The organism is Pedobacter frigidisoli (assembly GCF_032678525.1).
Classification (GTDB): Bacteria; Bacteroidota; Bacteroidia; order Sphingobacteriales; family Sphingobacteriaceae; genus Pedobacter; species Pedobacter frigidisoli_A.
Window position 1 is genome coordinate 346,029 of sequence record NZ_JAVTSE010000005.1, and the last position, 57,671, is coordinate 403,699.

Annotated in this window: 34 protein-coding genes (2 of these 34 cut by a window edge); 1 reads left to right on the forward strand and 33 read right to left on the reverse strand. The window is 42.5% G+C overall.

The annotated features are described in order from the left end of the window. The 12 genes from R2Q80_RS16005 to R2Q80_RS16060 form a co-directional block, all read right to left on the reverse strand. On the reverse strand, positions 1–1,530 hold the start of the coding sequence (locus R2Q80_RS16005; RefSeq protein ID WP_316800562.1) for a glycosyl hydrolase. The gene continues 1,905 nt to the left of window position 1, outside the view; only the first 1,530 of its 3,435 coding nucleotides appear in the window; its start codon is at positions 1,528–1,530; the stop codon falls past the left edge of the window. Further along, positions 1,530–2,822: an L-fucose:H+ symporter permease gene (fucP, locus tag R2Q80_RS16010; RefSeq protein ID WP_316800563.1), complete on the reverse strand. Its 1,293-nt coding sequence runs from the start codon at positions 2,820–2,822 to the stop codon at positions 1,530–1,532. Before fucP ends, R2Q80_RS16005 begins: the two co-directional genes overlap by 1 nt. 72 nt (positions 2,823–2,894) lie before the next feature. Continuing rightward, positions 2,895–3,335, reverse strand: a complete 441-nt coding sequence (locus R2Q80_RS16015; protein WP_316800564.1) for a MaoC/PaaZ C-terminal domain-containing protein — start codon at positions 3,333–3,335, stop codon at positions 2,895–2,897. A 3-nt stretch (positions 3,336–3,338) separates the two neighbouring features. After that, positions 3,339–4,415 carry a Gfo/Idh/MocA family oxidoreductase gene (locus R2Q80_RS16020; RefSeq protein WP_316800565.1) on the reverse strand — a complete coding sequence of 359 codons (1,077 nt, stop codon included), beginning with the start codon at positions 4,413–4,415 and terminating at the stop codon, positions 3,339–3,341. Further along, complete coding sequence (locus R2Q80_RS16025) at positions 4,412–5,650, reverse strand: extracellular solute-binding protein (RefSeq protein ID WP_316800566.1); 1,239 nt, start codon at positions 5,648–5,650, stop codon at positions 4,412–4,414. The genes R2Q80_RS16020 and R2Q80_RS16025 overlap by 4 nt, the downstream gene beginning before the upstream one ends. Continuing rightward, positions 5,643–6,806 (reverse strand): CaiB/BaiF CoA-transferase family protein, encoded by a 1,164-nt coding sequence (locus tag R2Q80_RS16030; RefSeq protein ID WP_316800567.1) that lies wholly within the window; start codon positions 6,804–6,806, stop codon positions 5,643–5,645. The genes R2Q80_RS16025 and R2Q80_RS16030 overlap by 8 nt, the downstream gene beginning before the upstream one ends. Before the next feature lie 3 nt (positions 6,807–6,809). After that, positions 6,810–7,964, reverse strand: coding sequence for a CaiB/BaiF CoA transferase family protein (locus R2Q80_RS16035; RefSeq protein ID WP_410478753.1), 1,155 nt, complete (start codon positions 7,962–7,964; stop codon positions 6,810–6,812). Continuing rightward, the gene (locus tag R2Q80_RS16040) at positions 7,961–9,118 is read right to left on the reverse strand and encodes an ABC transporter substrate-binding protein (RefSeq protein ID WP_316800568.1); all 1,158 of its coding nucleotides are present in this window, start codon (positions 9,116–9,118) and stop codon (positions 7,961–7,963) included. Before R2Q80_RS16040 ends, R2Q80_RS16035 begins: the two co-directional genes overlap by 4 nt. A gap of 4 nt (positions 9,119–9,122) precedes the next feature. After that, a complete protein-coding gene (locus R2Q80_RS16045; protein WP_316800569.1) occupies positions 9,123–12,386 on the reverse strand; it encodes a glycoside hydrolase family 2 TIM barrel-domain containing protein in 3,264 nt (1,087 codons plus the stop codon). A 173-nt stretch (positions 12,387–12,559) separates the two neighbouring features. Beyond that, the gene (galB, locus tag R2Q80_RS16050; RefSeq protein WP_316800570.1) at positions 12,560–14,968 is read right to left on the reverse strand and encodes a beta-galactosidase GalB; all 2,409 of its coding nucleotides are present in this window, start codon (positions 14,966–14,968) and stop codon (positions 12,560–12,562) included. A gap of 1 nt (position 14,969) precedes the next feature. After that, entirely contained in the window at positions 14,970–16,082 is a 1,113-nt protein-coding gene (locus R2Q80_RS16055; protein WP_316800571.1) for a glycosylase, read from the reverse strand. Then, positions 16,075–18,834 (reverse strand): family 78 glycoside hydrolase catalytic domain, encoded by a 2,760-nt coding sequence (locus R2Q80_RS16060; protein WP_316800572.1) that lies wholly within the window; start codon positions 18,832–18,834, stop codon positions 16,075–16,077. Before R2Q80_RS16060 ends, R2Q80_RS16055 begins: the two co-directional genes overlap by 8 nt. Positions 18,835–19,107: 273 nt before the next feature. On the opposite strand from R2Q80_RS16060, the gene R2Q80_RS16065 reads away from it, so the two are divergent. Beyond that, a complete protein-coding gene (locus R2Q80_RS16065; RefSeq protein ID WP_047800683.1) occupies positions 19,108–19,881 on the forward strand; it encodes an IclR family transcriptional regulator in 774 nt (257 codons plus the stop codon). Between the two features lie 48 nt (positions 19,882–19,929). Here the strand turns inward: R2Q80_RS16065 and R2Q80_RS16070 are convergent, their stop codons facing one another. The 21 genes from R2Q80_RS16070 to R2Q80_RS16170 form a co-directional block, all read right to left on the reverse strand. Then, a complete protein-coding gene (locus tag R2Q80_RS16070) occupies positions 19,930–22,095 on the reverse strand; it encodes an alpha-rhamnosidase (protein ID WP_316800573.1) in 2,166 nt (721 codons plus the stop codon). 36 nt (positions 22,096–22,131) lie between these two features. Continuing rightward, positions 22,132–23,721 carry a sodium:solute symporter family transporter gene (locus tag R2Q80_RS16075; RefSeq protein WP_316800574.1) on the reverse strand — a complete coding sequence of 530 codons (1,590 nt, stop codon included), beginning with the start codon at positions 23,719–23,721 and terminating at the stop codon, positions 22,132–22,134. Positions 23,722–24,031: 310 nt separating this feature from the next. Then, the gene (locus R2Q80_RS16080) at positions 24,032–25,117 is read right to left on the reverse strand and encodes a Gfo/Idh/MocA family oxidoreductase (RefSeq protein ID WP_316800575.1); all 1,086 of its coding nucleotides are present in this window, start codon (positions 25,115–25,117) and stop codon (positions 24,032–24,034) included. 29 nt (positions 25,118–25,146) lie between these two features. Next, a complete protein-coding gene (locus R2Q80_RS16085; protein WP_316800576.1) occupies positions 25,147–27,648 on the reverse strand; it encodes a right-handed parallel beta-helix repeat-containing protein in 2,502 nt (833 codons plus the stop codon). A gap of 3 nt (positions 27,649–27,651) precedes the next feature. Further along, a complete protein-coding gene (locus tag R2Q80_RS16090) occupies positions 27,652–28,548 on the reverse strand; it encodes a sugar phosphate isomerase/epimerase family protein (RefSeq protein ID WP_316800577.1) in 897 nt (298 codons plus the stop codon). A gap of 6 nt (positions 28,549–28,554) precedes the next feature. After that, positions 28,555–29,979 carry an acetylxylan esterase gene (locus tag R2Q80_RS16095; RefSeq protein WP_316800578.1) on the reverse strand — a complete coding sequence of 475 codons (1,425 nt, stop codon included), beginning with the start codon at positions 29,977–29,979 and terminating at the stop codon, positions 28,555–28,557. Next, positions 29,976–31,103 (reverse strand): sialidase family protein, encoded by a 1,128-nt coding sequence (locus tag R2Q80_RS16100; RefSeq protein WP_316800579.1) that lies wholly within the window; start codon positions 31,101–31,103, stop codon positions 29,976–29,978. The genes R2Q80_RS16095 and R2Q80_RS16100 overlap by 4 nt, the downstream gene beginning before the upstream one ends. A 102-nt stretch (positions 31,104–31,205) precedes the next feature. Beyond that, positions 31,206–31,847, reverse strand: a complete 642-nt coding sequence (locus R2Q80_RS16105; protein WP_316800580.1) for a DUF3826 domain-containing protein — start codon at positions 31,845–31,847, stop codon at positions 31,206–31,208. A 62-nt stretch (positions 31,848–31,909) separates the two neighbouring features. Then, positions 31,910–34,648, reverse strand: coding sequence for an alpha-L-rhamnosidase (locus R2Q80_RS16110; RefSeq protein WP_316800581.1), 2,739 nt, complete (start codon positions 34,646–34,648; stop codon positions 31,910–31,912). A 93-nt stretch (positions 34,649–34,741) separates the two neighbouring features. Continuing rightward, positions 34,742–37,510, reverse strand: a complete 2,769-nt coding sequence (locus R2Q80_RS16115) for a glycoside hydrolase family 2 protein (protein WP_316800582.1) — start codon at positions 37,508–37,510, stop codon at positions 34,742–34,744. Next, positions 37,510–38,943 carry a sialate O-acetylesterase gene (locus R2Q80_RS16120; RefSeq protein ID WP_316800583.1) on the reverse strand — a complete coding sequence of 478 codons (1,434 nt, stop codon included), beginning with the start codon at positions 38,941–38,943 and terminating at the stop codon, positions 37,510–37,512. Before R2Q80_RS16120 ends, R2Q80_RS16115 begins: the two co-directional genes overlap by 1 nt. A 1-nt stretch (position 38,944) precedes the next feature. After that, the gene (locus tag R2Q80_RS16125; protein WP_316800584.1) at positions 38,945–40,774 is read right to left on the reverse strand and encodes a six-hairpin glycosidase; all 1,830 of its coding nucleotides are present in this window, start codon (positions 40,772–40,774) and stop codon (positions 38,945–38,947) included. Then, complete coding sequence (locus R2Q80_RS16130) at positions 40,771–41,676, reverse strand: glycoside hydrolase family 43 protein (protein WP_316800585.1); 906 nt, start codon at positions 41,674–41,676, stop codon at positions 40,771–40,773. Before R2Q80_RS16130 ends, R2Q80_RS16125 begins: the two co-directional genes overlap by 4 nt. 26 nt (positions 41,677–41,702) lie before the next feature. Continuing rightward, the gene (locus R2Q80_RS16135; protein WP_316800586.1) at positions 41,703–43,103 is read right to left on the reverse strand and encodes a glycoside hydrolase family 140 protein; all 1,401 of its coding nucleotides are present in this window, start codon (positions 43,101–43,103) and stop codon (positions 41,703–41,705) included. A gap of 1 nt (position 43,104) precedes the next feature. Beyond that, the gene (locus tag R2Q80_RS16140) at positions 43,105–46,266 is read right to left on the reverse strand and encodes a DUF6298 domain-containing protein (RefSeq protein ID WP_316800587.1); all 3,162 of its coding nucleotides are present in this window, start codon (positions 46,264–46,266) and stop codon (positions 43,105–43,107) included. A gap of 40 nt (positions 46,267–46,306) precedes the next feature. Next, a complete protein-coding gene (locus R2Q80_RS16145) occupies positions 46,307–47,938 on the reverse strand; it encodes a polysaccharide lyase (protein ID WP_316800588.1) in 1,632 nt (543 codons plus the stop codon). Between the two features lies 1 nt (position 47,939). Further along, complete coding sequence (locus R2Q80_RS16150; RefSeq protein WP_047800698.1) at positions 47,940–49,595, reverse strand: polysaccharide lyase family 1 protein; 1,656 nt, start codon at positions 49,593–49,595, stop codon at positions 47,940–47,942. Positions 49,596–49,979: 384 nt separating this feature from the next. Continuing rightward, positions 49,980–51,995, reverse strand: coding sequence for a RagB/SusD family nutrient uptake outer membrane protein (locus R2Q80_RS16155; RefSeq protein ID WP_047800699.1), 2,016 nt, complete (start codon positions 51,993–51,995; stop codon positions 49,980–49,982). Between the two features lie 38 nt (positions 51,996–52,033). Then, a complete protein-coding gene (locus R2Q80_RS16160; protein ID WP_316800589.1) occupies positions 52,034–55,231 on the reverse strand; it encodes a SusC/RagA family TonB-linked outer membrane protein in 3,198 nt (1,065 codons plus the stop codon). A gap of 881 nt (positions 55,232–56,112) precedes the next feature. After that, complete coding sequence (locus R2Q80_RS16165) at positions 56,113–57,054, reverse strand: hypothetical protein (protein WP_316800590.1); 942 nt, start codon at positions 57,052–57,054, stop codon at positions 56,113–56,115. Positions 57,055–57,082: 28 nt separating this feature from the next. Beyond that, a protein-coding gene (locus R2Q80_RS16170; RefSeq protein ID WP_316800591.1) for a RagB/SusD family nutrient uptake outer membrane protein crosses the window boundary here: on the reverse strand, positions 57,083–57,671 show its final stretch. 1,247 nt of this gene lie beyond the right edge of the window; 589 of the gene's 1,836 nt are visible here — the last part of the coding sequence; its start codon lies beyond the right edge, outside the window; the stop codon is at positions 57,083–57,085.

The following is a 57,671-nucleotide window of genomic DNA, read 5'->3' on the forward strand; positions in this document are numbered from 1 at the left end:
TTGTTTAGCCAGTATGGCCAGTGTTTTGTAAAACTGATCTACTACCAGTTCAGCTATTGTTTTCCGCACATCATATAGAAAGTTCTCAGAAACCTGGGCACTTTCAACAGGCAGGCCAGTCATCACCGGTAAATAGGGTGTTAAATCATAACCCCTGCGTTTTAAAAATTCAGTTTTAAATAAGGGTGACCAATTCTGGCTGCCACATTCCCAGCTATCCACATGGAAAACACTCAACACCTTTTTCGCAATTTCCGGACCGCCGTGCTTTAATGCTTCCCCATACCAGTTATCGAACTGCAACTTTACTGCCTCCGGATTAAATTTGTCACACTCTAACCCCATTCCGCCACCAGCGGTCGCATTGGTATGACCTGTGGATGTGTGCCCGATTCTCAGTATTGTCCAGTTTCCTTTTGGCGCTTTCCAGTTTAATGTACCATCAGGTTTCAACTTCCCTGAAAGGTTAATGATTTTATTTAAAGGGACACACAGATTTTTAGCAATTTGCTCCCCGGTACTTCTTTTACTGATCCGCCATACGGAACCATTCTTACCTTCAAACTGATTGATGCTGGCTTCAGACGATAGTTCCAGATTGACGAGTTTTAAGGAGGGCTTCCATTTGGCCGCATCTAAATCTTCCGCACCGGGTTCTGAACCTCTTTTATCATAGATAAACCTGAAAAAGCGAGCGGTTAATGGAGAGATGGAATGCGTTACATCCTCATCCGTATCCTGCCAGCCATGACGCGGCGCCTCTAAACGCCCTGCCGGATGAAAGTTTATGCCATCGTCACTGGTCTCCATCGCCAGGCGTTGCGCCTGATAATTGTTGCCGCTTACTTTGATGGTTATTGTTCTGCAGGTGAAAGGTTTCTCAAATTCATACTGAATATAGCATGGCTCTGCGGCCCCGAAGTTTTTCTTATTTCCAGGTTGAATCAAACCACCTGCATCGGCGCCATTACTTGCCGTGATTTTAGGAATTACAGTTCTGGTGGAAATGCCCTGGCCGGTTGGTGAGGGAAAGGCATAAACGGCAATATCCAGATAATAGTTTTCCTTTGTTTCAGGTTGGGCTAATTTTATTGCGGAGGCTCCATTGGTGATATTGGTTTTTGTCCAGACTACCTTTTGCATGGACAAATCAGGCGTAATCCATGGGCCGCCGGCAAGGGCAAAACCATCACTTACGTGCATGCCCAGTTTGAGATCCAGCCGTTTAGCTTCAGTCATTGCAAATTCTACCAGTTTCCACCATTCGGAACTGAGCTGAACTGCAGGAGGATGGTAAAAAGGTGTTTTATCTGGACCTTGAATGGTCATGAGGTAAGCCCCTCCAATCCCGTTAGCTTTCATGGCTTCCAGATCGGCAGTAATCCCTGTTTTGGAAGCCGCCCCCTTAACCCAATACCAGAATACCCAGGGTTTTGCATTTTCGTTTTGTTGCGCGAAAACGCTATGTGACAAGATAGAACTGATCAGCAAAGTAAAAATGAAAACCCTGAGATATTTAAAATCCGTCATTATTTATGGGCAATTTTATAGCCTTTTAACCCGAAATAAAGAACTACTACAAAACAAACCAATGGAATGCTATAGCCGATCTGGATATTATCTCCATACATATCTATTAAAGTACCCATTCCGAATGGGAGGATAGCGCCGCCAACAATCGACATAATCAGCCATGATGAGCCTGGTTTTGTATCTTCCCCAATCCCATCAATACCGAGCGCAAAAATGGTAGGAAACATAATTGACATAAAGAAACCAATAGCACCCAGCGCATATACTACGTAAGATCCTTGTCCCAATATGGCCACCAGACATAATAATACGGATACGATTGCGTAAATAGCCAGCAACTTGTTTGAGGCAATAAACTGCAGAAGTGCAGTACCGGCAAACCGACCTGCTGTAAACAAAAACCCATAAACAGCTAAATATGAAGCTGCTGTTTTTTCGTCAAAACCACCGCCCTGTTGAGCCATTCTGATAAAAAAGCTGGTTACACAAACTTGTGCGCCAACATAAAAAAACTGTGCAACAACTGCCCATCTCAAATGTTTGTGACGTAAAGCTCCAAAAAAGCTGCCTTTAGCTTCCCCATCAATACTTTTCGTTTTAATTTCAGGCAGATGGATAAAATAAAATATTGCAGCGATAACCAATAGGATAATGCCTAAGGTGATATATGGTGTTTTAACTGATGCGGCTTCTTCCAAAAAGTAATTGTTTCGGCCAACTTCTGTCATTGCCGCCAGTTCTTCTTTCGTATGAGATTTTCCAGAAAGAATAAATAAACCGCCAATAAGTGGTGCAACCATCGCAGCCAGACCATTGAAAGAGGCCGCCAAGTTTAATCTGCTGGTTGCCTTTGCAGGATCTCCCAAAACTGCCGCATAAGGGTTTGCCGAGGTTTCGAGCATGGTCAAGCCACATCCAATAATAAAAAGCGCAATTAAAAAAGTGATGTACGATAAGCTGTTTGCAGCAGGTACAAAGAGAAAAGCGCCAAGTGCAAAAGCGAATAGCCCGGAAATCATAGTAGCTTTATACCCCCATTTCTTCAAGATCATTCCGGCTGGAATGGCCATCAAAAAATAAGCGAAGAAGACAGATGTATCAATCAAAGTTGATTGGCGGTTATTCAGATTACAAGCTTTTTTTAAATGTGGAATTAAAATGGAATCCAGGTTGTGTGCCATTCCCCAGAGAAAAAACAGGCTCACCACTAGAATAAACGGCAATAAATACTTTTTCCCTGACGACGGATCGCCCTCAGTAACAATTTCTGGCTGTGTGTTGTGGTTCATTATATTTGGTTTTTATTTGTTCAATGCTTCAATGACCATTACGTTATTTTTCAATAGCCATTTGTCATTAGTTTATTTTTTCTTTACTATGAGTAAATGGTCGCATACTAAAACGACTTCTCCGTGCTGGTTAATAATTTCTACATGCTCCGTTACGGTTCCATATTCTGGTCTTTTACTATCTCCTTTTTCAGAGATCGTAACTTCAGAGTGGATGGTATCACCTATAAATACCGGCTTTACGAAACGCAATTTATCATAACCTTTCGACATGGCCTCAGGATTAATTTCGGATGCAGTTAAACCGATACCGATACTAAAAATCATCGTGCCATGTGCAATGCGTTGTTTAAAGGGTTGGGTGGCACACCACTCTGCATCCATGTGGTGTGGAAAAAAATCACCGGTATGCCCAGCATGAACTACAAAATCGGTTTCTGTTATGGTGCGACCCAGGGTTACACGTTTATCCTGTAACTGATAGTCCTCAAAAAATGTTGATTTGAAATACATCGTTTATTCTTTATCTTTTACTTTAACGCCACCAATATCACTTGAATGGTAAGCACTTTCTACAACCGCCATCGTTTGAATCACATCTCCAACGCTGGTATGTAGTACGTCTGTTGATCCTTCACTAAAGCGCATCAGGTTTGCCATGGTACCGATGAAGGCTTCGGGGAACCAGGATCCTTCGAGCTTGACTGTTTGCCACACGGGAGACTTTCCATCTTCCACCAGGCAATATTCAAAAACATCAGGCACACCATGCGGGTAATCCATTAGTAAACCTATTTTGGCCACAATGCCCCCCTTGGTTCCCTCCCATTTGATATAACTTTCCTGGTGATCAGGACCGAAATCATGGTCATGGTTAGTATTGATTACGGCATGTAAAGTATCGCCATAATCGAACAGAATTGTTGAGCGCGATGATGACAGTTTTTTGGCCGGATGTTTCAAGGTCTTTGCTAAAACACTCTGAGGATTTCCTAAAAATGAGCGGATTAAATCCACGTAATGAATGCTGTGATACTGGATCTCGAGGCGGGGATGGATGATCACATGCGGAAAAATCTCCCATGGGGTCTTGATTGTCACCCGAACTTCCATGTCATACAATTCCCCTATTAAACCCTGCCCGATAAGATATCGTGCGGCACTTACAAATGGCGCAAAGCGCAGTTGGAAGTTTATTGCAGCCTTCAGTTTTTTTGCCCTGCATAATTCCAGGATTTCATTTGCCTGGGCAAAATCATCACCCATTGGCTTTTGAATCAATACGGCACTGCCATCGGGCAACTGGTTTAAAGCTTCGATGTATTGGGCAGGCATAATGGTTAAATCGTACACCGTATTTTCGGGCGCTCCGGCCACTGCCTCTGCTAACGAATTGTATACATTGGGTATTCCAAAAGTATCGGCCAGTTTTTGAGCCCTTTCTTTTGTACGGTTTACAATTCCGTGAACTTCGAAACCTGCAATTTTGTACGCCGGGAGATGCGCATCAGCCACAATACCACCTGCACCAATAATGATTATGGGCTGTTTTGTTTGGGGTAATGCGGGTTTATATCTTATATCAATACTCATTTATCAATTTCATTAATCTGGTTTTGTGCAAGCTCAGCGAGTTCTTCCGAAGGCTTTTCTGTATGAACCGCGTCCAGTACCATTTGATCAATTATCGCTGCTATAGCGGCCCAGTTTTGTTTCTGTGGTAGCATATTTGCTACCTCGTGTAATGCTGCTAACTTATGGTAATAGGGAATAATTTCATTAATTTCCTTATCATTCCAGGTAGAGAGCCTGCATCCGATTCCACCGGCTAAAGTAAGTTGCTTATCCTGTTCTTCTGCCAATGCATAGTGTAAAAAATCATAGGCTATGTCTTTATTTCTGCTACCCTTGGCAATGGTATAAAGCCAGTATACATTCAGCGAAGCGGAATGCTGATCAGGAGCCGATGGTAGCAGCGCAACATCGACTTTACCTTTCACTTTCGAGTTTGCATCTACTTCGCAAACGGCAGCGAAGCCAAACCAGTTGATCATCATCGCGGCCTCACCTTGAGAAAAAGCGGCGCCTGCGGCCACAGACTCAAAAGTGAAAGACTGCGGATGAACAGCCGTTTTATCATTTACCATTGTACGGTAGAAATTCAGACCGTCAATAGCCTCGGGCGTATTGATTTGAATGAAGCCATTTTTATCAGTCAGAGCTCCACCCCTACTCCACAATTGCAGGCAAAAATCAAAAACAGTGTTGTGCCCGTCTGGGTAGCACGCGAAAACACTGCCATACAACTGCTCTTCCGGACGATTAAAAAACTGTGCTACCTGATGGAAATCTTCCCAGGTTTGGGGTATTTCCAAAGCTTTACCAAATTGTGCCAGGTAAGCGGCCATTTCCGTTTCACTTTCAAATAAATCTTTTCTGTAAATAAAACATTCAGGTCCGTCGTGAAAGGGCAAGCCCACTACTTCCCAGCCGAAACGTTGTAAACCCAAAAGGGATTTACTCCATCCCCTTGGGAAATCATCAGGTTTATTTCTGTTGATGTAGGGGTTTAAAACCTCGAAATCCTGATTGACATAACCTTCCAAAACCCAATCGGTGTTGATGTGGGCAATATCGAAGTCGCCATTTGCCAAACCTTTTTCAGTAATGGTTTTGTTGTATAATTCATGCAAATCCATTACCACCATCTCCAGCTTCAGTTTACAGCCGGAAAAAGCGCAATACTCGTCCCAGAACTTCTGCATGGCAGATTCAAAGGGAGCAAATTTGCGGACGGCTATTTTAAAAGTATCTATCTGGTTATGCATTTGCAATTGTATTCTGTGTTGTAAATTCTTTGATAATTTTTTCATTATCCTGCCCCAACTTTGGCGAACCTACCGGTGAAGTGAGTAATTCGCCGTCGATGCGAATCGGGCATCTGGTGGTCTCATATTTATAACCATCCACCATTTCCACTTCCTGGATCATATTCAAAACTTTGAAACCCTCGTGCGCCATTAAGGCGTTCCAGTTCAAAACGTCGGCACACCATATATCCGCGGGTTCCAATATGGAAAGCCATTTTTCAGTTGTATCTGATAACAGATGATCAGCTAAAATCGCCTTTATTTCATCCCTCTTATCAAATGCTTCACTAATTTCAAGGAAATCCTCCAATGGCTCGCAACCCAGTAATTTACCAAGTTGAGGAATTGAACCCATTGCCAATGCTAAATATCCGTTTTCTGTTTGATAAATACCATAGGGTGCACCTAAATATGCGTTGGCATTGTTCTTTTTTGATCGTTCAGGTAAAGCGCCGCCATCGTTCATAAAGGTTGTAATGGTTTCAAACTGGAAATCATAAGCCGATTCCATCATGCTCACCTGTATAAATCCACCCTCATTTTTTATTGCTTTGCGGTATAAACAAGCCAGAAGTCCCTGTGCTAAATGCGCGCCAGCCAACATATCTACGATGGATAAACCCATAGCTACAGGGCCACTATCAGCGTTACCGGTTAATGAAGTTAGACCGGTAACCGATTGCAACAGTAAATCCTGACCAGGTTTATTTCTCCATTCTCCTGTGTTCCCATAACCGGAGATCTCCCCATAGATAATGTTGGGATTGAAGGCGATGACCGAAGGATAATCGAAACCTAAACGCTCCATTACACCCGGACGAAAATTATGGATCATGACATCTGCTTTTTTGAGCAGTTCGCGTACCATCTCACAATCTTCTTCACTCTTTAAATCCACTTCAAAACTTTCTTTATTTCTATTGATGGCATGAAAAACAGATGATTCTCCATTCATGATCAAATTTGAGGTGTAAAGGGTGCGGCAAATGTCGCCCACACCTAAACGCTCAATTTTAATTACACGGGCGCCCATGTCTGCCAGGCGCAAACTTGCCGATGGTCCCGAGAGAAACTGGCTGAAATCGATAACTAAATAATCTTCGAGCGGTCTCATATGCTAATTCAATTCAAATTCTGTATTAATATTCCGGGTATCAACGCCAAGTTTTGGTGCAGCTTTCGCTGCAAACAACTTCTCATTATCTAACCGGATCGGACTAACAGTGGTTTTAATAGTCTTGTCACCTCCAAGGTCTAAACTTTGTTCGATCTCCAGGTTTTTATAGGTACTTAACGCAGTAGCAGTCTGGTAATTTAACACTTCTGCACACCATATACCATGCGTTTGTAAAAGATTTACCCAGGTAGTGGTATCCTGCTTTTTGAAAGTTTCGGCCAGGCGTACAATCAGCTGGTCCCGGTTCTCAAATGCCGAACCTGCTTCCACATATAAATCATCAATGTCGCATTTGATAATGGCACAAATGTTCGGAAGGTTTCCCATTGCCATGGCGATATGGCCATCTTTGGTTTCGTACATGCCGTAGGGTGCGCTCAGGTAAGCATGTGCACTACCCTTTGCTCCGCTCCTGTCGGGCAATTTACCCCCATCATTCAGGTAAGTTGTGATCACTTCAAACTGCACATCCAGAACAGATTCCAGTAAACTCACCTCAACCAGAACGCTTTTGTTTGTTTTGGCCCTTTTGATTAAGGCAGCCATAATCCCCTGTGCGAGATGGTTTCCACACATGATGTCCGACACCGAGAGGCCAAATGGAACCGGTCCATCGATATCTACGCCAGATAAAAAGGTTAAGCCCGAAACGGCCTGAACCAGCAAATCCTGACCAGGTTTATTTCGCCAGGGACCTTCATTTCCATATCCGGTAACCACACCATAAACGATTTTAGGGTTGATGTGCTGAATGCTTTCGTAATCCAGACCGATCTTTTCCATCACCCCGGGGCGGAAATTATGTGTCATCACATCTGCTTTGCTGATAAGTTTTCTTAATCTTTCCAAATCCTCAGGATTTTTCAGATTCGCAGCATAGCTTTCCTTATTACGGTTGATGGTGTGAAAAAGCAAGCTATCATCATCCACAAAAAGATTTTTGATCGATAACTGCCGGCAAGCGTCGCCTGTTTCAGGTCGCTCAATTTTAATGACACGGGCACCCAGATCTGCAAGCTTCAATCCTGCAGATGGCCCGGCCAGAAACTGGCAAAACTCTAAAACCAGGAGTCCTTCTAGTGGTCTGTTCATCATAACACTAAACTTTTAGATGTAACATATAAGGTATTCATAGCGGATAGAACTTCCTCTTCATTTCCACCGTTCATCAGATAATCGCGTACCACATCACCGGCATGGTCTTGGAAATACATCGAGCCGTGGTAACGCGGGCGTAAAAAAGCACGCTGTAAAGCCGGTAAGGTGTTGCTGAAATAATTCTGACTCTGTCGGTTAATTTCCTCATTTTTCCATGCGGCTAAATGACCTGGCTGACCACCACTTTCGAAAAATAAGGTCGACTGACAGGCGGGAGATCCCACAAATTCCACATATTTCGCTGCCACATCTATTTCCTCACATTTTGAAGAAATTGCCAAACCCGTTCCCCCCAGTGTGCTTCTTAAATTCGTTATACCATCCAGAGAAATCATATCGTGAAAATGCAAAGCCTTACGCGAATAACCGTTTCTCGAATAGTTTGAATAACCATAAGCAAAAGGGCAGTAAGCAATTTCATCGGTTTTAGTCATGGCTTCATATACCTGGATCGGATTCCGGTTGAAGTTTTCCCGATCTATTTTCGCAGCTAGCTCACGATACATCTTTAAGGCTCTTATTCCGACTTCGGGTGATATTACCGCCGTATCATTCTGACATGGGTCTTCGCCCAGTGAGCAGCAAAGCGTGTAAAAATTCATTAAAACATCAATAGGAATACCTGCAAATGCAACTAATCCCTGATCGGCAAGTGCCAGAAGATCTTCGAAAGATTGTGGCAACTGTAAACCTTTTTCAGCCAAAAGATCCGGTCTTGATGCGGCTACCGGTGTTGCGGCATCAATGGGCAGCGCCCATAAATGTTCATCGTAGAAATAGCTTTCATAAGACTCCCCAACCGAATTACGGCGCTGATCATTTAAATAATCTTCCGACAGGTAAAAGTCGAGAGCTACAATTGATTTGGTTTTCGCTGCAAAGCCAGCCCATGGATGGTCGATAACCAGCAAATCAAATCTCTCGGCCAGTTCCTGAATGGAAAAGTCGGCAAATTGCTGTAAACTTCGCTTCTCCCAGGTGATGTTAACATTCGGGTACAGTTCAGAAAATCGTTGCGCCGTTGCCACCATGGGTAAAAGTCCGCGACTATGGTTCCAGGTTATTCCTTTTAAGTTAATGGTCTTCTCCACAATGCTAAAATTTTATTCGTTTTACTTTATTGCTCACCTCCTCTTTTTTACCCTCAAATGGCAAAAGATAAAAGCGGTAATGATAATTCTTTGATGGGATTTGATATTGTGGCAGTGGTGCGGCAACATCACTCCAGCTGTCGTTCCCGCCTACGCCCATTTGTATCAAATCCACATTAACCGTTAAATACCCGGCATCCTTTAATTTATTTGTATGTTTCGCCGCCTGAACGTTGTCGTCTGTGTAAGGGCTGGCACTCATGCTCAGTAAACTGTCTGCTGCAAAAAGCAAACCCTGCTTTTTTGCGGGATCCGAAAAATACATCCAGCGCACATCGGTCCGGTTTCCATTTTCCTGCGGAACGGCATAATGCTCCAGAAAATTGTTTACAGGCTCGCTGTAAATCGCCGCATCAGTAGCATAATTTTTGTCGATATAGTTTTCCATCGGGCCTTTTCCATACCATGAAATGGTATTGTAGTTACGAATTACACCCAGTTGCATTCCTACTTTTGGGATATTAGGCAAACCAGGCTTTACTGTTAGCGCATAATCAACTTTAATGGTACCGGTCGATGAGATTTCATAGTCAACTTTTACTCTTGCGCTATCGTTAATCAGACTGTATTCACTTGATACGATTAAATCAGAACCATTTTTTCCGTCAGCTTTGCCACCCGAAACTGATATGAGTTTTAAATCGTTGGCATACCACTGCTTTAATTTTTTATTCGACTTCCAGCCACGTTTATCGTTATCCGTTAACGGACGGGTGAAATGAGGCAACAATGGGGCAAAGATTTGCTCCGTGCCTTTCCAATTGTAAGAAACCAATGCACCATTCTTCCTGCTGATGCCAATTTCAAAATTTTGTCCTGAATAGATTTCCACATCAGCACTGCCTGAATATCTTGCCGGATTGACATGATCAACGGTTTTAGCTTCGGCTAAACCAGTCAAAGCAAATTGATTTGAGGCCACCTCGAAGCCTTTTTTGGCCCATACTTCATCTTTGCTTAAGGTAAAATGAACATCAGCTAAATATTCTGAACCTTGTTCTATTCTTGGTAAATACTTTGAAATATTTAATAAGGTATCTCTTCCGGCAGCTAAATTGATCGCTGCCAATACTTTCTCGCTCACAACTGCTCCATCCTTACGAACGATCAGCGTAACCGTATAAACATTTAAATTTTTAACGGCATGTCTGTTGCTAATTTTGATGATTGCTTTGGTTTTATCAGTTAATTCGGTTTGCGCACCCTGGTAAACACGTTTACATTCAAACATCGCCCCTTTAGGTTTCCCATCAGAATTGACCACGCCTTTTATGGTGAAGTTATCAAAGTATTTTTCACCAAAATCGCCTCCATAAGCGTAAAACTTGTTTCCGGCACTATCAGTTTGCAGAATCCCCTGGTCTTTAAATTCCCAGATGGCGCCACCTATTACGCGTGGCGTGGAACGGAATACATCCCAGAAATCTTTCATGTTGCCCACTGAATTTCCCATGGCATGAGCATATTCAACGAAGAAAATCGGGCGTTCATCCCCATTTTGTTGATCAGCAAGCATTTTTGGAGTATAAATACTGGGATACATCCGGCTTACGATATCTACATATGGTTGGTCTTGCGGATTTTGCAAACGGTGCGAGTGATCGTTAGGCTTTAAATAAGCAGGATTGCCCGGATCAATGTAGCCATCTAAACGGGGATTGCCCATGGCAGGCTCGTAATGAACTGGTCTTGTGATATCAAAATCGTGAATCCAGGCGGCCATTGCAGCGTGGTTTGGTCCACTGCCAGATTCATTCCCCAAACTCCAGATGATGATGCTTGGATGATTTTTATCACGCATCACTATTCGGCTGCTGCGTTCGAGGTAAGCTGCTGTCCAGGTGGGATCGTTGCTGAGTTTACCACCCAAACCATGGGTTTCGAGATTGGCCTCATCAATCACCAGAATTCCATATTCATCACACAAATCATATAAATACGGGTCCATTGGGTAATGGCTGGTCCGGATGCAGTTGAAATTAAAGCGCTTGATGGTTTGTACATCTTCCAGAATATCCGCGCGACTTAAAGCTTTTCCTTTAGTAGGATGATGATCGGGCCGGTTAATTCCATACAGGTAGGTTTCCTTACCGTTTATTAGAAGTTTACCATTGATCTTGGAAAATTCGATGCTCCTGAAACCAACCTTACAGCTTTTAATTTCCAGCACTCTGCCTGAACTATCTTCCAATGAGATGGTCAACGTGTAAAGGTTGGGGACCTCATCACTCCATTTCGCAGGGTTTTTAATTTTACTTTCCAGCAAACCAAACTTCACATTATCCAGTCGTGGCCAGATTTCGTTGATAATGCTTTCTGCACTTCTTTCCAGGGGTTTATCAAGTACCGCAGCACCATTGCCATCGAAAAGTGATGCTGTAACTTTATAGCCTTTGACTTCTTTGCCCGTGAGGTTTTCTATTCTTGGACGGATGCTTAAGGTGGCGTCTTTATAATCCTTATCCAGTTTAGTTTGCACAAAAAAATCAGCAATTCTCAATTTTGGTTCTGCCAGTAGCATCACTTCGCGGTGGATTCCACTCAAACGCCAGTGATCCTGATCTTCAAGGAAACTGCCATCCGTCCAGCGCATCACCTGGACCGATAAAATATTTTCATCGGCCTGCAAATACGGCGTGATGTTAAATTCTGAGGAGAGAAAACTATCTTCCGCATAGCCCAGAAATTTACCATTCACCCAAACTTTATATCCCGAACTTACCCCCCCAAAATGCAGGGTGATGTTCATATCCTTCCAGTTTTCAGGGATAGAAAAAGTGCGCTGATAACTTCCGACACCATTATAATCCATTGGCGGATTTGGCGGATTTACAGGCCGAAAGGGGTAAACAGCGCTCTTGTAAATGGGTTTATCATATCCTTTCATCTCCCAGTTTGACGGGACTTCAATTTTTTTCCATCCACTTACACGGGATTTGTAAAAATCCTTTGGCGCATCTGCTGGTTTGATGGCAAAAGAGAAATCCCAATCGCCGTTTAACGAAATCATCCTGGCAGATTTATCGCGATTTCCTTTTTTGGCATCTTCAATGTTTGCGAAAGAATAGGCGGTGGCACGAGAAGCATCGCGATTGATGCCGCTGACTAATTGGTCTTCCCAGGGTTCTTTGTTATAAATTTGAGGGGCTTTTTGAACCGCTGTTGGTGTTTTATCGACCAGTTGGGCTGAAGCGGTAAGTGACAGCAATAAAAAATTTAACCATATAAGGCATTTAAGGACATTTGAGTGAATATCCGGTTTTTTCCCGCTGATTAAAGAGATTTTCGCAGATTTTAAAAAATTTGTTCTGCGGGAATCAGCGAAATCTGCGGGAGACTCGTTTAACATCAAATGAATATTAGTTTGCATCAATCGGCTCATCATTTCCCTGTATTAATCGTTATTGAAGAAGCAGATAAACCTGCCGAGCTTGCTGTTAACTTCATTGTTCCGCTTTTATCTGTTGACTGAAGAATAGCTAAACATAAACCATGAAAAGCTTTGCGATAGCTGGCTTTAAAGGGCTCCAGACTTGCCTGAAAACCATTATCTACGCCGGCAATAAATCCATTCCCTTCAACTTTAAAATTCACCAAATTATCTGCATCGGGAACCACGTTGCCCGCGGCATCCAAAATGCGAACTGTAACAAAAGATAGATCTTCCCCATTGGCTTTGATAGTTTTCCTGTCGGCAAGCAATTCAATTTTAGCTGGCGCACCCGCCGTTTTCACTTCACGAGTGAGCACCTCCCTGCCGTTTTTCCTGGAAACAGCTTTTAAAGTTCCGGGTTCAAAAGTGACATTCCACTGCACATGTAAATCATCGTTCTGTTTCGATTTTTTTCCAAGCGACTTGCCATTCAGGTACAATTCCACTTCATCGGCATTGTTGTAATAAGCCCAAACCTCTACCGATTTTCCGGCTTCCCAATTCCAGTGCGGCAGTATATGCAAAACTGGCTTGTTAGTCCATTCGCTCTGATACATATAATATGAATCTTTAGGAAATCCGGCTAAATCTACAATCCCGAAATAGGAGCTTCTGGCAGGCCAGGGATAAGGCAAGGGTTCACCAAGGTAATCGAAACCTGTCCATACAAAAAGTCCTGAAACATGATCGTATTTTTTAGCTGCCTTCCAGGTTTCCTCATGCGTGGAACCCCAGTAAGCAGAAACATTATCGTAAGAGGATGCTGACCATTCCTTGTTTCCTTCTGTAAACTTTGTTTTCCCATCTTTAGGCCAGCGGCGGATGGTATCTGCTGTGTCGTAAAAGCCCCGGGTTTCTAAAGCTGAAGTAGTTTCTGTTGCCAGAAACTTTACACCGGGATAGTTTTTAGGAAAGTCTTTGTAAAGTTTATGATTGTAGTTTAAGCCATAAATATCAAGCGCATTCGCCTGATAGATAAAGTTTTTCCTGGCATCAGTTTCGGTTAAAGCGGAGATTACAGGGCGGCTTTGATCCAATTTTTTAACCGTGGCAACCAGCTCTTTGGTCATGGCAATCCCGGTGCTGTCAAACTGCTCGCGAATTTCATTTCCAATACTCCACAGGATGACAGACGGATGATTTCTGTCGCGTAACACCATGTCTTCCAGATCGCGCGTGTGCCATTCCGGAAAATTAAGGTGGTAGTCGTTTTTGGTTTTCTTTTTCGCCCACATATCAAAGGCTTCGTCCATTACCAGGAAACCCATTTTATCACATAGGTCTAAAAACTCTGGTGCCGGTGGATTGTGTGCGGTGCGGATAGCGTTTACCCCCATGGCTTTCATTATTTCGAGCTGGCGTTCCATGGCACGGGTATTTACAGCGGCCCCCAGCGCCCCCAAATCATGATGCAGACAAACGCCGAGAATCTTCATTGCTTTTCCATTCAGCGAAAAACCTTTATCGGCGTCAAAGTTGAATGAACGGATTCCAAACCTAGTTTCATAAGTATCAATCAATTTTCCGTTTTGAAGAATCTGAGTAATCAATTTATATTGGTTGGGGTTTTCAACAGACCACAGTTTTGGATTTTTGATATCCAGTGTGGTTTTGGCTGCTCCGCCAGATGTACTGACCTGAATGGTTTGAGCGCTACTTTTGAGAACCAGTTTTCCATCACTTGCATATATAGCATGGCTTACTGCTACAGACTGAGCGTTCATCGTTTTGTTCAGCAACTGGGTTTGAACCTCTATATGGCCGGAATTATCGGTGGTGACGAAACTTCCCCAATTGGCAACCGCAATCTTGGCTGTCGATGTCAGCCAAACATTCCGGTAAATTCCTGATCCCGAATACCAGCGGGAATCGGGTTGGGCTGAATTGTCGACCTTAACAGCAATGATGTTTTTACCGGCCTTCAAATATTTGCCAATTTCATAAGAAAAAGAGGCGTAGCCATAAGGACGTTTGCCTAGATATTTGCCGTTAACCCATACCTCACTGTTTTTGTACACCCCGTCGAATTCAATGGTAACTAATCTGTTTTGAAAATTTGACGGTGTATTAAATGTTTTTCTATACCAGCCAATTCCGGTTGGTAAACCGCCGCCCTCAGGCTTGGCAGGATTTTTCTCATCGAATTTTCCCTCAATACTCCAGTCGTGAGGCAATGTGAGTTTACGCCAGCTGAGGTCATCATAGGCAGGAGATTTTGCACCAGGCTCATCCCCGAGAAAGAATTTCCAGTTTTTATTGAAGTTTTCTCTTACACGTGTTTGCGCAAAAGTCCCTACACTCCAAAAGAGCATCAACCACAATAATTTATATTTTATCTCCATTTTTGAAACCTTCATGCTATTTTCTGGATTCGCTAACAAAATCTACTTTACTCTTACCTAAATCTTTCGATGTGGCTACTGCAATTCCGCGCTGGTCCTGCTTATTTACCGCACAATAAAAGTGGTACACCACCCCTTTGTATTTCAATACAAAAGATTTGTGCGCATACAATTCATCATATTTTTCTGACGACTCAATCAGGTTATCCCCGGTCCAGTCGGTCCAGTTTACCAGGTCTTTCGACACGGCAAAACGATTAAATGAACCTTTTCTATCCTGCCAGAATGCCCCGAAATAAAACATTATGTATTTATCACCAATTTGCTGAATCACGCCGTCGCCGGTAATACCCACGGGATGATGCACCACAGGATTTCGATTGAAACGTTGCCATTGAACCATGTCATCAGAAACCGCCATACCAATACGCTCGTACCAGCGTGTTTTTTTATTATTTACCAAAGAATCACCAACAGCGTTGTAGTACATCACGAAGCGATGTCCGGTTAGTCTTTTCTGGTCTTCTATTACTGTGCTTTTAAAAAGCTTATTGCGGTTTTCCCACCAGCGCACATCCACATCTGCAGCAGTTAAAACAGGTTTATCTAAACGTGTCCATTCCTGTACCTGTGATGGATGCGTTGTGGTATACGCCATTCCAATGGACAGCGGTTCCACTTCATATCCTTTTTCTTTCCCGCCGAAATAAGACATCCAGTACTTTCCGTCAAAAGATTTCACACCATAACTCCCGCCCCACTTCATATCCAGCAAAGCATTGTACCCGGCTTTTTGATTGTCGTCCCATTTACCAGAATCGCCAAATGACATTAGTTTTCCCTGATTTTCCCAGTGCAGTAAATCACTACTCCTTGATAGCCAGGTTTCATAACCGCGACCGCTGAAGATCAGATAAGTCATGTACCAGAATTTACCCTTCCTGAATATCGTGGGACAATCCATTTTGTGTTCTTTATCTTCAGGAACCATCACCAAGCCGTACTTATAAGGCGTTTTTACTTCCTCATAAATCTCTTCCATCTCCGCATTCGAAATCAGGTTTGGTGTTTGTGCCTGCACATTAAAGGCAATCACCATCAGGAATAGGATGATTTTGATTCTAGTCATTTGTGCATATAAATTTATAGTGACCTGAACCCACTGTTAATTTTGCTTTTCCGTTTTCAAAACTTAAAGCATTAATACGTGGATTAATTTCATCTGTAATGGTTTGCTTTCCGTCGCCCGGAAAATAAATATCCGCTTTTGTGTTCACCGGAATCCTGACTTCCAGCGTAAACTGTTTTTTTGTTTTCGTCCATGATGACAAGATCTGGCCATAAGGAGAATTGTAACTGACACGAGCAGCGGTTAAGTCGCCGACTACTTCGGGTTCTATTCTAATGTGATTAAAAGCAACAGCACCTTCTGCCTGACGGATTCCACCCAGCCCGCTGTACAGCCATTCCATGAGATGCCCCAGCATAAAATGATTGTTAGAAACGGTTGGCAAAGCGGCCCAGCTTTCAGTCAATGCCGTAGCCCCTTTCTCGATCTGCATCCCGTAACCAGGTACATCAGACCGGCTGTTCATATCAAAAATCACATCCGATCGTCCGGCGTCTTCTAATACCCTTAACACATAGCGGTAACCAATATCGCCGGCAGTTAAACTATTCTTCCTGTTTTTTATGTCCTTAATCAGATTATCAATTACTGCGTTTTTATGCTCATCATCCACCAGTCCCATGTAAACTGCCATGGCATTAGCCGTTTGAGAACCCGATGCATATTGCCTGGTTTTATTATTGAAAAACTGATTATTAAATGCCTTTCTTACTTTAGCTGCAAGGTCTGAATAGGCCAGCGCATCAGCTTTTTTACCTAAAAGCGTAGCCATCTTTTCCATTATCTTTAAATCGTAGTGGTAAATTGCCGTTCCGGTTACGCCCATTGGTGTTAACTGAGATACGCCTGGTGCTTTCGGCCCTAAATCATACCAGTCGCCCAAACCTTGCGACAAAATGTGGTTTTCTGCTTTTGTGGCAAGGTACTTCAGGTAACCCTGCATCATCGGATAGTATTCCACCATCGCTTCTTTATCTCCGTACCACTGATATAAATACCAGGGAAGTAATATACCGCTGCTGCCCCATTCAGGTGAATCGCGGAACATATCTCCGCCCCATTCGAACTTCACATATTCAGGTGCAATTTCAGGGATCAGCCCGTTTGGCAGCTGGGAGTTTTTCATATCCTGCAAGGCCTTTTTAAATAAAGGTGCCGCATTGTAGTTGTAACTAACAGAATTTCCCATCAGGTGCAATTGTTCTAACCAGCCCAGTTTCTCGCGGTGCGGACAATCGGTAAAAACGCTCACCATATTACTTTTAACCGACCAGTCGATTAACCTGAAGGTTTTATTGAACAGTTCGTTAGAGCTGGTAAATTCCCCGATTTGTTCTGCAGCATTCCTAACGTGCAATGCTGTTAAATTTTTAATTACTGTCTGGTTGGCTGCATTAACCTCTCCTGCGGGAACAGCCCCTTTCACCTGAAGGTACCTGAATCCGGTATAAAAAAACCTCGGACGCCAGGTCTCTACACCATCCCCTTTTAAAATATAAGTGAAATAAGAGGGTCCGCCAATATTTTTCTGCGTTACCTGTCCGTCTGCTTTGATTAATTCTGCAGGTGTAATCCTGACTGTATCTCCTTTTTTGCCACGCACCTTCAATTCAATAATCGCCGACGCATTCTGGCCCATATCGTAAACCCATTCCCCATTACCTGTAGTTTTGATGCTTTGGACGGTAAAGTTTTCAAAAACCTTAACGGGTTCTTCTTTTTGTGCATTTAACAGAGGTCCGTTAACCAGAAGCGCTGTTTTCCATTTAGCATCATTAAAACCAGCCAGGTTCCAGCCCTTTTGTTCCAGATTTGCATTGTAATCTTCTCCACCATAAATACTGGAAAAGGTTATTGGCGATGGTGCTGTTTTCCAGCTTTGATCACTAATGATGTTAGCAGAAGTTCCGTCACTGTATTCTATCAAAAGCCGGCAAATCATTTTCGGGTAACCGTAAGCCACTTTAAGTTTCCGATATCTTTCCTTTACCGGTGGAATATAATAGAAACCATTGCCCAGCATTACACCAACGGCATTATTACCTCTTTTAATCTGACTGGTAATGTCGTAGCTCACGTATAGTGCTTCGCGATCATATTTCGTCCAGCCAGGTGCCAGGAAATCCTCACCTATCTTCTGTCCGTTTAAACTCATTTCGAAATGCCCTAAGCCAGAAACAAAAGCAGTTGCCTTCCTGATGCTTTTGGTAACCGCGAAATCTTTACGGAACATAGGTAAAATATTATTCGCATTGTACTTATCCTTTTTTCCATCTGTAGGAAGAACATTGACATTCGAATCGGCAAGCTTCTCAAATGCAATCCATTTTGCGCCTTTCCAGTCCTGAGCCGTAATTAAACCCATTTGCCAGAAAGCAGTATTGCTCCATGCAGAAACCTCTCCTGAGCCATTCCAAACCCGGACTTTCCAGAAGTAGGTTTTAGCTGAAAACAATTTCGCTCCTTTGTATGGTATCTGAATTGACCGGGCAGAGATTACTTTTTTAGTATCCCAAACATCACCAACGTTTTTGTTTAGTTGAGCAGCGCTGCTCGCAACCAATATCTGATAGGCAGATTGCATCACATTACTTCCTGACGATTGAAGCTTCCAACTTAAAATGGGTGAGACAAAATCTATCCCTATCGGATTATCCCGATAGCTACAACTTAAACGGGCAACTTTAATATCCTGCGCAAAAAGCGAAATACTAAATAAGAAAAGCCAGAAAAAGACTAATATTTTGCTCATTAAATAATTTACACCTTTAAGGTATTTTATTTAGATTTATAATTGGTTATCAGCTACAAAAGCAATTAAAGAAATACAATATTCCTTTTTATCGTCAGGCTGAAGTTCAGCCCGGGATTAGCTCTCACTACTAATTCAAATATAAATATTTTTTTTAAATATGAAAACATTTAATACTTTAGATTGATATAGAAGCTTTCTAAATGGTAAATCCGAAAGCATTTTGTATGTTTGAAATTGTAAAAAATACGCTACGACCAAATTTAAACCTGTATGAACGAAAAGGAATCTAAATATCAAGCGCCCGCCTTAGATAAAGGCCTTGATATATTGGAATATTTATCAGCACAATCCATCCCCCTCTCACAAACGGAAATTGCTATCGGCATTGAGAAAACACCTAATGAAATTTACCGGATGCTGATGAGCCTGGAGAGCCGTGGATATATTTTGCGTGATGAAGTTTCGGGAAAATACAGGCTTTCGTTAAAGTTGTTCTACCTGTCGCACAGGCACTCTCCGATGGACGAACTGCGTAAGGCCGCACAGTTTCCGCTCGAGGAGCTGGCTAACAGCATCCGCCAATCCTGCCACTTAAGTATTTTGTATATGAACCAGGTGATGGTAATTATTCATGCTAAAAGTCCGGGGCCAATTGCACTTTCTATTGAAGAGGGTAACCTGTTCCCTTTGCCATTAACTGCATCAGGCAAGGTTTTACTGGCTTACATGCCCGACTCGGAACGTACCCTGGCCCTTAAAAACAATGGTATTTTCAAAAAATACTCCAAACCGCAACAGGAAGATTTCATCAGCTCGCTGGAAGAAATTCAGAAAACGGGTTCATACTTTAAAAACAGTGATTCTGTTTCAGGCGTAACGGATATTTCTGTACCGATTGGCATCGGCGGCAATGATGGCATTATTGCCTGTTTAACCATATCGATGTTAAATGCATTAAATGCTGATAAGGCCATTGAAAATGATGTGATCCTTGCGGAAGCCAATAAATGCGTGAAGAAGATTGAACAGCGCATCGGGGTTTAACGCATCGATTAAACCTCGCAGATAGTGATCTGCGAGGTCTGCTAAAAACTATCTGGTGTATTTCACAGTGTAATCTTTACCCTTCTCAATGGTTACTTCATATTTTCCTTTGGAGATTTCTTTCACTTCTGCACCTTTCACTACCGGTTTTGTTTTGCTGTTTATTTTCAATGTACCCGTGCCGGTTGCAGCACTTACCCTGATCTCTTTTTTACTGCAATAAACGGTAATATCGCCATTGGCAGTCGGCACTTTACCTTCCATCCATGCTAAACCGCCTAAATCGGGTTCGACGGTATAAGTTTCATAACCCGGGGTGGTAGGCTGAACACCCAGGTAATATTTGCCCAATAAGTAAACCGGACTAGCGCCCCAGGCATGGCAAAGGCTTTTTCCAAAAGGCCTGCCATACATCGCCAGGTGTTCTGTTCCTTTTTTATCCGGATTATATTCCTCCCAGAATGAAGTAGCGCCCAGCTTCAACATGCCGCCCCAGTAACTTTTCATTTCTTTTAAAACATAGGGTTGCTCGCCCATGGCGCATAGCGCTTCTAATTCATAAAAGCGCATGTAAGGTGTTGTAATCTTCGCTACCTCATTGTTTAAAAGCACATTCTTTTTTACAGCCAGTTTTTGCTCTGGTGTAAAATAGTCGAAAAAGATTCCAAACATGTTGGCGTAACGCGTTACATTGTCGGTTTGCTTATCATCTACCCGGCTGTGTACCAAAGCGCTTTTAGTTTGATTCCAGTATAATTCAAAAATCCTTGCCTTCAATACTTTGGCCTGCTGATCATAGCGGGCGGCACCATCAGCATCATTTGCCAGCCGGGCACATAAAGCCATTGTTTCCAAACTCCGTGCATACAGCAACTGTTCAAAACTCACCTCCCCGTCTTTGCTCAGTTTATCTGCCCAGTCGATAAAAATCCAATCGCCAGGCATCCATTCGAGCAGGCCATTTTTGTTTTTCCTACCATCTATATAAGTCATTAGAGACTGCATTCGGGGATAAACATCCTGAACAAACTTCTGATCACCAGTAAATTTATAGTAATCATAGATACCAAGAAACCAGTAGAAAGAGTAATCCATAATGGTATTGATGTGTGCCGTAACCGGATCTTTTCCACGTTGAGCCAATAAAGTCCGTTTAACCGTCGGTGCATCGAAAAATGAATAGTAATTCATCAGGTAGCTTTGATAGGCATCGCCACTCCAAACCCAGCGATCTCGTTTGATCCCATCTATGAAAAATTCGCGGGTGTTCAGGTGGAAAGTATATTTAGCCACATCGTAAATCCTGTTCAGCTCTGCATCCGACGATTTAAAACTCCCCCGTTCTGTAACCGGTGCATATTCATAAAGCATGGAAATTGAATCAGCAGAAACACCGGCACCAGGCTGAAAGTTGACATACCTGAAGGCTTTTGATAAGGGCATAATGGAGTCTCTTTTTACGCTCAGGTCAATATCCAGGTCATCTAAAGTTTCACATTTAGCAGTTGATAGTGATTCTTCTTTGGACTCGCCATAGTAAAGGCTTAATCGTCCTTTACCCTTTAATCCGTGCACCTTGATGAAACCGAAGGTCTCTTTTCCGAAATCAGCCACGTAGCCCGAACCCGCTTTTTCTGTTTTCAAAGCTGATTGTGGCACAGTTGGCAATTTAAATGCTGAAGGTAATCTGGCCGGGTCATTGAAGTTCCACGAACCTGCGGAAACGAAAGCGGTACCGGATTTATCGGATGTTTTTCCACTGGCGTCAATCCACTCTTTGTCCTCAAAAGTAGTTAACCAGCTTTCATCAGAAACGACGGTTTCTCCCTTCACATAAATTGCGGGTACATGTGCCTGATTGTACACCTTGAGGCTTAGTTTATGCTTGCCTGCCGGGATTTGTATGCTCTTGGGAAAACCGGAAATCGCCTGCCCATCGATTTTCACATTGTAAGTTCCTTCTACATAAAGCTTCACCTCTTCCGGCTGTGAGAGGGTAAATTCCTTATGAAAATCGACCAGTACATAGTGGCTATCCATTTTCCAGAATACCGGAAAGAAAGACCCCCTTTCTGTTCTCCGGTTCTGCATCACGTTGCTCATGTAAATATCAAAATCTCCGGGATACCAGATCCAGGAAGCCTGCTGTGCAAATACAGGTGCTGTTGAACAGGAAAGCAAAGCCAGCAGTAATGTTTTTCTTAAATTTTTCATGTTTATATGTTTTGACATCCGGCTCCGGAGTTCCGGTTAATGTCCGTTGAAGAATAAATAGAGTAATAGCATTACTATCGCCAGGGCCACCCAGGAGATCCAGACTGCCCTTTGGGGCTTCTCGACGTTAGCCTGATGCTCGACATTAATTGTATAAATACTTGGCGATCTGTCCAGCACGGAAATCAACACTGCAATGATCAGGAGTCCGGCGAAAATGAAAAAAGACAGCATCAAGTAATGTGGCCAGAAACTATATTCACCCGGTGGCAGGATCCAGAGATAAGTAACGCCGATACCCAGACTAAGAATTGAGCCGATGGACAGCGTAAAATTCACTGCTTTTCTGGTTGTTCTTTTCCAAAACACGGTGAGCAGGAAAACCACTGACAGCGGAGGAGCGATAAAACCCAGCACCGATTGAAAAACGTCGAATAAGTTTAACCCTTTGATGTTATCGATGGCCAACACTACAATCACCGCGAAAGCACAGCCGGCTACTACAGCCCATCTTCCAATACGGATAATCTGCTTATTGCTGGCCTGCGGATTGATTTTCTTCACATAAATATCCATAGTAAAAACGGTGCTCAGCGAATTGAGCGAGGATCCGATCGTTCCTACCAGAACAGCAATCAATACTACGATTACCAGACCGTTCATGCCCGGCGGGAATAAACTGGTCACCATAGTCATGTAGGCTTCGTTTGGATCTTTCAGGTTTGGGAACAGCACATAACATAAAATTCCAGTACCAATAAAAAGTGGTAAAGAAAGGATTTTGAGCCAGCCGATAAAGCTCACGCCCAGCTGGCCTTGTTTTAAATTTTTTGCCCCTAAAACCGATTGAACCATTGACTGATCGGTACAGAAAAAGGCTACAGCAGCAACGGGATATCCCAGTAAGATGGCATACCAGGGGTATTTTGGGTCGCTTGCCGGCTGAATTAAATTCCAGAAATGATGAGGTGTTTTGGCATACAATGCGGAGATTCCACCAACCTTATTTAAACCCAAAAGCATCAGAGATAGGGAAACGGCAATTAATAAAATCATCTGGAAGACATTTACCTTTGCAATAGCTTTTAAGCCGCCAAAAAAAGTAAATAAGCCTGCGAAAGCGACTAAAACCGTAACTGACTGCCACATGGGGATGCCTAAAATCTGGCGGACCAGGAAGCCCCCGGCAAACAGGCCTAATGACAACCAGGAAATTAAAATCTTCACCAGGGCATACCAGGCCAGAATGTTCTGTGTAGAATCGCCGTAACGGTTTCCCATAAATTCGGGCATGGTACTTACTTTAGCTGCCAGGTATTTCGGGGCAAAAACAATTGCCAGGAGGAATAAAAATATAAAGGCATACCAATCGAAGTTTACGGCCACAATGCCCGTACTGTAACCAATACTGGCAAAGGCCAGCAGCATAGAGGGGCCAACGTTTGTGCCCCACATGTTGAAGCCGATGCTCGACCAGTTTAATGATTTGTTTGCGAGGAATAAAGTTTCGTCTTCGCTTTTCTTTTTTGAGAAACTGGCCCTGTATCCGATGATGATCAAAATGATCACATAGGCGATCACAATGAGGTAATCCAGGCCGGTTAATCGTTCAACAATGTTTCCCATTGGTTTATTTGGTTAGTATGGTTTAGGTTAGGATAACTCGCAATGACGGGATTTCTACAATCCTATCGGTTCTCATTTATTTTTTGCCACGGAAGCACTGAATCCACGGAGTATTTTTTCTCTTTATAAATAAATTCATTCTTCCGTGTTTTCTGTGTTTCCGTGGCTATTTCATCGAAAAGCTACAAGCCTATCGATTCTCTTGTATTTTTTGCAACGGAAGCACTGAATTCACGGAGTATTTTTTCTCTTTATAAATAAATTCCTTCTTCCGTGTTCTCTGTGTTTCCGTGGCTGTTTCATCGAAAAGCTACAACCCTATCGATTCCCGTGTAATGTTATTCGCTTTTAGGATATCGTCAATCTTCACAGGCAATCCGGTTTCCATCGATTTATCCATAGCCTGTAACAATGCCACCGTTCCAATCCCTTCCTTCAAATCAGGGTAAGCGGTAAATTTATTATTGATGCTATCGGCAAAATAATCCAGGTAATTCTGATATTCTCCTGCATGGTGGCTTTGTCCTTCGAAACGGAAATAGTGTTTTAAAGTTGAATCGCCCCAGGTAATGATTTTTTCCTCACCTGTTTTTGTAGTTACAGAGTAGCGCAGTTCATGGTAATCGGCCTGACTAGCGCCCTCAGTTCCGCGTAAAATGCAGCTCATTCCACTATCGCGGCTTGCCGGTTGTGTTGGTCCGGTATAAGCGCCGCTCACTCTCGCAATCCGGCCATCTTTTGCTTTGAAAATGAAATGCATGGTATCCTGATTTTTAAGTCCTGCTTTCAAGCCATTGCTACTTAGCATTCCATAACCCATCACCTCTTCAATATCGGGCATATACCAACGGATAAAATCAACCGGATGACTTAAACCACCATACAACCATTTAAAAGATTGCTTCAGTGACCAGCCTTTTTCCAAAAACCAGCGGTGATCGGCATGATAATGACTTTCGATGGTAATTAATTCCCCAATCAAACCTTTGTCGAAATCCTTTTTCTGACGCATAGCAGGCTCAAAAAAGCGCGAGCTCTGACCGACAAAGATTTTCTTTCTTGATTTCTTAGCAAGCTCAAGCAGTTCATTGGCCTGTGATAAATCGTCGATAAAAGGCTTGGTACATACCACATGCTTTCCATGTTGCAGAGCCAGCTTGATATGTTCGAAATGCAGATGATCGGGGGTATAAATGGCGATCATATCGATTTTATCACTGGTTAACATATCCTCATAACTCGTTGTCCAGTTTTCAAAATCAAACTCTAAAGCACGTTCCTCACAAAGCTTTTTATTGGCATCGCAAATTTGAATGAGCTTAAACTTCTTGCTCGCCAATGATGCAGAAATTGTACTTCTGCCCTCTCCTAAACCTAGGATCCCTAATCTTAACATGATATTTTATTTATTTCTTTAGTCGTCGTTTATTCAATTGGTTTAAAAAACACCCAAACCTCTTCAGGTTTTGTTCCCGCAATTCCCTCCTGGTATTTTTTCATTATGGCATTCCATTCATCCACTTTCGGATTATTCAAAGTGGTTTTTGGATTTAAATCATCTAATTTTTTTCCTTTCGGAATACTGATGATTAACATCAGCTGTCTGTCTTTTTTGAAAATAGCCAGTCGCTGAAATTCAGCATTACAGAATCCTTTCGATATTTCCGGCCACTTTTCGAACTGGGTTTTGTGGTAGTCGAGATATTCTTTTTGCATCTTTTCATCTTTCACCAGATTGGCCGATAAAATGATGTTATCCCACTCCATTACAGGTTTATCGCCACAGTTTTTTTCTCTGTTGAAATCATAAAACATATTGTCGTAAAGCTTGATTTCTGAGGCATCCAGGTGTTTTAAGGTTTGTGTTAAACTCTCTACTTTCAGGCTTGAAGTATAAATCACCAGGCGCTTACTCCACTTATAGATTGAACTTTGCAGCAGATTATTCTCCATGGCAAACTTTTCCAGGGTTTTATTGCCCGGTAAATCATCTTTAAAAATCAATTCGAACACGACCGGTTTATCTTCAGCCTGATTAATCCCGCGATTGGAATAAGCAGCTTTCTCTTTCAAGAGGTATTGATAAGGCTGTTGTAAACCGGCACTTTGTTTAATATTCTGAGACACTTTTGGCCCGTTACCTTCCCATAAATTGTCCGGGCCATTTGCATTTTGCAGGTACTTCTCGGCAGGTGTCCAGTTATTTTTAATAGTGAAATAGGATGAACCCTCATCTGTATAAAGGTAGAACCAATGCTCAGGAAGATGGGCAAAGGGTGCTTTATAAATGCTATCTATCACGTTTTCTGTAATAATTGATTCCGGCTGGGCCGATAAGGTATAAATGCCTGCTACATCATACATATGCTTACCATAATGATGAATTTTGTTCGCACTGATGGTATTGTTTTTCATCGCATTTTCCGTTTTTGTCCATCCCCAGCCTACACTGATGCCCGAATAGGAAACGTCAGAAATCTCATTGTGCGATATTTTAATTCCACGAACATAACCGGCCCCAATACCAACAGCTCCCCAGTCTTCATTGGTTACATCTGTAATGAGGTTGTTTTCGATCACGTCATTGGTTGAAATTTCCCTTTTATCTGAAGGGTTATAGGGCAAGTGAACTTCAGTTGCCTCATCAGAAAATGTTCCTGCTAAAATTGCTGTACCACCAATATCTTTAAACAGGTTACCTTTTACCTGATTGTCAGCAGTGCCTTTTCTGAGATCCAGTCCCGTTGAGGCCATATGCTCAAATCGGCAAGATTCGAAAGAAATATGATCTGCATAACTCACCTCAACGGCTGAAGCCGGCCTTCCAACCCAGGCCTGATTTTCAAGGCTAGGTTTGTCAGGCGTTCCTGCTTTATTTAGTTTATAAGCATCCAACATATACATACCTGCCTGATGCGGAACATGCCCCTGTCGGGATGGTCTCAACCAGGTAGCGTGCTCAAAAGAAATTCCTTTGAAGTTGACAAATGTAACCGGATGGTCGGTTGTTCCTTCAATCTTCATCAGGTTCTCCAGGGCAGGTACAACAACATCGGCATGCTGCATATTTTCAGATGCTTTTGGCCAGTAATAAAGTTTATGCTTCTGCATGTCTTCAAACCATTCACCAGGCTCATCTAAAAACTGAATGGCATTGGTGAGGTAGAAAGCCGAATTCCCTGTTTTCTCCGATATCCAGGGAGCTGGCCATGGATGTTCAGATTGTATTCTGCTTTCTGGCTGCATAAAAGAAAGTTCGGCGGTGTTACCTGCAACTTTTACAGATTTAACACGAAGATTTGCAATGGCCCACCATTGGTGAATGAGCATTTCCATACCATTGATATGTGATAAACTCTCGTTTTTTTGCAGAGGAATCCTGCAGGTCTGATTTTTCTTATCCCATGCCAGGATTCGACCCATGGCATCGCCATTGTAGTTTCTGGCCCGAACGGCTTTATTGCCGTTCACCCAAAGTTGCCGGAACAATAGTCCATTCCCATCAAAGTTCGGTACATCTGCTACCCATAATTTCCCTATTGCAGCTTTAGGCAATCCTGCAACTGCTCCTGACAGTTTTTTCCATCCTTTAATGTTCACCCCACCGCTTAAAACAACTTTTTCAGTAGCTATAATTTCCGTCGGGCTCTCTTTTGTCCCTGAATCTTCAGGACGAAGAACAACAGGTTCATGCAGCTGGTAAACGCCTTTGGCCAGAAAAATTCTGATTCCATTTTTAATCGAAGGATCGTTTAACCGTCTGAGTTCCCTGGCTTTTCTAATAGCCGAATGAAGGGTGGCCAAAGGTTTCTCTATCGAACCCAAATTAGAATCAGAACCGTTCTTTGCAACGTAAATGTCTGCTGCGCTTGCACTAAAGCACAGTAAACTGTATATCAACAAAATGGTCAGGCTAATTGGTTTCATAAATTACTTGGCTTGAAAAACGGATTTAAGGTAGTTGGTATTTGCACTAAAATTATATTTTACATTGGTTGGCTGACTGGCATCGCGGCTTCTTTCTACCACCAGCCAACCTTTCCAGCCCATATCATCGAGTGTTGCTTTCACTTTGCTGAGGTCAATTTTCGGATCGTTCTGCAACCACACGCCGTCTTCGTTGGTTGCATGAATCTGTATGATGTTTTTCTTACTTAAAATCCTGAGTTCCTGATGTAGATCGCGCCCGTTTTTAATGGCATTGGAAAAGTTGAAATAGCTCTTCACATATTTCGAGCCCACCGCTTTCAACAATTGAAGTTCGCCAGCAGCATCCAATGCAGTTTCAATACCAATTACAATACCCGCTTTGGAAGCCATTTGCCCGGCTACTTTTAACCGCTCCACTATCGGATCCCGTAACTCAGGATTTTTGACCAGATCACCCTGCACGCCTAAAGGCAGAAAAACGACTTTCACATTCATGGCTTTAGCAGTATCAAGACAATCCTGAATCATCCTTTGGTAAGTGGGACGTTTAGCGAACGACTGTGCATAAAAGCCTGTCATTGCCAGTGAACAGATTTCGATATTCAGTTCTCTGGCTTTATCCAGATACTCCTGGCGCACTTTAGGATCAGCCAGTTTATTATCAAAAGTTTCCCGGTTGCCCAGTCCCCCCATATCTATCTCCAGTCCATCGGCGCCAATTTCCTTGGTTAAGGGCAATGCACTAACTTTCTGACGTTTCAGAATCATCAGGTCGATTACCGCAATTTTATATTTGCTCTTCCTTGCAGCTGCCAGTAGCAGCTGATCCGGAAGCATCAAAGCGCCGGTTAACAAAGCTACATTTGCTATAAAGGTTCTCCTGTTCTGCTGCTTCATATTTTTTTATTTACTTGCGCCTGGAAATAACTTCTCCAGGTTTTCAAAACCCATTAAAGCATGCTTAGGTAGTTTTTCGCCTTTATCGCCAAATACATACAGGGCATTTTCCTTTTCAATGGTTACCTTGGTTTCATCGTACTTACCTGACTTATCCTTAACGGCAGTACCGTTAAGCTTAAAATTTTTAATCAGAAAATCATACAATGCAATGCGTTTGTTGACGCCAAAATCATGCTTCTCATCAGGCAGGTGAACATTCTCTACCTGATCTTTCACCCCATAATACCCATACATCTTTTGCAGGTAAGGAAAATCATGCTGTGGCGTGTGGGCTGTCCAGTCGCCACCATCTGATACCAGTAGTTGTGGCCGTGGCGCAGCCATTGCCGCCAGTTCAACGTTGTCTGTTCCGCCGCCGCATTGATGGATAGGCATTCCGCTTTCACAGGGGCAGCCCCCATAAAAGTAGGATGACATGGCTACCACAGGTGCGCTTAACTTAATTCTGTTGTCTATTGCCGTCATTAAGATACAATGACTTCCGGCACCCGACCCACCACTAATGCCAATCCGGGTGGTGTCTGTTTCTTTCAGTGAAGTAAAATAATCCAGAATCCTGATTCCACCCAGTGTCTGTATCGTTTGTGCCAGGCTACGGCGGTGGTCTTCGTATTTAAATTGCAACATGGATTCACCCCATGCAAACAAATCATAGCTAAAAGCCATTGCTCCCATCCTGGCAATTGTGGCGCAACGGATCTGGCAATCGGGTCTGTACCGCTGTTTTTCCCAGTGCCCGTCGGGACTTAACACCACAGGGATTTTACCTTTGGCATTCAAGGGTTTATAGAGCGAACCGTTGATCCACACCCCCGGTAAAATCTCCAGCGCGATATTTTCGACAGAATAGCCATCGAAAGTTCTTTTTGATGTGATGATGGGTTTAGCTACAGGCTTTGCCGGTAAAGGCGACAACATTAAAGCCTGATAAAGCTCAGGCTTGATTTCCGCTTTGCGCTTCTCCCAGCTGGCTTTATCATGGTACTTTGTTGCCAGCGTATCCAGATAGTTCCAGCCATCCTGAACCTCCCAGCGGTAATATTCGTACTCTTTCAATTTGTACACACCAGGCTTTTCCTTGTTTACTTTCATATCCAGTGGCGTCAATACATTGGCCAGGGTCTCATCAACATTAGCCCTGAAACGCCACTCGGCATAATTTACCCATTTATCTTTAACCTGCGGCGCGGAATATTTAATCTGAACCTTAAACCGGGTTTGAATTTCGTTTAACACCTCCACCAAAGGCTTCTTATAAAGGTTATCCGTATTTTGGGTTTGCGCAAAGAGCAAATCAGACCCAGAAAGTATCAGGGTAATCAGTATGGCAGGAATAATCCCTTGCGTAATTAACCGGTATAATCTCATGGTTCTTCGCTTTTAGTTTCTGTAATAACCGGAGCGGCATAGCCATTTAATTTTGGCCATATGCCATTTTTAATTTTCTTCAGCTTCAGTTTCGAAGGATCAACAACTACATGTTTAATTTTTTCCCTTCTCCAGGTATAAATGAAATGTAACATGCCATCTGAAGTTTGAATGACGGCAGGATAAGAATATTGACTGATTGGAGAATCCTCCAGAATCAATGCAGCATACCATGCTTTCCCGTCCCTGGAGATGGAAACATTTAAAGGGGTTCTCGGACCTTTAGCTAAATCTCCGGGAGGCAAAACATGATTGTACACCAAAACCTGGCGACCATCTTTCATGGTTACGGCATCCGTTCCGGAGTTATTATTGGGCAGGGAAGTTTTCGTTAACGCCGACCAGGTTTCTCCGTTATCATTCGACCAGGATTCGACAATGGCCCGGTTTGCTGTCCTGGCTAAAATCTGCAATTTCCCGTTTCCATGTTGCAAGATACTGGGCTGGATGGCTTTGATTCCATTCTCCGGAAGGGGTCCAACCGTCCTCCAGGTCTTGCCATTGTCTTTGGTGACCTCAAAATGAATTTTCCACCCATCGCCTTCTTTGCTTGATGGTGCAAAAAGATTCCCGTTGCTTAGTAAAATAGGCTTGTTTTTAACCGGCCCGATATACCCTGCCGGCAGTTTTGTTGCCTCAGACCATGTGATTCCGCCATCTTTGGACGTCCGCATTAAACCCCACCACTCAGACGGTTTTGGTCCGATTTTGTAGAATAACAACAAATCCCCGCCTGGAACCTGATATAGAACCGGATTCCATGTGGGTAATCTTTTACCATCGGGCTGAATGCCATTTGCTACAGAAACGGGCGGGAGCCATTTTTCATTAACAAAGCGACTGATGTATATCTCTACATCAGGATTCCGTTCCTTGGTTCCACCGAAAAATGAGGCAACCAGCCCCATTGGTGTCTCTGTAATCGTTGCTGAATGGCAGGATGGGAAAGGCGCCTTATCATACAGAAATTCCTGCTTTACGATTCCTTTCTGCCATTTTTCAACCTGGGCTTTAGCGCTCAGCGTAAAAATGACAATTGATATGGTTAAAATTTTCTTTAACATATTAGCATTGTTTTTCTTTTTACCATGTAAGGAATTGAAGCTAATAAAAGCTGCAAGTTCGCCATTACATGCCCTAATAATATTTATATGGTGTTGATACCTCTATTGTTTCTGATTTGCCGCTTTTTCTTCTTTTATTTTCTTCGTGTAGGCACTGTAAAGTGCTCTCCAACTGCGGCCATTATTGTTCAACATTTGTTCTGATTTCGTTTTATAGATCTCAAAAATTGCCGATATCTCTTTCATGTTTTTATAATCAACTGCCTGTTCCCGGGCTTGCTTAAGAAAGCCCAGAATCCTGGCTTCCTCATCAGCAGTAAGGTCAGGGACAATGGCTTTATAACCCTTCATGGTAAAAGCCACTTTGCCAATAGTATATTGATCCAATACAGTTTCCACCTGATCAGGAGACAGGTTTTTATTTAAACCATCCATTAAAGCCTGATGCACGGTGGCCGGCATCGCAGAATCGGCAATGATCTGTTTATCCAGATCGCTTAACTTATTACCGGTAACCGGATTTATACCATCCGGAACGGTTGACGACGGATGCTCATTGTGCCAGTCTCTGGTGGAGGTCAGATGAACTGCAATGATATGCGCTAGGGCCGCCTTCTTTTCCTCATCTGTTAAGTTCAAAGCACCTACAAATGCGTTGGCTTTAGTCAGGATATCTTCGGAAACTATAACATCTTTGGATTGACTGAACACACTAACCGTGCTTAACATCAATGTCAGTAGCATGATTGATTTTAAGAACTTTCTCATCATTTTATTTTTTTCCTGTTAACACTAAACTGGTTAAATTACTTCTTATCCACTACAAAAGAATAATCGCCCGATCCAAGCTCGTAAACCGCGTGATTATCCTCCATTTTAATAAATTTCAAATCCTTTACCGATTTCAATTTTTCTGAAACCTCATTTTTCTGATTTGCAGGAATATAAACCCATGCCGAGGTATTCGGTGGCACCGTTATATTCCAGTTAAACTGGCTGGCTGTTTTGGTATAATTGCTTTTAATTGTTCCATAAACTGATCGGTAACTTGCGTTTACACTGTTTAATCCGTTGATCATTTCCGGTTTCATAATGATCTTCTTGAAAGCGTTGCTTTCCGATTTGATTCCGGCAAGATTTTCATAATACCAGATTAACAAATCGCCGAGCATCATCACATGATTCTGTGAGTTCATTTTAGGATCGGCGGTGTTGCCATTCCATAACTCCCATATGGTGGTGGCACCCTGATCCACCATGTAGCCCCAACCGGGATAAGTTTTCTGAGTCGCCACAGTGTAGGCCAAATCAGGCCGACCGTAATCATTCAAACAGCGCATTAGCCATTGAATTCCGACCAAACCATTGCTTAAATGGCCCTTATTCGTCACCTCGACAGTATAGGTTATATTCTTGAAAACCGGTGCTACCTTGTTCGCAGGAACCATGCCGAAATACAGTGGAATGATGTTATCCGTTAAAGCATTCGAAGCATAATAACCCTGATCATTATAGTATTTCTGATTAAAGGCATCTTTGATTTTATCCCCCAAAATTTGATAGTATTTTACATCTGCCTCATTTCCCAAAGCCTGTCCAAATTGCCTCATCAGCTGGGTAAAATGATAATAATAAGCGGTTGAGATCAACGCTGAGGGATATTTTTTATCTGCGCTTTTGCCTCTTCCGGCTTCGATGGTTACTGGCGGCATACACCAGTCGCCATAACTGTCTTTTGTTATTATAAAATCCTGCATATAACGATCCTGCATATACGAAAGCCATTTTTTCATTGCAGGATAATTGTCGCGAACCGCAGTCACATCACCGGTTTGCTTGTATACCATTTCCGTAACCAGGAGCATGGCACCGGGCCAGGTCATGTTATCGCTGTAATACCTCCAAAAAGCTGGTGCCACATCCGGAATCGCTCCATCTTCTTTTTGCGAATTTCTGATGTCCTGCAACCACTTCGTGTAAAACCTGCCGTTATCGAACAGAAAACTCTCGCCATAAGCCACGGCACCTCTGTCGCCTAACCAGGGCATACGCTCATTGCGTTGCGGACAATCAATCGGGATTCCTTTATAGTTTCCGGCAATACCCCACCAGGCGTTTTTAAATAGCTGATTGATCAAAGCATTTGAGGTTTCAAAAGTTCCTACAGTCTGCATGTTATCGTAAATCATTTTTCCGGAGAAGTCATTTAGCGAGGGTGCATAAGTGTAGCCTGTGAGTTCAACATACCGGAATCCGCGATAAGCAAAAGTCGGCTCCCAGGTTTCCTGCTCGCCACCTTTTAGCGTATATAAGTCGGTGCATTTGGCATTGCGAAGATTGGCCGTAAAAAGCTCGCCGTTTTCCTGAAGCGATTCTGCAAAACGCATTTTAATTTGCTGCCCCTTGGCTCCTTTTACCTTCATCTGCAACCAGCCAACCATGTTCTGCCCCATATCTACAACATACCTTCCTCCTGAGATTTTGGAAATTGATACCGGTTTAAGTGTATTCATAATCCGCATGTTCTCATTCATTTGCGCTCCTATAGTTCCGGCAGGTTCCTGAACAAACTCTGCTTTTGACCATTTTCCATCATCAAAACCAACTTTGTTCCAGCCAGAGGCCTCTTTAGTCGCGTCATATTCCTCGCCATCGTACTCATTATTGGTTCTGATTGGTCCGTCAGCTGTGCCCTTCCAGCTATCATCAGTGTCGATATTGGCAGTTGTTCCATCGCTGTAAACAATGTTGATGTTCATCAGCATTTTCGGAAAGCCAAATGTTTTAATTTTATAAGGCTTTTCATTCTGCCGCATAGCAAAAAAGCGGCCATTCCCTAAAATTGCACCTACCGCATTTTTTCCGTTTTGAATATAGCGGGTTACATCATAGGTATTGTATTTTACGTTTCTGGTATAGTCCGTTGGGGAGGGAGATAAAACATCTTCACCCACTTTTTTTCCGTTAATGTAAAGCACATATAAGCCCAAACCGATCACAGATGCTGTTGCAGACTTTACGGTTTTCGGGCTTTGAAATTCTTTTCTGAAATACCTTGCCGATAGTCTCGAATCGGTTTTGATGTTGTCCCACGGAAAAGCCCTGTCGAAACCAATCCAGCCTTTAGGCCAGTCTTTGTAGTACAGCAAACCCATCGAAAAGAAGTTGTTGCCCGACCATTCACTCTGACCGGCATTAGTCCATACCTTCACCTTCCAGTACACTTTTAAACGGCTGGATAAAGCTTTTCCGTCGTAAACCACATGAATGGATTCAGCGGAGTTTACCTTTCCGGAATTCCATAAATCTCCTTCATTCTGTGACAATTGTTCTGGTGAAGAGGCCGCTAAAATCTGATAGGCGGTTTGGGTTACATTGCGCTCTTTCGAGATAATTTGCCAGGCGAGGCGGGGTCTCTTTACATCAATACCTAGGGGATTTTCCAGCATCTCGCAGGTGGTATGTTGCAAGGAGATTTGTGCCATCACTTTCGTTAGTGACAGCAAAAAAATGCTAATGATGAATATGTAGGTTTTAATGTTCATTACACTTGTTATTTTTTGTCTCCCGCTGATTTCACAGATTTGCGCAGATTGAGATCTATTTATCTGCGTTCTTCGCGTCATCTGCGGGAAAACCTATTTACCGGAAAAATCAAAATACAAAGTCATATCCAGCGCCCTGCTGGGATCTTTGTCAAAATCATAATAAATATTCTTCATTCCCATCGGTCCGGTTGTTTCAGGCTTCTGGGTTTTTGTTCCGATTGCGGAAATCGCATTCATAAACGAAATATCCCCGTTCGGAAAAGTCGGACTCATGTTGTCATATTCTGTATCTTTCGATTTCTTTGGGGTAAACAACCTTAAAAATACATCTTCCCGGTCGGTTAGTACTTTAAAAGACTGTTGTCTACCGATAAATTCGCACCAGTACATATTCGAGTAATAACCTTTAAACTCCGGATACTGCCATGCCGGCTCTCCTGTTGCCGAATCATTATAATCCTTTTTCCATATGCCAAATTCGGTTCCCTTCATGCGGTTTTTCCATACCCGGTACGGACCATTTCCTTTATATTCTACCCCTTTAATTTCTGTTTCAGGATAAGAAAAATTTAGTCCTGCAAATGTGGTAAAGTAACCGGACGGGAAATATTTCACCTGCATTTTCAACCATCCCGAAGGATAAACTGTCCATTCTAATGTGTTGAAGCTTTCTTTTTTATCGAAAGTTGAAGAGATAATCAGCGTGTCGCCTTCCCTTTTAACCTTAAAGTTTTTAAAATTATTTACACCTTCCTGTAATACCGGCCCATTAGAAAATGGAATGATGCCCTTGGCATTTTCGACTTTTTGTAATAGACCAGTGGTTTTATCAAAACTAAACTTAATGCCATTTGCAGCAACCAGGTAAACCAGAGCCGGTTCTTCCAGCGCGACTTTTGAACCACCTGCTTTTGCAACTATTCTTTCAGTATCATCCTTAGGCAAATTAATCGGAAAACTCCAGGTAAAAAGTACTTTACCATACACATCCTTTGCGGTGAGGTACAAAGCGTCAAAGGTCCTCCAGTCTGATGGCAGATTGATTTGCAATTTACCTTTTTCAGAAGGCTTCACATCCGGAGCATCGGTTTTTCCAGACTTGAATTCAGCATCTCCAGCGCTTTTCAAATGCTTTAACTTCCATTCAAAAGTGCATTGATTCAGGTTAGTGAAAGCATAACGGTTTTCCACCAGGAACGAACCATCAAAGCCAGGGGTCATTTCTCTTTTTTCGATAAAAACAGGGCACCATACTTCTTTAATGGTAAAGAAACTCCCTTCTTTTTGGTGATAAGGGCCAATAATCCCGTCAGGACCATGATTTCCGTCCGTGTCTAACTCACCATTTTTGTCGGTACGTACTACTGCCTGATCGGCAAAGTCCCACAGAAAACCTCCGGCTGATAAAGGATTATGCCACATGGCATTCCAATAATCTTCAATTCCGGCACCATGGCCACCATCCCACATCCCGTGCAAAAATTCCGTTGGCATTAAAATGTTGTGCCCGTGATCGTAATTCCCGATGCCATAGTTAAACTCCCGGTAATGCGTGGTTTCAAATCCACCAAAAACCTCCCATGGATGGATTAGCGGGCGTTTCTGGATGTCCTCTTCAGGAAAAAGATGATCGAGTTCCCGGTTGTGTCCACCTTCATTCCCGTTTGCCCAGAAGATAATGGATGGGTGATTTTCATCACTACTCATCATTTCTTTCATCAGTTTAGTACCCGTTGGCGTATCATAAGTGCCATGCCATCCGGCCAGCTCATCCATCACGAATAAACCAAGCGAATCACATACATCCAGAAAATGTCCGTCGGGCGGATAATGCGACATCCGAACCGCATTCATGTTCATTTCTTTCATTAACAGCACATCCTCAATGCTGATGCGCTTGCTGGTGGTTCTGCCAGATGATGGGTAAAAAGAATGGCGGTTCACACCTTTAAATTTCATTTTCGCGCCATTTACATATACCCCATCCCGCTCCTTTACTTCAACGGTTCTGAAACCGATTTTTTTGGTAAGCTGATGAACTCTCTTTCCTTTTTTGATCAGGGTAAAAGTCGCCGTATAGAGGTTTGGGAATTCAGACGACCAGAGTTGGGGATTTTTGAAGGTGTGTAAGATTTGTGTTGATCCGGATGTTGCTTTAACTGAGAAGGCGTTACCGAATTTTTTTCCGTTGTGGTCTTTGAGTTCGACTGAGACTTCATCAGCTGATCCTGCAGTGAGAACGTTGGCAGAAAAAATACCATTTGCTTTGGCATCCGCTTGAATTCTTTCCATGTGCGTTTGTGGCAAAGCTTCCAGATAAACCGGACGAAAAATACCGCCGAAAATCCAGAAATCTGCTTTACGCTCTGCTTCATTTACCGATTGGTTTGCCGAGTGTTTGGAAACTTTAACTTCCAGAAGATTATCAGTATCATATTTAATCAGTCCCGAAATATCATAGTTAAAAACATAAAATGATCCCTGGTGCACAGCACCGGCCAGTTTCCCGTTTATTTTAACTTCAGTATCCGTCATCGAACCCTCGAAAACAATTCTGATGATTTTAGATTTCCAGTCACCCGGAACTTTAAACCTGTACTTATATAGTCCTTGTTCTTTTCCTTTATTAGCCTCCTTGTTGAAGCCATAATTGTATTTACCAAAGCCCTGCAATTCCCAGTTTGAAGGTACCGGAATAGTAGTCCACTTACCCGAATTTGCACCTTCTGTACAGAAGAATTCCCAATTCACCGTCTGATCATTTCCCGTTCCTGAAAGATATAATTTCTCCGTTTGTTGGGCTTTCAGGGCATCAAACATGATTAATAAACAAAAGAAAAATATAAATCTAAGTCTCATTAATTGGTTCTAAATTGATTACTTAAAGGGTTATCCGTTCTGAAAGGCAGTGCCGGTAATCCATTGCTATACAAACTTCCTGCAGGGCTTTCAGACCAGTTATAGCGAACATTTACAGGTTTGGCGACTTCTTTTGAAAACACTAAGACTTTGCCATCTTTTATTACAGCTTCAGCATTTACAAATTTGCCATCACTACCAGCAATGGTAAAGCCAGTTATAGCATCACTGGCGGATTTTAAATAATCAAAATCCAATACTGCTTTTCCGCCCTGGATGGTAAAAGCTTTAAAAACCGGTCCCGAAAAGCTGATTTGCTGATGATAGGTTTTGGCTAGTGCCCAGAGTGCCAGCCGGCGCCCAACTTCCCATTTATAAGTGGGATGCAGGTCGCCCCCATTATCGTTTAAATCAGAAGTCCCCACCATACCCGTATTTGGCAGCCTTAAAAGTTGTTCCTGAGCTTCCCAAAAGTTCGGTTCAGTGTCTGTTGTGAGTATGACCTTGTCGCTTTTCTGTTTGCTATAGTCGTAAGGTGCAATCTGAACGTAGTAAAAGGGCAGTTGTTCTCCCCATGCTTTGCGCCAGCTCTGGATCAGCACCTTCATTTTGTAACTGTAAGAAATGGTTTCGTTCAGGAAACAGTTGGTTTCACCCTGATACCAAAGGAAACCCCTGATTTTAAAATTCGTCAAGGGCGCGATCATGGGACTATAAAATTTACCAGGATCATTGCCAACTTTTTTATCCTTAAAATAGACTTCATTTGAAAAAGCCTGCTCATCTATCCAGGGTTCGATGGCGCTTCCGGGTACGGCAGATGAGATCATACCCACAGGAATGCCTAATTTTTGCTGCACTTCCTTCGCAAAGAAATAACCTGCTGCAGAAAATGAACGCAAAGCTGAATCTTTGGCCACTGCCCAACTCCTGTGAATGCTATCGGGTTTCGATAATTGTTTGCGGTTAACCAGAAAAATCCTGATTTGATCATTATCTGCCTTTTCTACTTCATCTGACGGGAAACCGAGCTTTTCATTTTTGGGCTTAGGAATTTTAGCGAGTTTGCGCATGGCATATTCCATGTTCGACTGGCCTGAGCAAATCCACACTTCACCAACCAGAATATTGCTTAACTCAATTTTATTTGAACCTGAAATGACCATAGTACGGCCTATCGCTGATGTTTTTAGTGGACTTAAAACGATCAGCCACTTCCCATTCTGGTCAGTAATCGTTTGTTTTTTCTGCCCTGCAAAAGCCACCTCTATCTTCTCAGCTGGTGCAGCAAAGCCCCAGATATTAATGGGTTTATCTCTTTGCAAAACCATAGAACTCGAAAGGATTTGTGGCAACAGTATTTTGGCGTTGGCGGAAAAAGCGCATAACGCAAATAATAAAACCAAAGCTGTTTTATACAAGAACCTCCTCATCCTAAAATCCCTCCGTTTTTAAATATTTAATCGAATACACCGCCTCTTTCTTTTCAGATTCTCCGGCATTTTTCAAATCATAAGTCTGGTCGGCCGGTGTATCAGCATCGGGAAAGTGGCGAACATCCCCCGTACGGAAAACAATCCTTGAAACCTCAGCAACCGGCTGAAAAGCCAGACTGGTCAATACCTCTTTCCCATTTACTGTAATGGTGTAGAACCTGGTAAAAGCATCCAGTTTCAATTTGATATCATAACTTTTACCGGCCTCATACTTCATAAAGTTTTTATAGCGGGCACCGGCTTTTGCACTGATTGTTCCTGCGGTATCAAATGTTAAACGCACTGTTGCCATACCTTTTGCATCTTGCAGTTCGATCTCCAGTAAGCCAAAATCACTCTGTTTCGGCGTTACTGAAAATGAGGTGATCGTTTTTCTGGCGGCTGGGAAAACCCGTTCTGCTTTGGCGAAATCAAAAGGGTCTTTATCTTTCAGTACCAGTGCACCACCTTCGAGTTTTACAGATGCCCAAAGCGGACTGTAAATATTCCACCTGTCGAGCGCCTTATCTTTTGGCATTTTACTGAACTCCTCTTTTACCTGGCTACTTTCCACGACGTTTACCGGTACCGGAACACGTGATATCCAGATGTCTTCCTTATTCATACTATAGGTTACCCACAAATTGCCATCAGCCGGTTTTCCGTTTCCTTCCTCAATTCCCCTAACATACTGCGGTCCGTATGATTTGTAGTTTCCACCATAACGCATAGGCGTTATCTCTCCGTTAATCAAAGCAAGGTTGGTGTATTCTAAACCGTTTTTACTAGTCGAAATAGCTAAAGGCCAGCGGTATTCTGATGGATTATAAACTGTGGCATAATTTCCGTCCGAAGTTTTTTGCCCCCATATTTTCGCATTGCTATTTACAAAACCCGGTGCACGAAAAGCACTTTCCGGCCAGCTCTTACCATTGTCGGTACTAATCGCCGTTAATGCGTTTTTCCAGAGCCCAACCACTCGGCCATCAGGCAAATGATAGTAACTAAAGGCCTTATACTGCTTTTGCAAAGTGATTAGCGGATCTTTTCTATCAGCTTCTTCATTCCATTGCTGGGTCATTAATTTATTTGATAGCAGTTCATTACAAGCGGCTATAAAAGCTTTGTTTTTGCTTTTAGTGAAGTAAGGATATCTAGTGTTTTTTTCAGAATAACCAGGGTTGTAGTGAACGAAATAAATAGGCCCGTATTTACCGTCTGCCTGAATTTCACGCACTGCCCTACCAATCCCATGTCCATCATTGGGGTCGTCCTTAGCATCGAAACTGATGGCGTAGAAACCCAGAACCAGGAATACATTTTTAGTTGAAACATAGAAACCCATGCGTTGATGCATGACTGCATCCAGGTCTTTTGCCACATCGGTTCTGCCCTCTTTTGTTGTTCCGTCAGGAATCCTGTATATCGGAAAAACCACATCAGGCTTGCTCCAGGTATAGCCGTCTTTTGAGGACTGAACTAAGGTTTGTCCCGGTGGGATGCTTTCCCCCACCTGATCGCTTAAGTATTCAATGTAAAACCTATTGTTCCAGTAAGCCAGCATTGGCGCATGGTTATAAGTCCACCCAAAGCCTTCGGCAAGCTCCGGATGCTCACGATTAGCCCTGAAAGTCTGGATATTGTGAACACCGATCACTGGCGAAAGCTGGCCATGATGGTAATCTGCGTTAACTAAAGTCTTTCCGGTATAGCGTACGGTATCCTGCGCTTCCACATTAGAAAACGCAAGTGCAAATGCCAGGGTTAATCCAAGTAATTTCTTTTTCATTTTTTCAATTTCTCAATCACTTTCCGTTTCACTTTTATGATCGTTCCGTGTTTATGTCCTTCAGGGATTGAAACTTCGGAGGTTGCGTCTTTAAACGTTTTAAAATCAGCCGTTTTATATGCCGAATAGATTTTCTGCCCGTAGGCATCAAAGTAGATCAGCCAATCCTTTCCAACTTTTACAACCGTTGGTCCCTCGGTTAACTTCGGACTAAATGTTTCCGAGACATTTTGATAAGGACCTAAAGCCGCTTTTCCAAAAGCCACTTTTAAATTTCTGTTGGGCCGCGTATTATCTTTCAAAACCAGCACATAATCTTTGATTGCTCTTTTCACAATTACGGCATCGATCACACTGAATCCGGGATCCAGAAACAGCTTAGGTGAAGAGAAAGTCACGAAATCCCTGGTTGTAACAGCATACATCCGGTGGTTGTTATCTTCATCTTCAATCCCTTTTGCAAAACGAAAAGGAATAGTAGAAGCCCATATGATTACAAATTCTTTTTTATCATCATCGTAGAAAACTTCAGGTGCCCATACATTTACTGTTTTCGGCTCACCTTCCATTACCGGAAGAAACTTTTGTTCACTCCAGTGTATTAGATCTTTAGAACTGGCATAACCAAACCCTTTATCTCCTTTCCAGCTGCAAGTCCACACCAGATGAAATGTGCCATCAGGTCCCTGCACAACAGACGGATCCCTTAAAACTTTCTGTGTACCCACTTCCGGCTTTAATAAAACTTTATTCAGGTCAGTCCAATGGTAAGCATCGTCGCTGTATAGCATTCTTAATCCATCGGTAGCAGGTTCATGAAACGATGTGAAAATATAGCCTTGTTTTGAGCAAGAGGTGATTCCACACAAAGCCAGGCCGATAAGGGCTAAACGAAATGACAATATCAACTTTGAACGGCAAACCATTATTATTCTTTTTCTAAAACCAGTACCCAGTCGTTACCATTTGCGGCCTCCCCGGGTGGGTTAAACTCTTTTACGCCTTTATTTTCAAAGGTGCCAATTGCGCTCACTTTCCCTGTACGCGGATCGAACCAGGAGGCTTTTACCTCATCACCATCCGTTTTACCCAGTTGAACGCTGAAGTTTCTGCCTGTATAGGTATAAAGCAATGCAAAATCTTCACCTTTGGTGGCGATAACGCGGTCGTACTGCTCTCCGTTTGTACCGGCAACCAAAGTCTGGTCCGGAACGCGATCAAAGTAGGAATGAGACAATATTAAATCTTTTAAATATTGTATCTGCTTTGCACCGGGGGCATTGATCGCGGTAATCCACTGGTCTTTAGGACCATAAGCGGGTTTTAAATCCGTTTTTTTGTACATCTGCATCACCGAATTATGGCCGTATGTATAACCAAATGCACCCGCAAAAACCGACCAGTATCCATAGCGCCTTACATCCGCATCGGTCCAGCGTGGCTGTGTGGTATCATGTAGACCTTGTGGTATATCCTCGTAAGACGGCTCCCCGTCGATAGTTGGTTTTACCGGTTTCAGTTTATAATCTGCCTCAATATATTTCCAGTTATCTTCTCCATAATGCAGTTTTTCATTTTTGGAAGTATCCTGATCATAACGGCGGTGGCCCGATTGTATCATATCAAAATCGCACCAGTTCGCGTTATGGAACCATTGCGACGACGCCGTTCTCCCTCGTGGATGGAAAGTAATGAGGTGGTTAGGATCATTCGCCCTTAGAGTTTCACCAATTGTTTTCCAAACATCCATGCCCTCGCTTCCTTTAATATCGCCCCCATTTAGCCAGATGATATTCCATTTGTCTTTATAGCGTTTAGCCAGAAATTCAGCGTATACTTTTGCCTGATTCTTATTTACCTTTTTTTGTTTCACATTCGTTCCCCAAACCGGCACCAGTGCCATATACAGTCCTTTTTCAGCAGCTTTATCAATCACATAATCCACATGATCCCAGTAATCGTATGCCACTGAATCTTTTGGATTATTCCCTGGGGTAACGAACGGCCTGGAAACATCTGCGTGTACTAACGACGAATCCAGGTAAACATTCCTCGAGGGAACATCATGTAGCAGCATCACCTGGATCACATTAAAACCTTTCTGCTTACGGTCTTCCAGATACGTATTCGCCTCTTCCCTGTTCAGTCTGCCAAACAATAACCAGCCGGTATCACCCAACCAGAAGAAAGGTTTACCATCTCCTGTTGTCAGGTATCTGGAGTTCTCAGAAATCAGCAGACTTTTATCACCAAAATGAGGTTTCTCCTTGCATCCGAAAGCAAGGCATGAAACAACAGCGATTAGAAATATTTTCGATTTAAAGTTCATGTTAAATTTTGTTGATGATGAGCACCTCGTCTCCAGATGCTGTTTTATCCAGTTTTACTAACGCTCCACCATTCACTTTTTCTGCTTTAAGCACCTTTCCTGTCTTTGGATTGAGTATTTTCACACTGAATTTTCCATTGAATTTACTTAGATCGAGATGAAGTGCATCGGCGGTTGAATTGTATAAAATATAAGCTCTGCCCGGATTTTCAAGTCCGTATTGTTTAACACTTTTACCCGCCGGAAGAAATGGCTTCATGCCGGATGCAAGATTCAGTGCAGACGCATCAAGATAATCGGCATTGGAAAGCGAACCGCCCGCCATTAAAATTGCCCATCCAAAACTGTCAAAGCTATCACCGGAATACATCACTGCCTTTTCTGGAAATTTTGCTTTGTATTCTGATACCGCATGGTAAACTTCTTCAAAAGATGTTTTCCTGGGCTTTAACAAACGGGCATGCTGGCGCGGTGCTAAACTTAATCCACCTTTTGGGGCATATGCACTTCCATCGGCCTGGTAATGCCAATACCTGATATCGATCAAATCAACTACCTTAGCTCTTCTGGCATCTGCAAGAATTGCATCCTGTACATCTTTTGTTACGCTTAGCCCGACAATCGGGTGTTTGCCGGTTTCCTTTTCCCACTCCTCAATGGTATCAATCCAGAATTGTACAAAATGCAGCGGACCCGTAAATTCGGCGCCAATCAATTGAATCACACCAGAATTTCCGTCAAAATTCTCGAGGCATTTTCTGATATAGGCTTTATGAATGGCTTTACGGTGTTCGTTGCTGATGTCGTAAAATTGCTCCGCCATGAAAATCCGCTTATCACCTGCATAAGGAACAGGTTCCGGAAAACCGGTATCGTTAATATTGTTAGCCGTACGCCATGGGAAATCAGCATAGTGAGCGCCTGCTTCGATGATGTTATGCTGGAAATAGTTTTCGTGAATTAACACCAGGCCCTTCTGGTCGGCCAGGTTAGCGAAGGTCTTTAACCTGTCCCAATACCAGAGATTGTATTTGGTAATGTCATATTTACTCAAGCCATCCCAAGCCTTATCCTGGCCACTGCGTGCATAGGGCAACTCGTAAAACGGTGCCCAAACCTCACCATCCATTCGGCGGATCCGCTCATGGTCGTCTCTTCTTCTATCGTACCAGAGGCCGTAATTATGGTCTAAAACTTTTACAGCACCATTTTTCATGGAATCTGTAATCTCATCCAGATCATCAGTCAGGCCATTACCCGAACGGCCGGGCACAAAACGCGTAACGTGGAATCTGGTATTTTTGAGTCCGTAAGGGCGGGCGCTTCCATTCCACCAGGGCACTTCCTGCCGGTTACCCACTACGATTTCATTGCCACGAACCAACCAGCCATTCTGGATGGCCATTGCACCAGCAACTGCTGGCTGAAAAACTTTATCTAATCCTATTTTATCGATGCTTTTCGCCTGAGGGGCATCAGTAGAAATCTTATTTCTTTCCCTTGCAGAATCGATGTATTCAGAAAGTGTCAAAGCAGGTTTATAGGCTAATTTGGTCAGTTTTAAAGCCACATCAACCGGCGGCGAACTTGAAGCCTCGGTTTCTACAGGCAACACAAAAGCTCTGCTATCCACATCATTTCCCAATCTGTCTTTGAGTTGTGCATAATACATACTGCGTGGTTGAATTTGCTCGTTCGACATGTCCCAGTAGCCGTTGCCCGTAAACTGCGCCCAGGTTCCGAATGCCCAGTTCTGCGCAGTTGGCGGTTGCGGGTTATCTACCCTTGCAGCACTGCATTGCCAGAAAACGCTATTGGCAGCACTCCAACCTGCACCTTGTCCGTCCTGACCACGATTTAAATAACTCAGTGCGTTGCCATCAATATTCACAATATCAAATAAAACACCTGATGCCCAGCTATCGATTGTTCCGCTGAAGCTAAAAGGAAGATAGGACTGGCACTGCACAAAAACATTTGGTCCCGGTGCACAGAAACCAACCGCAAAATCATGGTAGCCATATTCGGAGTATAACCTTTGAAAAAGCGTTTGCTGACCCGTGGTATAAAAAGTATTCCTGCGTTCGCCTCCGATTTCCGAAACAGGAGCCAGTGATTTACAGTCTTCAACGGTTACCCTTTTGGCCGACTCCAGTACATTTACGGCTGAGCCTGCAAAATGCTCGAACACCACCTGACGCACCCATGCATCCTGTGCATTTTCTATACAAATGGCTGTCCACCGATGATATTCATCCTTGATATTATCTTTATGATAATCCGATTCAATATTCAGGTTTTCAACTCCCGCTTGTGCAACTCTTCCATCCCACTGGTATTTTGATACCGTTGCGCCTCCGAATTTTGAATCCAGGGCGGTTGTAACGGGTGCATCGAAAGTAATGGTTGATCCGTTTATTGCTGTGATTGTTCTATCCCAACGAACTTCCCTTGTTCCTGGTTTCCAACCTAAGGCGCTTTCACCACCACCAAATTCAACTGTTTTGAGGGTTTCGATCCACTCTTTTGTTGAAGGCCTGCTGATGATGATCTTATCGCCAACCTTGAAACCATTTACATTGGATAAGTTGATCCTATTCGAGTTCACGGGAACATAACTATCGGTAATCGAAACAGGAGTATCCTCTATCTTGTTTTTTTTGCCTATAACCCTAATTACGCCTATGCGGTCTAAGCCGGTTGCGAATATTTTTGTTCCATTTTCGCCAAATCCACTTCCGCGGAGCACTACACCGGAAGTAGTCAGTTTTAAAGTTCCGGCAACTTCGTAAGTTCCCTTTTCCAGTAAAACTGCACCCCGAAGACCGTCTTTTCCAACAGGAAGTTTTGATACATAATTGATCGCCGACTGGATTCTTAAGGTTGCATCGCCTTTTGAAACGGGAACGATCACTTTGATTGACGCATCTGGAATGGATTTTCCGCCAGCCATGTAGCCTGCATAGGAGAAATCAGGAATGCGGTTTCCAAGCTCATCTGCCGTATAGGCCATTTTCCCGTCTTTGCCTTTGAAAATAGGTTTAGGTGGTTCAACAGGCTTGGTTTTCTGGGCAAAGGAAAAGTTCGCCACAAAAAGCGCGATCACTGTAAGGCATAGCGTTTTCAGTTGTTTAGCTTTTAATATATGGTTAGTTTTTGGCATGTTGTTATTTTTGTATAACCGGCGATTGGTTTTGCCTTTTTTAAGGCCTCACCTTGCTTACATCCACTAAGCTATTTAAATATACCTCAATATTGGCATAACCTGATTTCGAAATTTTAGCGGCATCAGCTGAATCCTTCGGATTTAAACCATGCTTCGTTTCCCAGGCATCAGGAATTCCATCGTGATCCGTATCCTGGTAGGGCGTACCCTTATATTCCGGGTAACCACCAACCTGTGCGATATCAGAAATAATCCCTTGCTTGTATGAGTCTGCTGGTAAACGACGTTTTACATAGCTTTGTTTAGCCGGAAGTTTTCCATCTTCAACGTGTTTAATTTTACCGGTTGCTACCTGTTTAACAATTCTTTGGTCAACCGCATCGCGAACCGGCAAAGATGCACCGGCGTTGGCCAGAACATATTCGTAAGCTTTTTTGGTATCGATAATGGAAATCTTCGCCATTGGCAAAGGTTTATCTGTACGGATAGAGTCCAGCAATTTTTGTTTATCACGTTTGCTCTCGGGCTGTACGCCTCCGTCCCAGTTATTTTTAGTCACTTTTTCATTGCCCTCAATGATATTTCCGGTAACGTAAGCACGACCGAATTCATTGGTAAACTTCTTATCCCTGCCCGATTCAGGTTTCAAAATCCGGTAAGAAATAGGTTCGCCTGCTGGTGTAATTGGACCAGGTTTATAATAGTTATTAATGAAGCTGTAAAAAGAAGCGTTATCGCCACCATCAGCACTCCTGTTCCACCAGTTGAAAATTACGTTATTGGCAAAGCCGAAATCGCCATACATCCCAACAGAGGGGTTACGACTGATATTTGAGGCCCATAGATTTCGCATAAAAGTAGAATTCAAACCGCCTATGGTGCTGCCAAAAGCATGATTATAGGTATCGAGGGCTTCAGAGAATATTGAGTTTTGAATCGTAACGTTTACCGTCGGTAATTTCTCCGGTTTCGAGCCATCTTTCGGATCGTAGACATGGCGGTAAATCGACATGTTTTCATCCAGTCCCCAGCTTGCCGACACGTGATCGATCATGATATTTCCTACGGGATTACCTCCAATGGCATCATCTCTTCGGGTTACATCGGTAGCACCGCGGCGGAAACGCATGTAACGGATCACTACATCGTGTGTATTGAGCCATACCGATTCGCCGGCTATGCAAACCCCATCTCCAGGCGCACTCTGACCAGCAATGGTAATATATGGTGCGCGGATGATGAGAGGCGTTTTAAGTCTGATAATACCGGACACATTAAACACAATGATTCTGGCTCCGCCCTGCTCACAGGCTTCACGCAAAGTGCCTTTTCCCGAGTCTCCCAGGCTTGTTACAACATAAACTTTTCCTCCGCGACCTCCGAATGAATAAGCGCCACCGCCCTCGGCACCCGGAAAGGCTGCCAGCTTGGATTGTGGTAAATCGCCCGGTTTAGCTGCCCAGGGAATATAAGGCTTACCTTGTTTTGCTTCAGCATCAACAACCGACTTTACCTTTAAAAACTGTAGCTCTGATTTCTCTTCAATACTTTTTAAAAGCGAATCTGCTTTCTTTTCCATTGCTTCCGGAATTACCGGGTATTGTGCAAAAGCGGCATTTCCGAAACCAAGAGCAGCAATGAAAACTGCCAAAGACGAATATCTGTTCATTTTAGATAGGCTTAACTGTAGATACCGGAACCACGCTGTTTAAATATACTTCAATGTTGGAATAACCACTTTTCGTAATTTTCGCAGCATCAGATGCATCTTTAGGATTTAAACCGTTTTTCAGCTCATAGGCATCAGGCATACCGTCATCGTCAGAATCTTTGTAGGGAGTTCCTTTATACACCGGGTAGCCACCAACCTGAGATACCTCAGTGATGATTCCTTGTTTGTAAGAATCTCCTGGCAACCTGCGGTGCTCGAATTGGAATGCTGATGGTTTCGCATCAGGATGAACTTCAATTTTCCCTGTGGTTACCTGCTTTATCACTCGGGTATCTACCGGATCTCTTTTTGGTAAAGTCGCACCTGCATTTGCCAGTACATAATCTTTGGCCTGTAGGGTTGGAATTATGGAGATTTTAGGCATTGGGAATGGCTTCTTCGTTCTCATGGCCGCAAAATATGGAGAAGCCTGCTCAAAACTCATCAGGTTTCCTTTTTTATCTTCCAGCTGAACGCCGCCGTTCCAGTTATCCTGAGTTACTTTTTGGTTTCCATCGATGATATTTCCTGCAACATAGGCCCTGCCAAAAACCACATAAGGCAATTTACTGCGACCAGATTCCGGTTTCAGAATACGATAGGAAATCGGATCTTTCAAATCAGTAACCGGACCCGGTTTGTAAAAATTATTGATGATGTTATACTGTGCTGTGTAATCACCGCCATCAGTGGAGCGATTATTCCAATTGAAAACTACGTTATTGGCAAAGTTGAAAATGCCGTTCCATCCAATTGATGGGTTACGGGCACCATTATCTGCCCAAAGGTTACGAACAAAAGCACAATTCTCTCCACCAAGTGTTGAACCAAATGCATGGTTCCAGTAATCTAAGGCTTCAGCGAAAATAGAATTCTGGATTGTAATGTTTACTGTCCCTAATTTCTCTTCGGTTTTACCGGTGCTATCATTATACATATGGCGGTACATGGACATATTTTCATCCAGTCCCCAGCTTGCTGACACGTGATCAATCATGATGTTACCAACCGGGTTACCACCTATCGCATCATCCCGGCGACCAACGAAGGTCTCTCCCCTTCTAAAACGCATAAAACGAACGATTACATCATGGGTGTTTAACCAAACCGATTCACCCGCTACGCAAACACCGTCGCCAGGTGCAGTCTGACCGGCAATGGTAATGTAAGGTGCACGGATAATGAGTGGTGTTTTAAGTTTTATGATCCCGGCAACATTGAAAACGACTATTCTTGCACCACCCTGCTCGCAGGCATCACGCAACGAACCCGGACCGCTGTCGTTCAGATTTTTTACCACGATTACTCTTCCGCCGTGCCCGCCAAAGCTATAAGCACCGCCGCCTTCAGCACCGGGAAAAGCTAATAATTCAGACTGAGGTAAATCATTTGGACGGCCTGCCCATGGAATATAAGGTTTCCCTTGTTTAGCTTCCTGTTCTATAATTGGCTTTGCTTTTTCCCAGGCTACATCTGAATGATGGTAGGCCGCTTTAAGCAGAGAATCAGATGACCTCTTAACGTCATCAGGAATTTTCGGATACTGTGCAGAAACTGAACCAGCGGAGAGCGTTAATGCTGCTGAAAAAAGCAGATTTAATAAGTTCTTTTTCATTTGTGTTTTGCTCGTTAAAGAAGCTACAGAAATTAAGCAATTTTCTTGTGGAAGAAACGGGTTCGAATTACAAAAAAATGATGCTGATTTCTTAGATTAACTTGGTTATAAAATTTGGTTAGATAATATATTATGTTTCAAATTTGCATTCAAAAAAAGTAGGTGTTTTTGCTGGTGCAGTTGTTTAAAATTGTGTTATTCGAACAAATAAACTGACGATAAAAACATCAGAAAGCACCTTTAAAAGCCACGATCCAAGATAGGAATATTTTTCATATATAAATGTAACATTCTTAAATAAAAAAGGAGAGCACTCGCTGCTCCCCTTTTTAAAACCAAATATATAAAACACGGAGCGAGAAGATATCTCCTCCGAATGTCTTGTTATTTCAACGGATCGAATGTTCCTGCACCTTTTAAGCTATTCCAGCCTGTAGTCTGTTCCAGGTATGGAGAAGCACTTAAAATGTTTTCGTTCAATCCAAAGAAATAATATTGTGGATACCAGGTAAACTTCCAGTTGGCTGGATTAGTTACGTCAAGGTCATCTTTTTCTGTTATCACAAAATAGTTATCATACAAGTAATCTAGATATGCAGCATAGTTAGCACTACCATTTGGGGTAGGATAAGTTGCCGGATCCCTGTCAATAACCGGTGCATTTCCTGTAGCAGGTTTTATCAACGGATCTGTGCTACCATTATATCTTGCGCCTGCGGTGGTTTTCACTGTGATGAAATATCCTGTTCTACGAGTACCGTTTAAAGGCTTAATACCTAAACGGGCAGCTGTAGGAGAGTTTTCTTCAAAAAGCATCCAGCGTCTTAAATCAAAGAAACGTTTTCCTTCGTATGCGAACTCGATGCCACGCTCTTTAATTACAGCACCAAAAAGCTGATCTCTGCTAGTTAAGCCACCCAGTCCGTATGCCCCGTCTAAATTTTCTACACCCGCTCGTTCTCTGATAGATTTGATACCTTCCAGACCTTCTGAAAGCCTGTTAGAGCCGATAGCAGATTCTGCCAAATTTAGTACAACCTCTGCGAAACGCATTTCCATATAATCCATCCCATTCTGCTGAAAATTTCCATTGGCATTTGAGGCTGCAGGGTCAGTTGCTTTACACAAATATATACCACTTGAATTTGCCCCTTTTGTTTCTGTAGTTAAGCTTGGAATAGTAGCGGTTGCGTTGTTATACCATTTATACGTCCATTGCTTGAAATTTGCCCCTGTACTTCCATTATAGGGCCAAACTGCTCCATTGTAGACAAAGGTTTTGTAAAAACGTGGATCACGGTTTTTATAGAATTTCTTTGCATCGTAGGTATAAGTGGAAGAACCTGGCATTTTACCATCCTTCATCGGAAAAGCATCTACGATTTGTTTTGTAGGAGAAAGAGAACCTCCACCATTTAATTCTTTTGATCTGGCTGCTTGTTCCCATCCATTGTTTTTAGTAGTAGTTCCGCCGATGGCCAGATTATTAAAGCCGTACACGATAACAGCTTCAGGATTATTTACTTCAGTAAACCACATATTACCCCATGCTACTCCATTCGCAGTACCGCCAGTTTTAAATAAGGCACTACCATTCGCTTCAAGTAACGTTTTGGCAGCAAGATTAGCTTTATAGGCTTCTTCCCAACGTGCAGCGTCATCGTTCCGGTTAAACAACGGACTTGCCCATGTCAACAAAACCCTTCCTTTAAGTGCGGCGCAGGCTCCGCTGGTAATGCGTCCCCAATCTGTACTTCCCCATTTTCCAGGTAATAAAGACTGTGCTAAATCTAAATCGGTAACGATTTGTTTGATACAATCTGACGAAGAACTTCTCGGAATTTGCAAGGAAGTACCATCATCGCTTATAGGATCTTGAGGAACTAATGCTAAAGGAACCCCTCCGTAAAGTCTAACCAAATCAAAATATTGCCATGCTCTCCAGAAATACATCTGGCCTTTCAACTTGTTTCTGGTATCTTCCGGAAGCCCGTACTTATCAATTTCGGCAAGAAAGATATTAATTTGTTTTAATCTTGTATACGGATTATTCACAATGCTGGTACTAAGTCTGGCACCAAAATAATTTAATGCATGACTATTGGTGTAGCTAATAGTTGACCAAACCTTATTGAAATCAGTCTCCCCTGCAAACTCGTCGGTTGTTCTAGCAAAATTATCATTTGCCGTGGCCAGGTTCCAGGAAAGGGACTGAGCGTTATTTCCAGGCAAAAATAAACCGTATACGTAGTCGACATAGCCTTGTGCAAGTGCCGCATCTTTAAAAACTTCCTCATTATATCCGGCTAAATCTCTTTTTTCTTCAAGAAATGTGTCTTTACAACCTGCCACTAACATTGCAGCAGCTGTAAATAATACCAATATTTTATTTCTTTTCATCTCTGTTATAGATTATTGATTTTACGAAACTAACCTGATTAAAAGGTTAAGTTAACACCAAGTGAATATGTCATTAAATTCGGGTAAGCATCCCATGCACCATCAGGTCCTTTGTAACTATATGGGTTATACAGATTAGCAGGATTAAGCGCAGATAAAAATACCCTTGCGTTATTGATTTTAACTTTTTCCAGCATTGATTTCGGAAAGGTGTAGCTAATATTAAAACTTGGTATCCGCAATCTGAATGCACTCACTTTATAAAAATTTGATGTCGGAGTTAAGTTAATATCGGCGAAATTTGGATTTGGCATCACTCCCTCAGGGTTGATAACCGGATCATATATATTTCCCCAGATACTTGGTAAACTGGTGAAATTTCTCGCAATAGATACGTTTAGTGCTTTTCTTTCATCAATTTCAGACCAACCTCCGAAAGAGCCCGCTAATACGGCATCAACACTTATACCTTTGTAACCTGCTTTTAATGTGATACCGAATCCATAGTGATTTGTTGCCTTATGTGACAACTGAATCTGATCGTTTGCGTCAATAATTCCGTCCGGTCCGGCAAAAGTTCCGTCTGACTGCAACTGACCTCTAACATCACGATAATACAATGTACCGGGTTTCAGTTGTGATACAGGTACACCAAAAACCTGTGTTATTTTATACTGATTGATATAGTTGGCTACATCTTCCGGTGTTTTGAACATTCCCATATAATCGTATCCCCATTTTCCATTATCTGAAGATTGATTAACCTGCGCTAACCACGGCTTTAATGCATCATTGGCATTGAAGTTACCCACTTTCACTTTATCATCGTTCCAGCCAAAACGTGCACTTACACCATAATTAAAGTCAGATCCAATTTTATCATCCCAGGAGATACCAAGTTCGTAACCAAAATAATCAGCTGCTCCAAAGTTTACGGATGCTACAGTACCCCCAACAGTTACCGGGATGCTCGCTGTAGGCTCGATCAAAATATTTCTGGCCAAATTATAGTAACCCTCCACGTTCAGTGATAATCGGTTGGCAAGGAATTTAGCATCTATACCAACATTATTTTTATATTCTGTACTCCAGGTTGCGTCTCTGTTTGGGGCAGCTTCCATTTTAAAACCAGTGGTAGCTGCACTATTCCCTCCGAATACACCACCTTTACCATCCTGAAATGTGTAACGCTGTCTCCACAACCAGGCTTTGGTCTGATCGTTTCCAAGAACTCCGAAAGCATATCTCAGCTTTAGGTAATTAACTGCGGGTACTTTAAAGAAACTCTCCTCTGAAATTACCCAACCAACAGATCCCGAATAAAACTTGCCCCAATAATTTTCAGGTGCAAATTTCGTTGAAGCATCTGTTCTGAATAAAAACTCCGCAAGATATTTATTGGCGTAAGCATAATTTGCTCTACCTACATAAGATAGTGTCCCAGCCTCGTTTGCACTTGTAGAACCATCGATTGCCCCCGTTGCCGAGTTGAATTGACCATTAGTAGCTGCAATCGGACTGGCTTTATATACAACCTGCTGCGAGTTTTCAGATTCTGATTTCTCCACAGTAAACAATCCACTTACTGAATGCTTTCCAAAATCACGTGCATAATTTAGAACAAAATTGGTTTGTTCGCTTTTTTGGTTTGTATTCGAGTAATACAAGCGATCGCCATTGGTAACCCTTAATGAACTGGCTACTGTTGCACCCTCATAAATGTGTTTATTTGTCCCTAATCTGTTAAATTCATATAATGTATAAGATGTCCCTATCTGGTCGCCCACTGAGTTACCTGTATTTCTTGCATAAGCGAACCTGGCTTTTAGCCCTTTAATGAATGGAGCTTCATATTCTGCATAAGCATTTACGGTAAACAGATTAGATTTGGTTGTAGCCAGGTTATTTAACCTATTGATTTCGTTGAAATGATATCTTGATAAGTCATTTGTAGTACCAGGAAGTTTTACCGGTAAACCATTGATATAATCAGGAACATATCTAGGAGCTAAGAGCAGGTTTTTATAATCATCCTCAACCCCTTCGCCTGAAACTTTATTAAAGGTTTTTACCAAATCACCACTGTTACCCGAAACCTGTAAACCAACCTTCAAGTTAGAGGCGACGGTAACGTCTGTACCGGCTCTAAAATTCCATCTGCTGAAATCTAGTGTTGCTAAATTACCTGTTTGTTTGTTGTATGATGCATTAGCAAAATAGGTTGCACGGTCAGCACCACCGCTCACACTTAAGGTGTGACGAACATCGTATGCGGATTTCCAGGCATCTTCCAGGCGATCATAATCGATAGTCTTGAAATGCTCCAGTTCATCGTCTGTGAAAAAATTATCTACTCCAGGAATCTTCGCCCCCCCATTCGGACCATTCATAATGTTGAAGTATTGGCCAAACTGGTATGCGCTCATCATTTTGGTACGGTAAGCCTCGTCATTAATAGCGTAAGAACCACTGTATGAAATTCTAGGTTTACCCGTTTTTCCACGTTTAGTTGTTACTAACACTACCCCATTTCCGCCTCTTGTACCATAGATAGCCGCAGACGCATCTTTCAAAAATGACATGCTCTCAATCTCTGAGGCATCAAGGTTCCCAAAATTCGTGGCATCCGGTTTACCTTGACCATCAATCTGAATCACACCATCTATTACGTATAAAGGATCTGTACTTCCTCCATCTTTAGAGAAAATCGTATTTGGATTTCTTATTGTAATTTTCGCGGGTGTACCTGGACGTGCAACACCTCCACTAACGCCAACACCCAGTAGCCTGCCACTTAAAGCGGCGGCTACGTTAGTACCAGGCAGGTCTTCAATTTCTGAAGCTTTAATATCGACAACAGATCCTGTTAAGGTTGTGCGTTTTTGTACGCCGTACCCCACCACTACTACGTCTTCCAGGTTCTTATTTTCTGAAACCAGCTTAACAGTTATCGCATCTTTTGATCCCACTGTAACCTGTTGTCTTACATACCCTATATAAGAAAACACCAGGACATCAGCATCACTTCTTACCTGAATGGTAAACACACCGTCGCTATTCGTACTTACATTACTAGGAATACCTTTAAGGCTAACATTCACCCCTGGGATGCCCTGACCATCAGACTGGTCTACCACCTTACCCGTTACCTTTCGTACCTGGGCAAATAGAGCTGAACTTGCACATAGTAATAGCAGCAAGAACAATGAAAATTTGCGTAAAAATTTTAAGTTCATATTTATTATTTGGTTAGTTCTCGATGTAAACAGCTAAAGAGCAAGAAGCCAGTCACATTGATTTAAAATTTGATTTTATTTTTTTTCCTATAGAAACAGATAACCAGATCAGCTGATAGTTACTAAATGATTATTGAAAATTACAATGATTTACACACCAAACAGATTCTGCGGAACGGCTCATTTATTTTTTGATTACGGTTTTTTATATTTTGGTTAGATTGTTTTTTAAACAATTCTAGTCTCAATGATACAACTCAACAATTTGTATTAACGAAACAATGATCCAAGGTACAAATAAATTCATATATAAATACAATATTTAAATAAAAAATTTATTTTTTTATTTGTCACCCTAATTTCCTGAAATTTAGGTCATTTTTACCAAGCCTCAAAACCTAACAGTCTTATTTTGAACGATGAAATACATTGAGATCGCTGGTCTCGTTTGTGTAGATGATACGTACATTTGTTACGATACTGTTGAGTAGCATTGCACTTGGATTATACTAAACTCTGGAAAAAGTAGTAGAAAAGTTCAGGTAAACATCGGGCATTCTTTTACTGCCAGCCGATGACCAGGAGAACATTACCCGAACTTTTCCAGAAGTTTTCTGCATATTGTCTGGGAGGATTCCCGATACCATCCGCACTCGTTGCCGAACAATTCCGCAAGGTTTCCCGAAGCCCGGCAGGAGGTTTCCCGAACACTTCCCGAAGAGCTCCCGAACAACTGTCTTATTTTTGTCTTATTGTCTTGTCCTTATATAGCTATACAAAATCAAAAACTGAATTCTATTTCTGTTATTTCCACTTTGAAAAAGCAAAAAAAAAGAGGCCCCAAAATGGTGACCTCCCTCCTAACTAACAATTAAACTTATTTAATTTTGCACCTTTATATCAACATTTAAAAATATGCCTCGGGTTGAGTTGTTGCTCGAAATAGAGTTAACATAAAATGCCCCATACTTTCCTTCGGGCGTTAGAAAGTAAAACAAACTGCCGGCACCAAGTCCCGTTGTGATTGATTTAATGGTAGGTTTTGCGCTTTTACCTGCGGTAATAATCTGAGCACCTGTCCTTAATGCTGTAAAGGCTGAAGCCTGGCCTGTTTTGGGTGCAGCAACTAAAGTCGCCCTCTTATTTGTCCATGAGCTCATGTCGTAGGCACCAAAGGGCATCGGATTGGCATCAAGAGCATATACATTATACAAATATCCTGTAATAGCACCGCCGGTTCCTATCACTGGCGCCCTGTATAAGCCCAAATCTATCTTACCGGTATTATCTTTTCCATTGTTGTACGTATATAACTGACCATCAGTTAGTGATATATAGGAATTTGAATTTTTACCTACGGAGTCGGGAATAAAGAATTCCCTTGATGCCCAATATTTATAATCAGGTAAAACATTAAGGGTGATAGTCTTATATCCGTCTCCCAGGTAAATCCCTCCTTTATCAAGTGCCCAAACCCGGTAAGAAATTTTTCCTACACGTGTGTCCATCTTGATTTTAAAAATTCCCGAAGCTTTTCTTCTTTGCGAATCATCAAGAGTGATCTTAGTCGGTATTGCAGAGGAGGTTTCAAAAATACACGCCGCATACATATCGGTTTTAGCAGACTCAATATTATATTCTATATATACACTGTCTCCAACGTTTACATCTTTATAGTCAGTTACCGCATACTTGCTGTTGGCAGTGTAAGTGACCGTAACATCAGAAAACATGTTAAATATGTTTTCTGTTTCTTTTTTACACGCTGAAAAAAGAAGCGCAGTCATAAAAAACAGACCGAGGTATTTTATATTTTTTTTCATTTTGACTTTATTAAAGTTAACAACCAGACTACAAAGGATCGAATGTGCCCCCATCCCATCCAATGGTTTGATCCAGAAGCGGGCTTGAATTCATAAATGTTGAGGGCAAGGCATAAAAGTAGTAGGTATCCAACACAGCAAATCCAGTGGCACCCTGATTTACATTTGATGTGGAAAAATATTTATCAAATGTGGTTCTGTCATTGATGTTAATCCCTTCCCGAAAACGTATTCCGTTGGTACCTACAGTTTCCAGCTCTGTTTTAAGGGCAGTGGTTTTAACAGTCCATTGAATCGTTTGCATGTTACCTGATAACAAGTGATACTGACGCATTCTGCGTAAATCAAATGACCGTTTTCCTTCAAAGCAAAATTCAACCATTCGTTCATTAGTGATCAACGAACGCATTTGCTCTTTTGTGGTAGCCAGGTCCAGTCCATAATTTTTAGTACCGGCTTGAATACCAGCTCTTATTCTGATTAATTTTACTAAATCCTTTGCCTCCTGCAGGTTTCCAACTTCATTTGCACATTCAGCGTAATTCATGATGACTTCCGCAAAACGAAGTTCTACCCAATCCAAACCATTACCGCCGTAGTCATTTGCATAAGCTACA

Coding starts and splice junctions, on each gene's coding strand:
- R2Q80_RS16020 (WP_316800565.1), bottom strand. CDS start 4,415: ATGAGTATTGATATAAGATATAAACCCGCATTACCCCAAACAAAACAG.
- R2Q80_RS16135 (WP_316800586.1), bottom strand. CDS start 43,103: ATGAACTTTAAATCGAAAATATTTCTAATCGCTGTTGTTTCATGCCTT.
- galB (WP_316800570.1), bottom strand. CDS start 14,968: ATGAAGGTTTCAAAAATGGAGATAAAATATAAATTATTGTGGTTGATG.
- R2Q80_RS16080 (WP_316800575.1), bottom strand. CDS start 25,117: ATGTTAAGATTAGGGATCCTAGGTTTAGGAGAGGGCAGAAGTACAATT.
- R2Q80_RS16145 (WP_316800588.1), bottom strand. CDS start 47,938: ATGAACAGATATTCGTCTTTGGCAGTTTTCATTGCTGCTCTTGGTTTC.
- R2Q80_RS16160 (WP_316800589.1), bottom strand. CDS start 55,231: ATGAACTTAAAATTTTTACGCAAATTTTCATTGTTCTTGCTGCTATTA.
- R2Q80_RS16085 (WP_316800576.1), bottom strand. CDS start 27,648: ATGAAACCAATTAGCCTGACCATTTTGTTGATATACAGTTTACTGTGC.
- R2Q80_RS16090 (WP_316800577.1), bottom strand. CDS start 28,548: ATGAAGCAGCAGAACAGGAGAACCTTTATAGCAAATGTAGCTTTGTTA.
- fucP (WP_316800563.1), bottom strand. CDS start 2,822: ATGAACCACAACACACAGCCAGAAATTGTTACTGAGGGCGATCCGTCG.
- R2Q80_RS16140 (WP_316800587.1), bottom strand. CDS start 46,266: ATGCCAAAAACTAACCATATATTAAAAGCTAAACAACTGAAAACGCTA.
- R2Q80_RS16120 (WP_316800583.1), bottom strand. CDS start 38,943: ATGAGGAGGTTCTTGTATAAAACAGCTTTGGTTTTATTATTTGCGTTA.
- R2Q80_RS16110 (WP_316800581.1), bottom strand. CDS start 34,648: ATGAACATTAAAACCTACATATTCATCATTAGCATTTTTTTGCTGTCA.
- R2Q80_RS16150 (WP_047800698.1), bottom strand. CDS start 49,595: ATGAAAAAGAACTTATTAAATCTGCTTTTTTCAGCAGCATTAACGCTC.
- R2Q80_RS16165 (WP_316800590.1), bottom strand. CDS start 57,054: ATGAAAAAAAATATAAAATACCTCGGTCTGTTTTTTATGACTGCGCTT.
- R2Q80_RS16055 (WP_316800571.1), bottom strand. CDS start 16,082: ATGACTAGAATCAAAATCATCCTATTCCTGATGGTGATTGCCTTTAAT.
- R2Q80_RS16025 (WP_316800566.1), bottom strand. CDS start 5,650: ATGCATAACCAGATAGATACTTTTAAAATAGCCGTCCGCAAATTTGCT.
- R2Q80_RS16155 (WP_047800699.1), bottom strand. CDS start 51,995: ATGAAAAGAAATAAAATATTGGTATTATTTACAGCTGCTGCAATGTTA.
- R2Q80_RS16035 (WP_410478753.1), bottom strand. CDS start 7,964: ATGATGAACAGACCACTAGAAGGACTCCTGGTTTTAGAGTTTTGCCAG.
- R2Q80_RS16075 (WP_316800574.1), bottom strand. CDS start 23,721: ATGGGAAACATTGTTGAACGATTAACCGGCCTGGATTACCTCATTGTG.
- R2Q80_RS16115 (WP_316800582.1), bottom strand. CDS start 37,510: ATGAGACTTAGATTTATATTTTTCTTTTGTTTATTAATCATGTTTGAT.
- R2Q80_RS16100 (WP_316800579.1), bottom strand. CDS start 31,103: ATGTTAAAGAAAATTTTAACCATATCAATTGTCATTTTTACGCTGAGC.
- R2Q80_RS16060 (WP_316800572.1), bottom strand. CDS start 18,834: ATGAGCAAAATATTAGTCTTTTTCTGGCTTTTCTTATTTAGTATTTCG.
- R2Q80_RS16065 (WP_047800683.1), top strand. CDS start 19,108: ATGAACGAAAAGGAATCTAAATATCAAGCGCCCGCCTTAGATAAAGGC.
- R2Q80_RS16125 (WP_316800584.1), bottom strand. CDS start 40,774: ATGAAAAAGAAATTACTTGGATTAACCCTGGCATTTGCACTTGCGTTT.
- R2Q80_RS16070 (WP_316800573.1), bottom strand. CDS start 22,095: ATGAAAAATTTAAGAAAAACATTACTGCTGGCTTTGCTTTCCTGTTCA.
- R2Q80_RS16030 (WP_316800567.1), bottom strand. CDS start 6,806: ATGAGACCGCTCGAAGATTATTTAGTTATCGATTTCAGCCAGTTTCTC.
- R2Q80_RS16095 (WP_316800578.1), bottom strand. CDS start 29,979: ATGAGATTATACCGGTTAATTACGCAAGGGATTATTCCTGCCATACTG.
- R2Q80_RS16105 (WP_316800580.1), bottom strand. CDS start 31,847: ATGCTACTGACATTGATGTTAAGCACGGTTAGTGTGTTCAGTCAATCC.
- R2Q80_RS16015 (WP_316800564.1), bottom strand. CDS start 3,335: ATGTATTTCAAATCAACATTTTTTGAGGACTATCAGTTACAGGATAAA.